Raw genomic sequence first — 57,671 nt, 5'->3', positions numbered from 1 at the left:
GGCTCGCTTAAACACCTGGCCAAGCCTTTTCTCTACCAGAGGGGGGACCAAATCCTTTACATCTCCTCCATAGCTTGCCACGGCTTTAATGATGGTTGATGTGAGGTAAGAATACTCTTCACTGGGCATTAGGAAAACCGTTTCAATTTTTGAATCTAACTTTCTATTCATCAAGGCCATTTGAAATTCATATTCGAAATCGGAAACGGCACGGAGACCCCGGATAATGGCAATGGCTCCTTTGGAGTGACTATAGTTGACCAAAAGCCCTTCAAATTCTTCCACTCGAACATTTTCCACCCCTTTCAGGGCTTGCTCCACCATTTGAACCCTCTCCTTAAAATCGAAAAGGGGTTGTTTTTTTGGATTTCCCGCGACCGCCACAACCACCTGGTCAAATACCTTTAAACTCCGCTTAACAATATCCACATGACCATTGGTCACGGGATCGAAGGTTCCAGGATAAACTCCTAGTTTTTCCTTTCTCATTAGGGCCCCTTCCTGAAAAAAGATAAAATGGAATCTCCGTAGCGATATTCCTTTCCTTTGCTTAAACCCGGATGTACTTTTAAGATGGGTCGCTTATGAAAGTGCTCAATAATCAACAACCCTGGGTCTTTTAAAATTTCCCCCAATTCCGGTCTTAATAGTACCTCTTGGGCCTCATCTTCAAAATAGGGCGGATCCAAAAAAATGATTTCAAAACATTCCTTGCGGTGGATGGCTTTTTTTAAAAACGTAACCACATGAAGGGGATAAAGGGTCGTTTTTTCTCGAATCCCACATTTCTCAATATTGGCCCTGATTACCGATAGATGGTTGGGATGACTCTCCACAAAATGCGAATGATGAGCACCGCGGCTGATGGCTTCAATCCCCACGTTTCCGGTTCCTGAAAAAAGGTCAAGAAAATGGACCCCCTGTACACTGTCCGCTAAAATTTGAAAGAGTGCTTCTTTGACCCGATCGCTTGTGGGCCGAAGGGGGTAACCTTTTGGAGTAGAAAGACGGTATCCTTTTAAATCCCCTGCAATTACCCTCATCACCCCTCAGCAGCACTTATCTAACTGCCCTAAAACAAAAAGGAAATTTAAATTAACATAGCCCCTCCGTTTAAGTCAAGCCGGGTTTTGAGGGGGGCGTCATGTGTGAGAAGAAATTGACTTGACCTTTTAGTCGTTCGAAATTAAGATAAGAGGATTTTAAAAAATATAAACTTTAGGGTTATTGTCCATGACCAATTCCCTGGTATACCTCAAAACCTTTGGCTGTCAAATGAATGAACATGATTCCGAACGGATCATGGGAATCCTTTCCGAATTGGGTTATACCACCACTGAACATCCGGAGAATGCCGATCTTGCACTTTTAAATACCTGTAGCATTCGGGAAAAAGCGGATCAAAAAGCATACAGTGATCTGGGACGAATGGAAAAACTGAAGAAAAAAAATCCCTCTTTAATCATCGGGGTTGCAGGTTGTATGGCCAAACAGGAGGGGAGTCGTATTTTTCATCGCAGTCCTGGGGTCGATTTGATATTTAATTCCAAAAATATTTGGCGGCTTCCATTATTGCTGGAGGCTGTCCAAAAAAGAAAACAAAAAATCGCTGCATTGGAAGATACCCCATATTTACGGCCTTACCCATCCCAACGCCAAGGAAAAATCAAGGCATGGGTTTCCATTATGGAAGGCTGTGATAAGTCTTGTACCTATTGCGTGGTTCCCTATACCCGGGGGAGGGAGATCAGTCGTCCAATTCAGGAAATTGTCACTGAAATAGACGGGCTTTCACGCTCGGGTTTCAAGGAAATAACGTTATTGGGTCAGAATGTCAATTCATACGGGAAAAGCGAAAACTCGCAGGGAGATTTTCCGGACCTGTTAAAAGCTTTGAACAACATTGAAGGGATCGAGCGGATCCGTTTTATCACTTCCCATCCATGGGATCTTTCCGATAAACTGATTCATGCAATCGCTACCCTGACAAAAATCTGTGAACACCTTCACCTTCCTCTTCAATCCGGGTCGAACTCCATTCTGCAACGAATGCAGCGGGCCTACACTTATTCAGAATACTTCAAGAAAATAACCAAACTTCGAGAAGCTATTCCAAATATTAGTTTGACTACGGATATAATCGTTGGTTTTCCAGGTGAAAAAGAAAATGATTTTCAGGAAACCTTAAATGGGTTAAGGGAAATCCAGTTCGATGGTGTTTTTTGTTTTACCTATTCTCACCGACCCAATACCCCCGCCCTGAATTTCTCCGAACAAATCCCAAATGAAATCAAAAAGCAACGCTTACAGGATGTGCTTAACCTTCAACGGGAAATCACCGAAAAAGGACACCAGCGTTTTGTGGGTCAAACCCATGAAGTCCTGGTGGAAGGGCCAAGTAAGTTAAATTTAGATCGTCTATCCGGGCGCACCCGAACCAATAAGGTAATTAATTTTAAAGGGGACAGGAGTTTAAGTGGAAGGCTGGTTAAAGTTAAAATTACCAATGTTAAGTCCTACAGTTTTGATGGGGAGCTCTGTGATAAAATTTGAACTGGGGCAACCCAAACGGTTTTTTTTTTACTGGGGCCTTGTTATTTTGTATTTGGGAATTATCTATTACCTTTCATCTCTATCCTTACGAAATTTAAAAAGCCCCTTTCCTTTTTTTGATAAGGTTTTCCACGCTGGTGAATATGCAATTTTGGCAATCCTTCTTTACCGGGCACTGTATATCTCTCTATCAAAACCGTTAATGCGGTTTATTGGAATTTGGGTGGTTTTTCTTTGTTTGATTTACGGGATTACAGATGAATTTCACCAGTCTTTTGTTCCATCCCGTTTTCCGGATTTTTTCGATCTGATTGCCAATACCACCGGGGCCATTTTAGGAACCCTGGTGATCGGTCTGTTCCTTTCTTTAAAAAATAAAAAGCAAATCTAATATGCAGGTCGCCTTCGCCACCCTTGGGTGTAAAGTTAATCAATTCGATACCACCATGATGGAAAGTTTGGCTGGGGGAAAGGGTTATCAAATTGTTGGCTTTGATACCCGGGCCGATGTTTACATTATTAACACCTGTACCGTTACCCTCAAAAGCAATTACCAATCCCGGCAATTGGTGCGAAAAGCCGTTCGCCAAAATCCAAAAGCCAGAATTATCGTTACCGGTTGTTATGCAGAAACCTATCCCGATGAAATTAAATCGATTCCCGGTGTAGATGTGGTTTTAGGAAACGCCTATAAGAAAAACATTCTGGAGTATTTAGAAGGGTGCGGGGCCGCCGAACCTCAAACCTTAGTTAATGGGTTTGAGGAGGGGAAAAACCTCCAACAACCCTTTGTGGATGGGGAACGTGATCGAAGCAGGGTATTCCTAAAGGTTCAGGATGGATGTAATTTTCGATGTACTTTTTGTATTATTCCAAAAGCCAGAGGCCCAAGCCGAAGTTTACCTCCCCAACAAATTATTGATCAAATTACTCTTTTGGTAAACAAGGGCTACAATGAAATTGTTTTGACGGGGGTATACCTCGGGGCCTATGGAAGGGATATTCACCCAAAGGTATCACTGGCAACATTGCTCCAAGAAATTTCGACCCGAACCCAATTATCCAGAATTCGTTTAAGTTCCATTGACCCGAAGGATTTTAACTCTGAACTGATTGAAACACTGTGCAATCTTCCAAATTTATGCCACCACCTTCACATTCCACTCCAAAGCGGGGATGATTTGATTTTAAAACGAATGAGAAGGGGGTATACAACAGGTTTTTTCATTAGTCTGGTTAACGAATTAAAAAAGAAAATGGATGACCTTTTTATCGGAACGGACGTGATGGTGGGTTTTCCGGGGGAAGGGTTGCCTCAATTTGAAAATACATATCAACTTTTGAGTTCCCTTCCCATCACTTCTTTTCATGTTTTTCCTTTTTCCAATCGGCCGGGAACCCCGGCAGCAAGAATGAAAAATCAGGTTCCGGATCTACAAAAAAAAGATCGCGCCGAACGTTTAAGGGTTTTATCCAAGCAGAAGGAGGAGCTTTTTAAAAATAAATTTATTGGACGAACGCTACCCTTTGTAATGTTAAAGGGAGAAAAAGGACCCGTTGGATTATCCCATAACTACCTCAAGGTCCATTTAAAAGGGGAAAGTGTTTTTGGTAATTCCTGTATAGGGCAGGTCATAAATATTCAAATTGTTTCTGTTGTCAATGGGCAGATTTTTGGATCTCTTCCCAGTCGGCAATATCAAAATCAATAAAAAGGGATGAATTTTTGGTTCCTACAAGCCCCTTGGGGTCCTTTCCTTCTGGTCTAAAACCTCCTATCATTCTCCTTCACCTTTTTATATTTAACCTTTTGAAAAAGTTTAAAGTTTAATGCCTTAAAAATATGCAAACCGCTAGAACCCAATCAGAATAACCTTTCATTGTCTGTTTTCACAACCTTAACCACAGGTTTTCCACAAATATTGTTAATAATTATTGAAAAAAGGAGGGATGTTTACTTAAAGAGGTGATTCCTTCTTTTGATAATACTTCTGATAATATATATTATGTAAAGTAGGAAAAGAGTGTTTTCAAGGTTCTTCCTCTTTTCCCCCCTCAAATGGCATTCCTTTTAAAAAAAAACCATATTGTTTTATTTTTAAATTTTCAATTGAGGGATTTTCTTTTTGATTGCGAATCCTATATAGCTCCATCTGTTTAATAACTATTTTCTCCCTTTTTTTCTTTAAAAATTCACTAATTGATGAATCAAATTTAATGTTATAGTTTAAAAAAATTTTATATCCAACGGATAAAATTGATAAAAAAATAATTATGCCTATTAAGCCATTAATTGTTTTTTCCTTTAACTGATTATTTAATCCCAATTTTTTAGAAAATAACTCTCTTTTAATAATTTCTGGCTTTTTCTCCCCGATAATTTCAATGATACCTGTGGTAACCAAATTCGATAAAACTTTGGATGTTTCAAAATCATCTATAGGACTTAATTTAATAATGGTTCGAACATCTCTTTCCCCATCCGCTAGGTGATAGACTTCAAATTCATCAGGGTTTAATTGATATCCATCGGTTTTTCCTTCCGGAACCCCCTCTAAAATATCAAAATCAATTTCGGGCTCTTCATTCTTTAATGAAAGGAATTCCTTTTTTCCCTCAACCTTTTTTAAAATAAGCCCTTTTGAGGGAAGGACCTTTTCTAAAAAAGGCCATTCATCTAATCTCCTAATGCCTTCCATTAAAATAAATTCCGTATTCAAAGGGGGGATGTCATTTTGGAATCGTAAAGGTTTCTGTTCAAAATGATAATTTCCTTCTTTCCAGCGAAAAAGACTATAAATAAGCTCATGTTTTTGAAGACTTAAGGCCTTTTTGATATCTTCATTTTTAATTAAACCGCTTTCGGAAATAATTTGTCCGAGTTTCTCTTTGGCAATATCCTGGTCCTTTAAAAATTCCTTAAGTTGTGCCTTATCGATTCGGTTTGCCCTGACCAAGATCTCTCCAAGTTTTTCAACGGCACCCCTTTCGGAGGATGAGGCGTCAACAATTAAACCTTTATCAAATAAGATTGTTGCCTGATCCTCTCCCCCCTTCAGGGTTAAGATACCCGTTTTTCTTTGCAGAAAAATTAGCTGTAATATTTCTGCAAGGCCGAAATCTTTAATTGATCCCTCAAGAGCCACTTTAAATATTCTCCAGGAAAAACAAGGGGTTAAATTTTTAAATCCCTTTTAAGATCTAAAACCAAACTCATTGCACCTATTCCAAAAAATAAAACCCAGGGAATTAAACTTCCTGTTCCCTGAATTAAATTTATCCCATCGGAAACCATAAATATCCCTGTTTGTTTAAGAAGGAAAAAAGCCAGGAAAAATAAAAAAAGTATTAACCAAATAGCCCCTTTTATGGATTTATGAATTAAAATCGGAGTACTTCCGGGGAGAAGCAGTCCACCTAAAATAAGTGGAATCCCAATACCTTCACTAACCCCTTTTTTGTGGTTTTTAGCAAAAAAAGTAACGGGTTTTCCTTTTAATTCACTCCAGCATGTAAGGCATGCCGTGTGGTCCATTAAATGACGTTGGCATTTTTTACAAATGGTCTTTGAGCAGAATTGGCAATTTTTGGTTATTCTCATTTGGGGTCCTTTGTATACCCAAAACATCAGCAGGCTAAACCAACCTAAAAGAATATAGATCACTTGAATTTGGGGGTGCTCCCCCACCAATATTCTCCATACCTTTTTTGAAATACCCCCCTCCCGTTGAACTAAAACCTGCTTCCAGATTTCATCCAACCCAAAGGTTTGATCAATGACTTGATATTGGTTGCCGAGGGTACTTAAAAATGAAAAGTGAGAAACCTTTTCCTCATTTTGCTCAAGGGCTTTTTGATAGATTTTTTCTCCTTTATCAAAATCCAGTTTCTCCCGATAGGTTTGACTCAAATTATAATAGGGTGCAACAAAAGAAGGAAATTCCTGAATAGAACTCTGGTAAGTCCGGATTGCATTCTCAAATTGCCTTTGATAAAAGAAACAATTCCCTAAATTATTTAAAATTAAAGGTTTCTCTTTCCTGGGGGTTTTCCTAAGCAGTTGTTGATACATAGAAACGGCCTCATCGCAGGCTCCCTCCCTTTTTTTAATGGTTGCAGCGGTAAATTGCATGTGCCATGGGGCTTGCTCAAGTGAATCTTCCATAATCCGTTCTTTAGAAATCCATTCACCCTTTACAGAATCTGCCATTACTTGAAGGGTGTGATCCTCCTCGGCAGTATAAAAAACCCCCCAAATAGGTCCTGTATATAAAAAGATCAGTAAAATGACTCCCCCTGAGACCATGACTGTTTTCTCTGCGCGGCTTGAAAAAAACCAGGCTATACTCATCCAAAAAAGGAGAATCCAGAAGAAGGGTAAATCCCAAAAAAGTGGAAAAAGGAATAGTAATAGGACCAACCCCCATTGGTTAAAAACCGAAATTTTTTTCCCACTCCATTCCCAAGATGTATGAACTAAACTTGGAAAGGATCTCAAAAGAATTAGTAAAATAAAAATGGTGTTAAATAGAAGAAAACTGATTAATAAAGCTGCCAATAAAACCCGTATAAAACTTAAAAAATACCAAAAATCATTGAAGTTCATTTTTAAGGCTTTTAGTGAATTGGAAATATTTTCAAAAATATTCCAAGGTTGAACAGACCATCCTTTCCGGGAAATATAGGTGTAAACAGGAGGAAAATCAGGTGAAATTTTCAATGCCGCCACAATTAAAGCATTGCCTTGAAGCGGGTCTCCCTTCTGAAATGCCTCTGTGGCTTCCCATAGGAGGATTTGGGAAAGGTGTTTTAGGTTTTGAATCCCTTCTCTTTCTTTTAGGATCTGAATAATGAGAAGAATGGCATTACTTCCTTGTTGGTCCCCCTGGGAAAGGAGGTCCTGGCGCATTTCTAACAAAATATTAATTTTAGGGGGGAGTAGAAGACCCGAAAAATAAAGGCTATTTAAGTTACTATTTAGTGGAGGGGGGTTGGAGGATACCTTAGAGGTTATTTCTGGTTGTTCCCCCCCTTCATCAGAAATTTCTTCTGCCTGAAGGGAGACAGGTACAAGGTAAATTAAAACGATTAGAATAACTGATAGATATTTTCCCATAGGAAAGGTTAAAAGTTAGGAAAAACTTATATTTATGTAAATATAGCATTGAACCCCAGATCGGGCAATTTAATCAAAAAACACAATGTTTTAAAAAAATTCACGGTTTAGACCGAAAACGATTCCCATCTCCCCGGAATCCCTCAATCACTTTGAAGACCCCAGCTTGGGCTCCTTTCCTGACGCCAACCGCTGTACGTTTCCCCAATGACGATTCAGGATGATAAGGAATAAAAAAATGGAAAAATAGATTAAGGGTTGGGAAGGATAGATCAAGATGACAATCACTGGAAAGAAAGCAAATGAAACTATGGCGCCTAAAGAGGAGTAACGCCAGATGCCTACAGTTAAACCCCAAATGAGAAACGTTAGGAACCCAACTCGGAAATTTAAAACCATCAAAACACCAAAACCTGTTGCAACGCCTTTCCCCCCTCGTTTTCCTTTTCGAAAAACGGGGTAGACATGCCCAAGAACCACGCCCAGTCCAGAGGCCACCTCCCATTCCAGTTGACCCGTTATATACCTCGTTAAAACAACAGCAAGAACCCCTTTTCCAATATCACCTAATAACGTTAACAATGCCGCTTTTTTTCCGAAAACCCTCAAGACATTGGTCGCACCAATATTTCCACTCCCGCTGGTCTCTAGGGAATTATCCCCTTGCCTCCGGGTCACCCATAAACCGAATGGAATATTCCCAATTCCATATGAGAAGATAACCATTAATCCATTTAAAATAGAATCCATTTTTTTTATTCACCCCAATACCTTTAGCTCAAATTTTTCATCCTCATCTCTTTCCAATAACGATAAAAATATTGTGCCCCCGATATTAAGGCTAAAATAGCGGCAGCCCACAGCAAAATATTTCCAATTAGGGCAACCTCCATCCAGGGTATTGAACGATCCAGAATGAGGAAAAAAATTCCAAAGGTTTGGAGAACCATTTTATATTTTCCCGTGTTTTCAACGGAAATAAAAATCCCTTCGGTAAGGGCAATTGACCTTAAACCCATTACGGCAAACTCGCGACCGACTAGAAGGATGGCCAACCAAACCGAAACCCGATCCCCCGAAACTAAAATAATCAGAGCGGAAACAATTAAAAGTTTATCAGCAACCGGGTCAAGTAGTTTTCCCAAAGAGGTGACTTGGCCTCTCCGTCGAGCTAAAAAACCATCCAAAAGATCAGTGAAGGAGGCCCCGATAAAAATTAGTGCGGCAAGTTGAAAGTGCCCCTGGAAGGGGGTCTGATAAATCTGGATAAAAAAGGGAATGAGAAGAATCCGAAAGAAGGAGAGAAAATTGGGGAGGTTTAGGACCATTGTTTTTTTTTGTTCTTCGCGGAAAAGGAAAAAAAACCTATAAGGATCATGCCCATATTAACCTTTGGCGGCCTCCTTTAAAAAAAGGGAAGTGTTCCTTTTTTAAGGTAATTTTAAAAATTCTATTTTTCCGCTTTCCTTTATAAATAAAACATAAGAAGTGGACGGTAAACCGAAAACCGGTCAATGTTTCCATTTTCCATGTTTTTTTAACAGCAAATCAGCAATTTCCCGGACCGCGCCCTCCCCTCCTCGCTTTTGGGTAATATAATGAGCAAAGACTTTTACCTCTTTGACTGCATTGGGAACTGAAACAGAAAACCCCACTAGCTTCATGATGGGGATGTCAATTAAATCGTCACCCATATAGGCAACCTGTTCATCCTCCAATTTATGCTTTCGAAGAAAGCCTTGATAACATTTTAGTTTATTGGAAATCCCTTGGTATACCTCAGAAATGCCAAGCTCTTTGGAACGAACCCCAACCGCCTTGGATTTTCTTCCGGAAAGCAATCCCACTCCAAAACCGTTTTTTTTTAACATAGAAACGCCATGACCATCATAAATATTAAAAACCTTAAACTCTTTTCCCTGCTCATCCAGATAAATTTTTCCGTCGGTTAACACCCCATCAACATCCAATAAAAGATAACGGATTTTTCGAAGCCGTTTTTTGAACCCAACCCCTTTTTTATCGTTGAATTTAAAACTCAAACAACTCCTCTTTTTAATAAATCATGGAGATGAACAATCCCTAAAGCTTTCCCCCCCACCACAATGATTAAGGAGGTAATGGAAAATTTTTCCATAAGAAGAACCGCTTGAGCCGCTAAGGCATCGCGGTCAATGGTTTTTGGATTTTGGGTCATAATATCTTTTGCCTTCTGGTTGAATAATTCCTGGCCGTGATCAATCCGCTCCAGCCATCTCCGAAGATCACCATCGGTGATAATTCCCTTAAACTCTCCTGAAGGACTGGTTACTGTGGTAACCCCAAGTTTTTTTGATGTAATTTCCATTAAAGCATCCTTCATTGGCGCATTCTCAAAAACCCTTGGAATTTGTTCTCCCGTATGCATTACATCTTCTACTTTTAACAGAAGACGTCTTCCCAAAATTCCACCAGGATGAAACAGGGCAAAGTCCTGTTCTTTGAACCCTCGTTTCTGAAGAAGGACGATAGCCAAGGCATCTCCCATGGCTAAGGTTGCGGTCGTACTGGCAGTAGGAGCTAATTGAAGGGGACAGGCTTCTTCCTTCACGCTCACATCAATTACTACCTGGCTCACCTTTCCAATGGTTGATTGAGGTTTCCCTGTTAATGAAATTAACGAGACATTTAAACGCTTAAAAAAAGGAAGAAGATCAATGATTTCTTCGGTTTCCCCGCTATTGGATATAATGATCATAACATCCTGTCGGGTTACCATTCCCAAGTCCCCATGTTTCCCCTCCCCGGGGTGAAGGAAAAAGGTTGGGGTACCTGTACTGGACAGCGTGGCAGAAATTTTTTGTCCAATATGGCCTGACTTTCCCATTCCTGTGACTACAACTTTTCCTTGACAGGAATATAAAAGATTGACTGCCTGAATAAATTCATTACCCAGTCGGGGTAATAAACCGGAAATAGCTTGTGCTTCTATTTCCAACACCCGTTGGGCCTGTCTTATTAAATCTTCCGAATTCATCATTTTTTTTAAAGATTAATATAAAAGGATGTCTACCCTTCGATTCTTTAACGTTTAAAGGGAATTTCGAATGCGTGAAACCTGCTCTAAAAGATTTTGAAGGTCCTTCAGCCTCACCATATTGGGCCCATCACTAAGGGCTTTATCGGGATCAGGATGGACCTCCATAAAAAGGCCATCGCAACCAACCGCCACCGCAGCACGGGCAAGATGAGGAACAAATTCCCGTTGACCAGAGGACACATTTCCTCCCCCTCCTGGTAATTGAACGCTATGGGTGGCATCAAAGACAACAGGGTATCCCCATTGACCTAAAATGGGAATGGATCGCATATCCGCCACCAGGTTATTGTATCCAAAACTACTCCCTCTTTCCGTCAAAAGAATTTTCTGACTCCCAGCCTCTTCAATTTTTGTAATAATATTTTTGGCGTCCCATGGGGCCAGAAATTGTCCTTTTTTTACATTCACAACCTTGCCACTTTTTGCAGCGGAAACCAAAAGATCGGTTTGGCGGCATAAAAAAGCAGGAATTTGAAGGATATCCAAAACATCCGCAGCGATGGGAATATCTTCGATTTGATGGACATCAGACAAAAGAGGAAGGCCGTATTTTTCCTTTACCTTATTCAAAATGTCTAACCCCTTGGAAATTCCAGGCCCGCGAAAGGAATGGATTGAAGATCGGTTGGCTTTATCGTAGGAGGATTTAAAAATGAGGGGCATGCCAACTTTTTTTGTAATTTCTTGGAGTTGATGAGCGGTTTCTAAAATCAGGGTTTCATTTTCAATCACACAAGGACCCGCAATTAAAAATAAAGGCGAACCCTGGCCCAATTGAAAGGAACCGACCCGAATATTTTTTTTTGATCTGCCCTGAGCATTCATGGGTCAATCCTCCATTGTATTTTGACGATGAAGGCTGGCTTGAATAAAGTGCTGAAAAAGGGGATGCGGTTTACGGGGATTTGATTGAAATTCAGGATGAAATTGGCACGCAATAAACCATGGGTGATTTTTTAACTCAATAATTTCAACTAACCGCCGGTCAGGGGATAACCCGCTAAAAATCATTCCCGCCTTTCGAAGTCGTTCGTGGTAAGCGGGGTTGACCTCATACCGGTGCCGGTGTCTTTCATTTATTTTTTGAGTTTGATAAATATGATGAACTAAAGTCCCTTTTTCTATAACACAGGGGTAAGCACCCAATCTCATGGTTCCCCCTAATTCATCGATGTTTTTCTGATCGGGCAATAAATCAATAACAGGATCATCTGGCTTCCCACCAAATTCTGTACTGCTGGCCCCTTTTATTCCCCCAACGTTTTTGGCGTATTCAATGACGGCACATTGCATTCCCAAACAGATCCCAAAAAATGGAATTTGTTTTTCCCGTGCGAATCGGATGGCAGTAATTTTTCCCTCAATTCCCCTGTTCCCAAATCCGCCCGGAACCAAAATTCCGGGAAGATCATGGAGAATTTCACTTGGATTACCTTTTTCAATATCATCCGCATCAACCCAACACACCTCTACTTTTGCGTTATTGGCTATGCCACCATGCCGAAGTGCTTCACAAAGGCTTTTATAGGATTCCTTGAGTTCAATATATTTTCCCACCAATCCAATCCGTACGTTATATTCCGGATTCTCCATGCTTTTAACCAATTTTTTCCAGCTGGAAAGGTTAGGGGGACGGGAATTCAGGAAAAGTTTTTTTACCACCAAATCATCCAAGCCCTCCTCATTTAACAAAAGCGGAACTTCATAAATATTTTCCACGTCCTGAGCCGTTATCACCTCATTTGGTTCAAGGTTACAGAACAGGGCTATTTTTTTCTTTAATTCCAATGGAAGATGGCGATCCGTTCGGCATAAAAGGATGGAAGGTTGGATACCAATTTCTCGAAGCTTGTTGACACTGTGTTGCGTGGGTTTCGTTTTCAGCTCATCGGATGTTTTGATATAAGGAACGAGAGTTAGATGGATATAAATTACGTGGTCTCTTCCCACATCAAATTGAAACTGGCGAATGGCTTCCAGAAAAGGAAGGCTTTCGATATCTCCAATGGTTCCGCCGATTTCCACAATTAATAAATCATTTCCTTCCCCAGCTCTCTGGATACATCCCTTTATTTCATCTGTGATATGTGGCACCACTTGGACAGTTCCACCCAAATAATCCCCGTGTCTTTCCTTGTTAATAACAGTGTTGTAGATTTTTCCTGTGGTATAATTGTTTTCTTTTGACATTCGGACAGAGGTATATCGTTCATAGTGTCCAAGGTCTAAATCAGTCTCCGCACCGTCTTCTGTAACGTAAACTTCCCCATGCTGGTAGGGGTTCATGGTCCCTGGGTCTACGTTAATATAAGGGTCCAACTTTAAAAAAGAGATTTTTAACCCTCGGCTTTCCAAGAGGTTGCCGATAGAGGCCGATGCCAAGCCTTTTCCTAAAGAAGAGACCACTCCGCCGGTTACAAAGATGTATTTTGCCATGGGTCCTCATTTTTTTTTGTAAAGTGAACCTGTTTCATTGATTTTCCACATTGGTTTTAAAATTTTTTCCACACCAAAGTTTCCGGACCCGTTCTAAATCATCTTGGGTATCAATTTCCCAACCTTCGGTTTGGGTCTCTACCACATCAATCGGATAACCATTTTCTAACGCTCGGAGTTGTTCCAATTTTTCTGAAATTTCCAGTTTCCCAAGTGGTAGTTTAACAAAAGTTAAAAGAAAATCCTTTTGGTAAGCATAGAGGCCATAATGTTTAAAATATAGATTGGGGGGGAATTCCTCTCCTGAAGCGGTATCCCGAAGAAAGGGAATCCGAGATCTGGAGAAATAGAGGGCTCGCCCTTTCGCATCCGTCACCACCTTGACCACATGAGGACTATTGAGTTCTTCATGGGACACAATCGATTTTTTAAGAGTGGTCATCACGGGGTTTCCCTGTGGAGATAAAAAGGGGCTTAGGGCATCTTCAATCATTTTTGGACTGTCCATTAAAAGATCGCCCTGCACATTAACAATCACGTCTGCCCGAATTTCCCTTTCCACCACTTCAGCAATTCGGTCGGTTCCGGACGGATGTTTGGTGGAAGTCATGTAGACCTCCCCCCCTTCTTTTTTAATATGTTTAAAAATTTCAGAACTATCGGTTGCCACCAATACACGATCCACCTTGGGAGCTTTACTCGCCCTTTCATAAACATGGCTGATCAACGCTTTCCCGTTTATTTCAACCAACATTTTAGCCGGTAAACGGGTGGATTTTAGCCGTGCCGGAATAACAATGGCAACTTTCAATTTTCTTCTGATTGTTGAAGGATTTGATCCAATTGTTCTGGTTTTACTGTTGCGGTACCAACTGTTCCAACCACAATGCTCGCAGCATAGTTTGAAAGCAATGCGGCTTCCGTAAAGGAAGCCCCTGCGGCCAGAGACAGAGCCAAAACTGATACCACCGTATCTCCTGCTCCTGTGACATCATACACTTCCTTTGCCACTGTGGGTATATGATTTATTTTTCCCCCCGGTTCAAACAAACTCATTCCCCGATCCCCCCTCGTAATGAGCACTGCCTGGCATTTTAATCTATCCAATAAAGACTGACCAGCTTTAATCAAATCCTCGGTTCCTTTCAATTCAATCCCCGCTGCCTGGGAGGCCTCCAAATGGTTTGGGGTAATTATGGTGGTATTTCGAAATAGGAACATATGACTGACCTTTGGATCCACAACCACCTTGATGGGATATTGCTGAAGCAGTTGGTGGAGCCCCTCCATAAAAAGAGGATTAATAACCCCCTTTGCATAATCGGAAAGGACCAAACAATCCGTTTGTTTTAACTCTCTTTCAACAGTTAGCAAAAGGGCATCAATCGTGGATTGGGAAAAAGAATCAGATTTTTCATGGTCAAAGCGGACCACCTGTTGACTATGGGCAATAATTCGGGTCTTTTGGATGGTCGGATATCCGGGTAATTGAACGATTCCCTCCGTACTCCCTCCTTGGTTTTGAATGATCGAAAGAAGATTTTTTCCGGATTCATCCTGTCCCGTCACTCCGCAAACCTTAACCCGCCCTCCTAAGGTCAATATATTATGGTATACATTGGCGGCCCCTCCTAACAAATGGGTTTCCGATGTCACATTGACCACCGGCACGGGAGCCTCTGGGGAAATTCGGGTTACATTCCCCCAAATAAAATGATCCAGCATGAGATCCCCTACAACCAGGATTCTTGCCTTCTTAAACTCTTTCAGAAATTTTCTTAACCCTTTTCCCAAGTTCTTCCAGGTCCCTTAAGAAACAAGACTAAAAAGGCGATCCCATCGGATCCAGCTATCTTCCCCGTTCCAGGAAAAATAGATGATAAAAGCCCTTCCTTTAATTTTGTTGTGGTCCACAAAACCCCAGAAACGACTATCCAAACTATGGTCTCGATTGTCACCCATCACAAAATAAGAAGAGGGAGGAACCTCAATGGGTCCGTAATTATCACGAGGTTGAAATTCTCTCGGCAAAATGTGGGATTCCTGATGAATGGCATAGGGTTCTTCTAAAGGTTTCCCATTTAAAAAAACTTCTTTATCCCTAACTTCAATGGTATCCCCTGGTTCCCCGATCACCCTTTTGATAAAATCCTTTTCTTCATCCTTGGGAAATTTAAAAACAATTATGTCCCCTTTTTTGGGATCCCCAAATTCAATCAAATATTGATCGGTAAAAGGAATTTTTATCCCGTAAATAATTTTCCAGACCAATATGTGATCTCCCACCAAGAGTGTAGGGATCATGGACCCTGAAGGAATTTTAAAAGCTTGAACAATGAATGTTCGAATCAATAAGGCCAATATGATGGCAATAATGATGGCTTCTGCATATTCCCTTAGTACTGATTTTTTTCTTCCCTCTGCTTCTTCCACGTTTAATCCTTTACTTTTAAAACCGCCAGAAATGCCTCCTGCGGAATTTCCACCCGACCCACTTGTTTCATCCTTTTTTTTCCTTCTTTTTGTTTTTCCCACAATTTTCTTTTTCGGGTAATGTCTCCACCATAGCATTTAGCGGTTACATTTTTCTTGAGAGCTTTCACATTTTCTCGTGCAATGATTCGGCTCCCTATGGAGGCTTGAATCACTACCTCAAACAACTGTCTGGGAATGACTTCCCTCATTTTTTCAACCATTTGACGGGCCCGGTGATAGGCCTTTTCTTTATCCACAATAAAGGATAAAGAATCCAATGTTTCTCCATTCAATAATATATCAACCTTTACCAATTTCCCCTCCCGGTAACCGAGCCATTCGTAATCCAAAGAGGCATAACCTTTGCTCAGGGATTTCAACCGATCAAAAAAATCTAAAATGACCTCATTTAAGGGAAGTTCATAAACCACCATGACCCTTTCCTGATCCAGGTATTTTAGGTCTCGTTGAATCCCTCTTCTGTTCTGGCAAATTTTCAAGAGAGGGCCAAGGAATTGTTCCGGGGTGATTAACGTTGCCAGTATAAAAGGCTCTTCCATCCTTAAAATGGATTGCGGCTCTGGTAATTTTGAAGGATTATCCACTTCAATCACTTCATTTTTCTGATTGGTGACTCGATAGACCACCGTTGGGGCGGTACTGATCAAAGAGAGGTGATATTCGCGTTCCAACCTTTCCTGAATAATCTCCTTGTGAAGAAGGCCCAAAAATCCGCATCGAAACCCAAAACCCAAGGCCAAAGAAGTTTCAGGCTCATAGGTAAATGAGGAATCATTGAGTCGTAGTTTCTCCAGAGCTTCCCGGAGCTCGTTGAACTGCCCACTTTCTATGGTAAAAACACCACAAAAAACCATGGGTTTAATTTCTTTATATCCGGGAAAGGGGTGGGTGGTCGGGTTAAGGGCATCGGTAATGGTATCTCCAATTTTCGTATCCTCCACCCGTTTGATTCCCGCAATAATATACCCTACCTCCCCGGCAGATAATCTTAAAACGGTTTCCCTCTTGGGTGTAAAGACGCCTACCGAAATTACCTCATAATCTCTTTTTACGGACATTAAGCGAATTTTTTGTCCTGGAAAAATCTCTCCATCCAGTATTCTGACCAAAACCACCGTTCCTTGGTAATTATCAAACCATGAATCAAAAATGAGGGCTTTTAAGGGCTGATCCGCTTGGGTAGACGGAGGAGGAATTCGAGTTACAATGGCTTCAAGAATTTCCCGAATTCCTTTACCTTCTTTGGCACTGACCAAGAGGATCTCCTCAACATCCAAACCTAAAATTTCCTGAATTTGATGTTTGACCCGGTCTACATCGGCACTGGGCAAATCAATTTTATTAATAACCGGAATGATAGTAAGGTTATTTTCAATGGCCAAATAGGTATTTGCAATGGTTTGGGCTTCTACTCCTTGGGTTGCATCCACTATCAAAAGGGCTCCTTCACAGGCGGCAAGGCTTCGGGAAACTTCATAGGTGAAATCCACGTGGCCCGGAGTATCAATTAAATTAAAAATAAATTTTTCCCCTTTAAGGTCCGTATACCGTAGACGAACTGCATGGGCTTTAATGGTAATCCCTCTTTCTCTTTCCAGGTCCATATCATCCAAAACCTGTTCCCGTTTTTCCCTGGTTTCAAGGGCCCCAGTAAACTCAAGGAGTCTATCCGCCAGAGTGGATTTCCCATGGTCGATATGTGCAATGATGGAAAAATTCCGAAACCCCAGTTTTGGCAACTAATTTCCTCTTTGTTATCTTAAACTTACTGATTATATGAATTCCCGGTTTTGTTGTCAAAGAAAAATAATAATGGGAATAGGCCATCCACCCTCAGGGGTTTAACATCACAGAAGAAAAAATTCCAAATAGCCTTTGGGATCACCTCTTTAGTGCAAAAAAAACCCTGGAAGATGCAATTTTTTTTATGGCCTTTTGGGGAAAACCAAAAAAACTCCGTCTTCAAACCTCTGGAGACCCTTCCATCAGGAAAAAACCTGAACCTTTAAAAAATTAATGTTTTAAGGAAATTTTGTTCAAGATTGTCAGCCCCTGACTAAAATATTCCCTTAAGATTGACATTTCCGCACGATAAGATAATATTAACAAGAAATTGAGAAAGGTAATTTTTCCTCATGACTTAAGAGAAGCCTTTTGAGTCTGAATATACAAAACCCAGTTTTTCAATTCAAAAAGAAATCTCCGGAAAAAACAATGAAGAATAAAAATGAAAGAAAAAGCCTCCAAATTATTATCCCCATATCTTTTGCACTCCTTTTTTTAATATCTTGTGCGACTACACCTTCAACACTTCAACACCAAACAGCCGATTCTACTTATTCCAATCAGGTTTCAGAGGAAAGTCCCTTTCCTTCCCAGGAACAAGCCTCAGAAAAATTCCTTTTTAATGAAAGCTACCCAAATACCGAAAAAAAATCCTCCCGAGACCACCCCCTTTCTCCTCTGTTCCCCATCATCGAACTTCCATTAGAAGAAGAGGAAGAGGAACTCGTCCTGGATGAACCAACCTATGATGTTCCCATTGTTATTAATGAGAGCGTGGAGGCTTATATAGGGTATTTTCAGGTCCGAATTCGGGACCGTTTTGAGGAATATTTAAACCGCTCAGGACGTTACCTTGGCCTCATGAAAGAAATTTTTAAAAATAATGGTTTACCTGAAGACCTGGTTTTTGTAGCCTTGATCGAAAGCGGCTTTAACCCTTACGCCTACTCAAGATCCCGGGCTGCTGGCCCATGGCAATTTATCAAGGGGACTGGCCGTAATTATGGCCTTCGGATTAACGCTTGGATTGACGAAAGAAGAGATCCGGTAAAGTCCACCCATGCTGCTTCCCGTTATCTAAAAGATCTGTATGATATGTTTGGTTCTTGGCCGTTGGCGCTGGCCTCTTACAATGCAGGGGAAGGCAGAGTAAAACGGGCATTGATTAAGGCCAAAGGAGAAGATTTTTGGGATCTAAAATCCACGAAATTTATTAAGAAAGAAACGCGAGATTATGTTCCCAAATTCATGGCCGCAACCATCATTGCAAAAAACCCAGAACACTACGGGTTTAATATCGATTACCATGAGCCTTTGAAATACGATGAGGTTACCGTGGATCGGCCCACCGACCTTCGCCTGATGGCCAAAGCCATTGGTGTCAGCTATAAAGAAATGAAACTTTTAAACCCTGAATTAAAAACCACCATTACTCCTCCAAATTATAAGGATTATAAAGTAAAACTTCCTGAAGGATCCCGGGAAACCTTTCTTGAAAACTTCAATAAAATTCCGGAAGATCAAAGAACATTGGCTTTTCGACATGAGGTTCAAAGGGGTCAGACGCTTTGGGGATTGGCCCGTCAATATGGAACCACCATTTCGAACCTTCAAGAGCTCAACACGATGGGAAGGAGAACCCGCCTTCGCGAAGGTGAATATTTAGTCGTTCCCCTTGCAAATAAATATGTGGATCTTGACTCCAACTACGAAATCAAGAGTTCCTCTAAAAACAAACAAAATAACCGGAAGATTTATTACCGTGTAAAACGGGGGGATTCTTTATGGAAGATTTCACAAAAATATAATGTCAGCATTAAGACCTTAAAAAATTGGAATAAACTTAAATCAAACCGAATCTATCCCGGAAAACGACTGGTCCTGGTTTTGGATAGAGGAAACCTGTAATTCTAGAACCACCTCCCACCCTCTTCCTGCCCCTTTGATCCCTCTGGAAATACCTGTAGGAAATGAAAGAGTCCTGCTCATTGCATTGAACGCTTTTCTTTAAAAAAAAACGTTTATGTGTTTTGAATTGGAAAGGTTATTTCTCTTCGGAAGAGGGAGAAGAAGGCTCGTTGGCGTCAGGTTTTAAGTTCTGCTCCCCAGGTTTTTGTTCGGGTTCAAGACCCTTTAAGCGGGCCAGGGCTTCACTGGCAATGGGGGAAGTAGAGAATTGATCAGAAATGTGTTTGTAGATTGAAGTGGCTTTTTCCTTTTGTCCCATTTTTTCGTAAATTCCAGCCAATTCAAAAAGGGATTGATCACGGCTATTGGCCCCCTCCAATTCCGATACCTCTTTAAATTGCTTTTCAGCCTCATTCAATTCATTCCTTTCAAGGTAAACATAACCCAGCTTCTGAATAACCATTGGAGAGATTTTGTGGGTTTTTCCGTACCTGTTTAAAAATTCCCGGTAGGCCTGAATTCCCTGTTCAAACTCTCCCATGGCCACATAACTGTTTCCCATCCTATAACGGGCTACCGCCGAACTGGGCGTTCGAGGAAATTGACGGATGAGGTCCTTATATTTAGTGATCCCGGATTGGTAAGCTTCCCTCGTAGCATTCTCGTCCCCTTCATATAACTGGGCATCCTGGAGCGATTTGGAGGCTTCATATTGAAGGATTAAGGCCTTCCGATGGGCACTTTTATCATAATACCACCAAATGCCAGCCCCCACTCCCAGAACTAAAACCACAATAACCGTCCAGAAGATATTCTTTTGGTTGTCTTCATACCAATCTAGAAGACGTTCCGAAAGGTGGGCGACTTTGATCGTTTCAGTATTATTTTTTTTTGTGGGTATCCGAATTTTATAAGGCATAGATCCGGTATGGAACAGGATTCATTATCGCTTATTTCCAGCCTTCACGGTTTGTTGGGAAAAACTGAAGGTGATTTTATTGAGCTTCACCATCTTATGAAAAATTCCATCACCTGTCAAGCCCACCCGATCCCTCATTGACCCTTGTGATGGGAGGCACTATAATTCGGTGTCATCTCAAATAAGGTGTCCTTTGAAGCTGCCAACGGACTTGAAATTCATTTTAGAACAAATTGATGGAAAAGGATATAAAGCCTTTAAAAAAATTAAAGGAGATTATCAATTTACACGGTATTCCCTGATCATTGACCATGTACAGGCGGATCCATTCGCCGCACCTTCAAGAATCCGCATCATAGTCTCTCAAAGGGTTGCAGGTTTTCCCCTAACTCTTTTTAGAAATGCTTCAAGACAAACCGCTTTGGAAGATTATATTGGCAGGCAATTTTCAAAATCAATTCACCTTCCTCCTACACAGACCCGTGAGACCTTTGGGGGTCACACCATTGCCATTGAATCAGGGGGTCAGGAAATATTAAAGAGATCAGCCGTAAACATTTCTATAGATCGTTTAGAGGTACGGTTTTTTGTTAGGCTTCCAGCCTCAGGTCGAAAAATTCTTGGGGATGAAGCCATTAGAATTTTTTTGGAGGAAATTCCCCGAATGGCTTATGCCTCTCTTTTTTATGAAAGCCTCAATCAAGTCGAATGTTTGGACCATGTTGAAACGGGGGATGATTCCGATGCCTTACGCAACCAGTTATTACCCAATGGCCTGGTTGCCTTTGTGGCAAAAGGATCCCTTTTACCGAGAAGGTCTGGTATTGATGATCGTCCTTTGGATGTTAGCCGAAATATTATTTTCTTCAACTCGCCCCCCGAGAAGGAAATTGAATTAATTCGTCCAAATAAAGGACCTATAAAAGGAATGGGAATTCCCAAAGGCATTACTTTAATCGTGGGAGGAGGTTTTCATGGAAAATCTACCCTCCTGAGGGCCCTTGAAAGAGGTGTTTATAACCATATTCCAGGAGATGGTCGGGAAAATATTGTATCCGTCGAAGATGCCATAAAAATCCGAGCAGAAGAAGGAAGATCTATTATTAAGGTAAACCTTTCTCCATTTATCAACCGCCTCCCCTTCGGTCAGCCTTCCGAGTCATTCTCAACCGAAAATGCCAGTGGCAGTACCTCTCAGGCAGCCAATATTATGGAAAGCCTCGAAATCGGTACTTCGCTCCTTCTTATGGATGAAGATACCTGTGCCACCAATTTTATGGTTCGGGATGAATGGATGCAGTCGTTGGTTCCCAAAGAAAAAGAGCCCATCACACCATTTTTGGACAAAGTCCGTCTCCTTTTCCGTGACCATGGGGTCTCAACCATTCTTATTTCTGGAGGATCGGGAGATTATTTTTCCGTGGCAGATCAGGTTATCATGATGGACCATTACAGCCCAAAAGACGTAACAAAAAAGTCTAAGGAAATTGTCAAACAACGTTCCCATCCACGAAAGCCTGAAGGAGGGGAAATTTTTGGTGTATTTCAACCCCGGGTTCCCCTATTGGAAAGCCTATTGGGAAGAGACGTAAAAGAAAAAGGTAAAATTAAAGTGATGGGATTGAAAACCCTTCGGATTGGAAACCGCATTCTCGATTTAACCCACTTGGAACAATTGGTTGAAACAGGACAAACCAAGGCAATCGCCGATATGATTTTTTATTTTATAAGACATTTTGGAAATGAAGATTTACCTATTAAGGAGGGAATTCAAAGAATGTTTGATGAGTTGAACACCAAAAGCTTTGATATGTTAACTCCCTTTCAGCGGGGAGACTATGCCCTTCCCCGAAAAATGGAATTCTCCCAGGCGCTTAATCGAATCAGGACCTTAAAGATAAGAAATACTCCTTATTTCAGGGCATAAGGGCCCCAGGGGGACCTGCTTCTTTTGAAATTCGAATAAAACCTATCCCCCCCCGATATGAATCAGCCAAAGCGTGGGTTTTGAAAGAATAGACACCCTCCTCTTTTAAACGTGTTTCAAAAATGGCTCCCCCTCCTGGGGGAAGGGTCCAAAGGGGAACATTTTCTTTTATGTGTTTGGGGTTCCCATTCTCAAAAACCTTTAAAAACATCCCCCCCACCAAATTAAAGGAAGAGAAAAAGTTTGGGCCTGCATTTAGAACATACCACCGTATAAGCTCCCCGGGTTGCGCTTCTATCGGGGTTTCTACATATTTATTCATATACCCATTAAAAACGACAAACCGGGCTTCGCCATTCAGCATTCCGTGAACATTCCGGGGGGAGGAATAAAATTCACTTTGTACTAAAACAATTTCTCTTGCATTTTCCCTGGGCTCTGTGGGATCTACAATCAGAGCACCATACATCCCATTGGCAAGGTGTTGGAATGTGGGTGAGGTTCCACAATGGTATAAAAATACGCCCGGAAATTCGGCTTTCCAGGTAAAGGAAACCGATTCCTTTGGCCCCACACTTCTAAAATTTTGATCGGGAGGCGTTATCACTCCATGTAAAACAATTGAATGGGCGATAGAACCCTTATTTTCAAAAATAAAATCAATCTCATCCCCCTCTTTGACCCGGATCACTGGCCCGGGAATAAACCCCTCAAAAGTCCAGGCTTTATAAGATTCTCCTTTTGCAACCTTTACGGTTTTATCCAATGCTGTCAAATGAATTTTAAGGGTTTCTCCCCTAACCGAATCCTCAAAAAAATGCCCAAAAACCATTAATATTAAAAAAAACGAATATAAGGATTTTCGATCCAAAACAACCATGTTTTACCTCTAGAATAATTTAATCGAACAAAAGAATGGCTCTTTCCTTTATTCAAGTTTAGCCTGAAAACAAAAAACCACCAAGTTATTTTAACCATTGGGCAAATGCTAATAAAATGGGGATGGATTCCTGATTCTGTTAAATTAGAACGCTCCACATGCCTTCAGGCTTGGATTCCAATGAAGTGATGGGAGGCTCTAAAAGACCGCTTTCTTCCTTTAAGAAATGATTCAATAGAAGGGGTGGGTGCTAAGCGATTCGAAAATCGGGAGGAATTGAAAGGTTTCAAACATAGGGGTTTCTTCCTTAGGCAAGGGTATTTTTATCGGAAAATCTAAAGAAAATAAAAATTTGTCCAAAAGATGGTAATTAAAACCTCTTTTAATTTAGGAAAACTTTTTTTTTAAACCCTGAATACCTCAACCGAAGACCCCTTTTTCAATCGTAACCGTTTTTGGGCATTGCCCTTGTAGCAAAATACCTCCAATTCTCCAAAACTATTCATTAGAGCCCCTACTTTACCTTCCGGTGTCTCTGAATAGTTTTTTTTTAAAACACCATAATCTCTTCCAGAGAGTTTTACATGGATTTTTTCAAAAACATTGGAACCAACCAATTGTTCCAGATTTTTCCATGTTATATTTGTGATTAGATTTCCAAAATGATCAATATACATTACAATCCCTTTAATACGATTGGATCGAATCCTTTCTGGTTTCGGAATGGAAATGGTCATGGGATTTGGGTAGATTGGACCCATTTGCTGGGGGGGGACACCTTTTGAAAGCCATGCCGCTACGGGGGCAAAAAGGTCCCTTCCGTGAAAGGTTGCCCCAATTGCAGGGCGAAAATACCGTTTTTGGGTAATTTCCCGGACCCTCGGCTTCCCCTCCATCAGGATGGGAGTAAAAACCCCATTGTCGGGACCTAGATATAGACCATGAACCGTCTGAATAAGTAAGGGTTTCCTGGCGCTTCCTACTCCCGGGTCTACAACAACGATATGAATGGAGGAGGAGGGAAAATCCCCAGAGAAAGATTTAACTAGAAATGCCGCTTCAACCCTATCATAGGAAGCAATAGAGTGGGTTATATCAACAATATTAACCTTTGGGTTAATTCCATAGATTACCCCCTTCATACACCCCACAAAAATTCCGTCTGTTCCAAAGTCGGTGGTGAGGGTAATAAGGGGAACAGGTTGTTGTATTTTAGGACCTGTCAAACCCAATTTCAAGGATTTCATATTCCACGGTTTTAGAGGGGGTAACAATGGTTACCCAATCTCCCACCTTGTGTCCTATCAGGGCTTTTCCAACGGGAGATTGGACTGAAATTTCCCCTTTTTTGATATCAGCCTCCTCTTGGCCTACCAAAGTAAAACGCTTTTTTTCATCGGTTTCGGTATTCTTGAGAACAACGGTGGTACCAAAAACCACTTTTTCATTTGAGAGATTTTTTGTGTCAATGATTTGAGCCTCCGATATTTTATTCTCAAGATTTTGAATTTTTCCTTCAACGAATGATTGTCGTTCCTTGGCCGCCGCATATTCTGCATTTTCAGAAAGGTCGCCATGGGCCCTAGCCTCTGCAATGGCCTCGATGACTTTTGGACGTTCCACCCGTTTAAGTCTTTCCAAATCTTTTAATAACTGTTCATACCCATTTTTGGTAATTGGGATTTTCACGACATCCTCCCTCTAAAAAAAATGGAAAACCCTCACTTTCAAAATCACATTTTTTTTCAAGATGATTTTAGGGTTTTCCAGAATGATAATCTTGAATGGCTTGGATTGTTATGCCTTTCTTCAAAAAGTCTTCAATTCCCTCAATGGCAGCTCGTGCCCCAGCCATGGTGGTAAAGTAGGGAATATTGTGGTTTAAAGCGGTCCGTCTAATTGAATAAGAATCCTTTTGGGAGGTTTTATCCCCAACGGTATTAATGACCAAACCAATTTCATTATTCTTCATATGATCCACAATATGGGGCCTCCCTTCTTTTACCTTATTTACACTTTCCAAATCAACCCCATGCCGCTGTAGAAAATCCGCCGTTCCCCGTGTGGCTTCAATTTGAAAACCCATCCCCCGGAGCCTTGTCCCAATTTGGGCGGCTTGGGGTTTATCTTTGTCTTTTACACTAATAAAAACCTTTCCGCTTCCAGGAAGGAGCACATTGGCTCCTGCTTGAGATTTGCCAAAGGCTTCTCCAAACGTTTGACCTATACCCATCACCTCTCCTGTGGATTTCATTTCCGGGCCGAGGATGGGGTCCACCCCCATAAATCTGGAAAAAGGAAAAACCGCTTCTTTAACCGCAAACCCTCTTAACGGAGGGCTCTTCTGGACACCTAAATCGTGAAGGGAACGTCCTAACATGACCTTCATGGCCAGTTTAGCAAGGGGAATACCAATGGCTTTACTGACAAAAGGAACCGTCCTGGAAGCTCTTGGATTGACTTCGATGACGTAAACCTCATTTTCTTTTATCGCAAACTGAACATTCATGAGGCCGACAACCTCTAGCTCAATGGCGAGGGCTTTGGTCTGTCGTCTCAGTTCCTCTTCAAATCCGGGGAGAAGAGAATAGGGAGGAAGAGAACAGGCGCTATCCCCTGAGTGAACCCCGGCTTCTTCAATATGTTCCATAATCCCACCGATAAAAACATTTTTCCCGTCGCAAAGGGCATCGACATCAATTTCAATGGCGTCTTCTAAATAGCGATCTATTAAAATAGGATGATTAGGGGAGGCTTTAACAGCAAAACGCATGTAGTCCTTTAGGTTTTCCTCATCGTACACAATCTCCATGGCCCTGCCTCCTAATACATAGGATGGCCTGACCAGAATGGGGAATTGAATTTCCTTTGCAATGTCGATGGCTTCTTTTACGGAACGTGCTAAACCGCTTTGAGGCTGTTTTAATCTCAATTTCTCCAATAAGGTTTTGAACCGCTCACGGTCTTCGGCGCGATCAATGGAATCCGGAGATGTTCCCAAAATCGAAACTCCCATTTTCTCCAAAGGGACAGCCAATTTGAGAGGTGTTTGTCCCCCAAATTGAACAACGACTCCTTGAGGTTTTTCAACCCGAATGATCTGAATCACATCTTCAATGGTCAAGGGTTCAAAATACAACCGATCAGATGTATCGTAATCGGTACTCACGGTTTCGGGATTACAGTTCACCATGATGCTTTCCCAATTTTCTTCTCGAAGGGCCATGGCGCCATGAACACAACAATAATCGAATTCAATCCCCTGCCCTATTCGATTGGGGCCCCCACCCAGAATGATGACCTTGTTGCGATGGGTAGGATTGGATTCACATTCCTGTTCATAGGTTGAATAGAGATAAGGTGTAAAGGCTTCAAATTCTGCTGCACAAGTGTCTACCCGTTTATAAACAGGTTCAATTCCCTTTTCCCATCTTAAATCCCGAACTTCATTTTCGGATAGCCCGAGAAGACTGCCCAAACTTGGATCTGAAAACCCATCCCTTTTTGCCCTTCTTAAATCATCGGGGGCTATACGTTCTTCTTTTCTAGTGTGACCTTCCAAACCCTTGGCTTTTAAAACATCTTCAAATTTGATCAGTTCATGGATTTGATTTATGAACCAGGGGTCAATACGGGAAAGCTGGTGGATTTCTTCCGGAGAAATTCCCAACCGAATCCCATCCGCTAAATACCAGATCCGTTCCCAATTAGGGATTACCAATTTCGCCCGGATTAGATCCATATCAGAAACCCCTTCATCCCGGTTTTTTTTTCGGCGGAGCTTTGGGGTCAGTCCATCACAATCGATTTCCAGCGACCGTAAGGCCTTTTGGAATGCTTCTTTAAAGGTATGGCCCATGGCCATGGCTTCTCCAACGGATTTCATTTGGGTATTCAGTGTCGAATCTGCTTCAGGGAATTTTTCAAAGGTAAAACGAGGAATTTTAACAACGACATAATCAAGCATGGGTTCAAAACAAGAAGGGGTAACCTGGGTAATGTCATTTTGAATTTCATCCAGGGTATACCCCACGGAAAGCTTGGCAGCGATTTTTGCAATGGGAAAACCGGTGGCTTTTGAAGCCAGGGCAGAACTCCTGGATACCCTGGGGTTCATTTCAATGACAACCATTTCCCCATCGACGGGGTTGACTGCAAATTGGATATTGGATCCCCCGGTCTCCACCCCTATTTCCCGAATCACCCGAATAGCGGCGTCCCGCATGATTTGATATTCTTTATCGGTTAGGGTTTGGGCAGGGGCAACGGTAATGCTGTCTCCGGTATGGATTCCCATGGGGTCCAGGTTTTCAATAGAACAAATAACCACAACATTATCTTTAAGATCCCGCATAACTTCTAATTCAAACTCCTTCCAACCCAATACGGACCGTTCAATGAGAACTTCATGGGTGGGACTTCGGTCCAACCCCAAGTCCAAGTACTCCTGAAATTCTTCAATATTATAGGCAATGCTTCCCCCGGTGCCCCCCAGGGTAAAGGAGGGACGGATAATCACAGGAAAACCAACCCTTTCCAAAAAACCTTGGGCATCTTCTTTTTGCCGAACATAACAGCTCTCTGGAATTTTTAAACCGATACGGATAATTGCATTTTTAAATGCTTCCCGGTTTTCTGCTTTTTGAATGGCTTCATATGATGCACCAATTAGTTTTACACCGTATTTATCCAAAATTCCCCGTTCCGAAAGTTGAAACGCCATGTTTAAAGCGGTTTGCCCTCCCATTGTGGGAAGAAGAGCATGGGGTTTTTCGGCTTCGATAATTTTTTCAATAACCACCGCATTAATCGGTTCCACATAAGTCCGGTGGGCCGTTTCAGGATCCGTCATAATGGTTGCCGGATTGCTATTCACCAAAATAATTTCATATCCTTCTTCCCGGAGGGCTTTGCACGCTTGGGTACCTGAATAATCAAATTCACAACCCTGCCCAATGACAATGGGGCCGGATCCAATTATCAAAATCTTTTGAATATCGGTGCGTTTTGGCAAATCTTTTTCCTCCGTTTAAATCCTCAATAAATGGGTTTAACCTAGGGAACCCACAAATACATGAATTTCGGAACCCCAGGTTGGATTAACCCTTTTAAATCAAAAAGAACCAAGGAATTAATTCTGGGGGGATTGGATGGCCCCTGGGAATATATAGTGGTGCGGTATTGCCCCGGCCTTTTATAAAGAACCAGCTTCGCCTGTTCTAAACCTGTTTCTTTTTTGGCCAACTCAAAAGCGTCCTGAAGATACCCGATTTGGTCCACCAATCCGGTCGCCAAGGCTTGTTGGGAGGAATAAATTCGCCCATCGGCCAGTGTGCGGATCTTTTCTTCCGTTAAGTTTTGACGACCTTGAGCCACCACATTGACGAACTCATCGTAAAGCGCTCGAATCACTCCTTGAAATAAAGCCCTTTCCTCTTCTGTCATTTTTTTCAAGGGAGACCCCATATCTTTTTTATCGCCGGATTTTATGGTTTCATTCTCAATTCCAATTTTCTCAAGAAGGCCTTGGAGGCTGACGTTGAGCATAATGACACCGATACTCCCCGTTACGGTGGTGGGATGGGCGACAATCTTATCGGCGGAAACCGCGATGTAATACCCTCCAGAGGCACCCACACCCATGATCACGGCAAAAACCTTTTTTCCAGTTTTCTTTTTAAACTCCATTACCTCATGGTGAATAAGGTCAGAAGCCGTCACCGTTCCCCCCGGACTATTGATTCTAAGCAAAACCCCTTTAATTGTTTCATCCCGAGCCGCTTTGGTGAGCTGTTCCTTCACCCGGGCGACTAAATCTGGTTCCCCAGAAAAAAGGCTGGTTTCTTCCTCCTGAATGACTCCGGATATGTCGAGCAGGAGTATCTTGTTTTTTCCCTTTCCTGAAATCACCTGTTCTTCAAAAGGGACGGGTTTTGGAAAAAGCGAAACCTTAATGCAGCCAGAAAACCCCAAAGCAAGCAGGCCAAATAAGAAAAACCCCATAAACTGTTTCATTTCATCATCTCCACAAACCGGTCAAAAAGATAAGAAGCATCATGAGGACCCGGGGAGGCTTCCGGATGGTATTGAACCGAAAAAATAGGAAATGCTCTATGCCTCATTCCTTCAACGGTTTGATCATTTAAATTGATATGGGTTAACTCAATGTCATCTCCCATGGAGTCCACGTCAACCGCAAACCCATGGTTTTGGGTTGTGATCTCTACCTTTTTTGTTTTCAAATCCATTACGGGTTGATTTCCTCCGTGATGCCCAAACTTCAGCTTATAGGTTTTACCCCCTAAAGCCAGCCCCAACAATTGATGTCCCAGGCAGATTCCAAAAATCGGTTTCTTTCCTAAAAGCGATCGGATCGTGGCAACGGCGTAAGAAACCCCCTCAGGGTCTCCGGGCCCATTGGATAAAAAAATTCCATTTGGATTTAAACGAAGTGCCTCCTCGGCAGGGGTATTCGCGGGAACCACGGTCACCCTGCATCCCGCATTCACCAACAAACGAAGAATATTCCGCTTAATTCCAAAATCATAAGCAACCACATGGAATGGAAATTGAGATGGCCTCTTAAATCCATTTTGAGGATCCCAACTCCCCTCCTCCCAGGTATACGAGGATAGGCAAGTTACCTCTTTAACAAGATCCAAACCAATTAAACCCTTAGAATGCTCGGCCTTTTTTAAAAGGTTTTTCCTTTCCAAGTCCTCAGTGGACAAAATTCCCATCTGTGCACCTTTTTCCCGAATATGCCGGGTGAGGGCCCGGGTATCGATTCCTTCAATTCCAACAATCTCTTTTTCTTTTAGAAAGGAATCTAAGTCCTGCTTAGATCTCCAATTACTTGAAATGGGGGACTGCTCCTTTACGATGAATCCCTCTAAAGAGGGACGAGGGGATTCCATATCTTCCGGGTTTACCCCACAGTTTCCAATGTGGGGATAGGTCATGACCACCATTTGCCCTTTATAGGAAGGATCCGTTAGGATTTCTTGATAACCCGTCATACTGGTATTGAAAACCAACTCTCCTATTCGCTCGCCCGTGGCCCCAAATCCCCAGCCCTGAAAAGTCGTTCCATCTGATAAAACCAACAACGCCTTTTTCATACCGTTTCCCTGTTCAAAGAAGGCCACCCCTTTTGCTGAAATACCACCTCTCCCCCGATGAACGTCATTTCCACTCTTCCCTTTACCCTCCATCCATCAAAAGGGCAATTTCGCCCCTTAGAGAAAAACTCGCTTTTACGAATGACCCAAAAGGCCTCAGGATCAATCAAAACCAGATCGGCTTCTCCTCCCTCTTCCAATCTTCCCCCGGGAAGGTTGAACGCAACAGAGGGGTTAGAGGAAAGCTTTTGAATTAACTCATTCCAAGAAAGGAGACCCTCTTCCACTAATTTTAGGGATAAGGGTAGGGCGGTTTCCATCCCGATGACTCCAAAGGGGGCTAGATCAAACTCCGTCTCTTTTTCTTCGTTGGCATGGGGCGCGTGATCCGTTGCAATCATATCGATCGTTCCGTCCTTTAAACCTTCTTTTAATGCTTCCACATCCTTGGGAAACCGCAGAGGTGGATTCATTTTTGCGTGGGTTTGATATTCCCTAACCGCTTCATCCGTTAGAATAAAGTGGTGCGGCGCCACCTCTGCAGTCACACGGATCCCTTTGGCCTTGGCCCTTCGGATCAAATCCACGGACCCTGCCGTGCTGGCATGGGCAATGTGCAGACGGCCTCCCGTCAGCTCGGCTAAAATAATATCCCTGGCCACCATGGTTTCTTCACAGGCATTGGGAATTCCCTGAAGACCTAAGGACGTGGCTACCCCTCCCTCGTTCATGACCCCCTCACCAAAAAGATCTTCGTCTTCACAATGAGCAATAATCGGCATATCAAATGCTTTGGAATATTCAAGGGCTCTGCGCATGACCTGTGCATTGATAATGGGTTTCCCATCGTCAGAGAACCCAACACAACCCGCCTCCATTAATTCACCCATTTCAGATAGTTCTTTCCCTTCTAACCCTTTGGTAACGGCCCCAATGGGATAGACATGAACCTTTCCATTGGCCCGAGCTTTTTTTAAAATTAACTCGGTAATGGATTGACTGTCATTAACCGGAAATGTATTGGCCATACAACAAATCCCCGTAAATCCTCCTGCGGCCGCTGCGGCCATTCCATCTCGAATGGTTTCTTTATACTCAAAACCAGGTTCCCGAAGATGGGTATGAACATCAATAAATCCGGGAGAGATAATTTTTCCTTTTGCGTCGATAATTTGACTCCCTTTTGCATCAAGGTTTAAACCCATCCGGGTAATTTTTGAACCTTGAATTAAAACATCAACTATTTCATCTCTTTGATTGGCCGGATCAATAATACGGCCCCCACGGATCAAAACCATTAGGTTTCCTTTCCACCTGAGAGAAGGTAAAGGACGGCCATTCGGACTGCAATCCCATTGGTCACTTGATCTAAAATGACTGAGGAAAGTCCATCCGCAACCTCAGGGGAGATTTCAATTCCCCGATTGACCGGTCCAGGATGCATGACTAAAGCGTGTTCTTTTGCCAGTTGAACCCGCTCAGAGGTAAGCCCATACAACCTTGAATATTCACGAAGGCTGGGAAACAAACAACGTGTTTGTCGCTCCAATTGCAGCCGAAGCATAATAATGACATCCTTTCCCTTTAGAGCACGGTCTAAATTGTATTCCACCTCTACCCCTAAACGATCTATGCCACAGGGAATCATGGTTGGGGGCCCGGAGACACAGACCTCTGCGCCCAATTTCCTTAAGGCCAAAATATCCGACCGGGCCACGCGACTGTGACTGATATCCCCAACAATGGCAACCTGAAGCCCTTCAATTCTTTTCAACCGTTCCTTAATGGTAAAAAGATCTAGAAGGGCCTGGGTGGGATGCTCATGGGCACCATCCCCCGCGTTCACCACCGAACTTTTTAGGTGTCGGCTCAGTAACCAGGGAGCCCCTGCGGCTGTATGTCGAATGATAATTATATCCGCACGCATGGCTTCAATGTTTCTGGCCGTATCCAAAAGAGATTCCCCTTTACTCAGGCTGCTCGAACTTGGGGAAAAATTTAAAACATCCGCACTGAGTCGTTTGGCCGCCAACTCAAAAGAGGTTCGAGTTCGGGTACTGGCTTCTAAAAAAAGGTTTATTACCGTTCTTCCCCTTAAGGTCGGGACCTTTTTAATGTCTCTTCCGGTCACCTCCTTAAAAGATTCTGCGGTTTCTAGAATAAGATGGATATCTCCGGGTTCCAAATCACATATTCCCAAAAGATCTTTTTGTTTCAGCATTTCAGCCTTTTAGAAAAATTTTTTTATTTTTTTGCGCAATTAACTCGAGAATAAAACCACACGATCCTCCTCCCCCTCTTCCTCAAGTAATACTTTGACTTCTTCGGAAATAGAGGTGGGAATATTCTTTCCGATATAATCCGCTCGAATGGGAAGTTCCCGGTGCCCCCGATCCACCAAAATGGCCAGTTGGATGGATCGGGGCCTCCCAAAGTCAACCAGCCCATCCATGGCAGCGCGAATGGTCCTCCCTGTAAAAAGAACATCATCGACTAAAATAATATGTTGTTGAGAAATTGAAAAAGGTATTTCGGTTTTTTTAAGGGCAGCTTGTCCGCGTTTGGTTGCTAGGTCATCCCTGTAGAGGGTTATATCCAAAATCCCAATGGGGACCTCCACTCCTTCAATTTCTTTTATCTTTTTTACCAACCGGTGGGCGAGGTGAACCCCGCAGGTTCTGATTCCCACCAAAGCAATTTCTTTCGCCCCAGAATGTCGTTCCAATATTTCATGGGAAATCCGATTTAAAGCCCTTTCGATTTCCTGTTGTACTAAAATAACTTTTGCCAATCGCTTTGCCATCCAAATTACCCAAAAGCAAAAAAAAAGGCCCCCCTAGTGACAGGAGAAGGCCTTTAGTAAACTTAGTTTTTTATCCATTCCTTCCCTTTCTAGCCTCACAGAGCTAGGTTAAAGGTTTCTCCTAATATAAAATTTTCAATGGGATTTGTCAATCCTCTTTTTTTTCCAAAATTTTAAAGTGGGTTTTAATAGAAAATTCATTAATCCTTCTAAATCTATAAACCGTTAGGGTTTAAAATGAATATCAATGGCCCGTTTATTTAAATAGTAATCAAACTGCCGACGTAGCCACCGTTTAATAAAAACCCGGGTTACGGGAAACAAGATCAAAAATCCAATGGCATCGGTTAAAAAGCCCGGGGTCAGTAATAAAACACTGGCCATAAAAATCAAAAGGGAATCAATGATTTCTTCTGCAGGCATCTGTCCATTTTGTAACTGAATTTGCATTTTCCCAAGGGTTCGAAGACCTTCCAATCGAGCAAAAAAGGCACCGATTATAGCGGTCAATATAACAAAGAAAACGGTATGAAAGGCCCCAAAAATTTCCCCCACTTTGATAAGAAAGTAAATTTCCACCAAAGGAACCGCCAAAAACAGCAAAATTAATTTAAAAAGCATATTTGAACCTCCCTTTAAAAGCGCTGGTTCCTGTGGGTTGGGAAAATTTTCCAGAAATTTCCGCCTTTTCGAAGCATTATAAGCCCATCCTTCTGGGATTTTCAAATTTTCTCATAAAAAGTGTGCCCTTTTTGAACAACCCTATGTAGGTCGATTCCGGAATTCTATTCGAACCCATTACGAATTTGACTCATCAAGAAAAATTCAGTTCGATCTAACTGGTTGATTGTTTACAAATTCATTTTGAAATTTTTATGCTTTTTGAAATCCAAATTGGGTTTGGCATTTGAAATGCACCAAAAAAGGGAACCATCACAAAAGTTAGATCGAACAATCACGAAACCTCTTTAAGCCTTTTTACCCAACCCGGCTTGGTCGGGTTGTTATAAGGGGGGAATCTTTGAATGATTTTTTTAAATTGCAATCTTAAAGCTTGACATATTTTAAAAACAGGTGTAATTTCCAGTTTCAAGAAATTTAAAAAACTAAATAAAGTAAATACCCTTTGCTCAGAGCAAACCCATCGAAAGGTGGAGACGCAGAGCACCGGGGCTAATGATCTCTCAGGGATCAAATGCCCGCCGAGCCGCCAAAGGATTCTTTTTGGTGGCTTTTTTATTTTGACCTAAAACCAATATAGGGGAATCACACTTTATGGTTTTTTAAAATTAAACCCAAAAAATTTAACTTTTTATTCCCTTTGCTCAGAGCAAACCCATCGAAAGGTGGAGACGCAGAGCACCGGGGCTAATGATCTCTCAGGGATCAAATGCCCGCCGAGCCACCAAAGGAAAACTATCCTTGGCGGTTTTTTTTAAAAAAAGAAAGGGGGGATGCCATCGAATAAAAAAAGTGAGAATTCCGCCTGGAATCTCACACTGGTTAGGAAGGATGGGCTTTCAAAGCCTATATAAATTGGGGACATCTTGTTCGTTTGATACCTTTGCTCAGAGCAAATCCATCGAAAGGTGGTGACGCAGAGCACCGGGGCTAATGATCCCTCAGGGATCAAATGCCCGCCGAGCCGCCAAAGGGGAAAAGTCTTTGGCGGTTTTTTTTTAATGTAAAGGGGAAAAGTTATGATGAAATTTTCAAGCTCATTATCCTGTTTTTTTAAACTCACCTTATTCATATTTGTGTTTTTAGCACTTTCCCGCTTGGGTTATGCAGGAGACGCCTTTCTCAGCTGGGATGCCAATACCGAACCCGATTTGGCAGGATATAAAGTTTACGTTGGGACCGCCTCTCGAACCTACAGTCCCCCTATGGATGTTGGGAACCAGACCTCTTACACCGTAACTGGATTGGGTTTGGGAACCTACTTTTTTGCGGTCACCGCTTATGATTTTGGAGGTAATGAAAGTCCTTATTCAATCGAGGTGAATAAAAGTTTCGGGGATATAACTCCACCTGCCATTTCATCGATATCTGCCGTCAATATGGGCAGCTCTAGCGTGGACATTGTTTGGGCGACTAATGAAGGGGCAACATCCCAGGTGGATTACGGGGTAACCACAAATTACGGTTCATCAACACCGATCAATTCAAACCTAACCACAAACCATAGCCGATCCCTGAGTAACCTTACCCCCTCTACCACCTATCATTACCGGGTTGTCAGTCAGGATGTAGCAGGAAATATGGCCATTTCGGGAGATAATACCTTCATCACATTAAATCCGCCGGATACTACCCCACCCGCCATTTCAAATATTTCCTCCCTTAGTATCAGCAATAATGGGGCAACCATTACATGGGTAACAAACGAACCTTCCAGTACTCAAATTGAATATGGGACCAGTTCCGCCTATGGTTCTACAACCAGCCTAATCAATACGCTGGTTACTTCCCATAGCCAAGATTTAAGTGGACTACTGCCTTCAACCGTTTACCATTTTAGAGTTTTAAGCCGAGATAATGTAGGAAACCTTGGCAATTCTGGGGATAACACATTTACGACGACTTCCCCCCCGGATACCACCCCTCCTGTCATTTCATCTATCACAGAGGGTTCCGTCACCAGTACCAACGCTACAATAACCTGGAATACGGATGAAGACGCAACATCCCAGGTGGAATATGGTACCACAACGGCCTATGGGTCCACCTCCGCACTGAATTCCACACCGGTGACCAGCCACAGCAGAGCCTTATCCGGACTGACCTCATCAACCACCTATCATTACCGTGTATTGAGCAGAGATGGGGCAGGAAATCTGGCCACCTCTGCCGATAATACCTTTTCCACACTTGCCGCTCCCGATATCACTCCTCCCGTTATTTCATCCATTGCAGAAGGTTCCGTCACCAGCACCAGCGTTTCCATTTCCTGGAAAACGGATGAAGGCGCTACCTCCCAGGTGGAATACGGCACCACCATGTCCTATGGGTCCACCTCGGCACTGAATTCCACGCTGGTGACCAGCCACAGCAGATCTCTATCCGGGTTGACCTCATCAACCACCTATCATTACCGGGTCATAAGTTCCGATGCAGCCGGTAATCTGGCCACCTCAGCGGATAATACCTTCACCACACTCCCCGCTCCCGACACCACCCCCCCTGTTATTTCCGGATTAACTGCTAGCAATATTTCAAGTTCGGCCTCGGTCATCACATGGTCAACCAATGAAGGGGCGACCTCCCAAGTGGAATACGGCACCACCATGTCTTATGGGTCCACCTCTGCCTTGAATTCCACACCGGTGACCAGCCACAGCAGATCTCTATCCGGGTTGACCTCATCAAACACCTATCATTACCGGGTGCGGAGCATAGATGCCGCTGGAAACCAAGCGGTGTCAGGAGACAATACCTTTACAACTTCTCCTCTTCCCGATACCACCCCCCCTGTTATTTCATCCATCAACGAGGGGTCCGTCACCAGCACCAGCGCCACCATTACCTGGAATACCGATGAAGGCGCTACCTCACAGGTGGAGTATGGCACCACCACCGCCTATGGGTCCACCTCTGCCTTGAATTCCACATTAGTCACCAGCCACAGCAGATCTCTATCCGGGTTGACTTCATCAACCACCTATCATTACCGGGTACGGAGCATGGATGCCGCTGGAAACCAAACGGTGTCAGCAGACAAAACCTTTACAACTTCTCCCCTTCCCGATACCACCCCCCCTGTTATTTCATCCATCAACGAGGGGTCCGTCACCAGCACCAGCGCCACCATTACCTGGAATACCGGTGAAGGCGCTACCTCACAGGTGGAGTATGGCACCACCACCGCTTATGGGTCCACCTCTGCCTTGAATTCCACGTTAGTCACCAGCCACAGCAGATCTCTATCCGGGTTGACCTCATCAACCACCTATCATTACCGGGTACGGAGCATGGATGCCGCTGGAAACCAAGCGGTGTCAGCAGACAAAACCTTTACAACTTCTCCCCCCCCTGATACCATTCCTCCATCCATTTCCGGAATCAACACCAGCAATATTACAGGCTCCGGTGCCATAGTGAACTGGTCTACTAATGAAGGCGCAACTTCCCAAGTTGAATTCGGTTTAACCTCCGCTTATGGATTTATATCAAATCTAGATTCTTCCCTAAAAACGAGTCATCAGGTCACCCTTTCTGGTTTATCTTCTTTAAAAACCTATCATTTTCGAATCCGGACAATGGATGCCATGGGGAACCTTTCTGTATCGAATGACGGAACCTTTAACACCCTTTCTTTACCGGATCAAACTCCCCCGGTTATTTCAAACATTAACACAACTTCTTTAAGCAACACCACCATACTGATCACTTGGGTTACCAATGAGGCCGCAACCTCACAAATCGAATATGGGCAAACCACAAACTACGAAAACACAACCCCTTTTAACGCTACCATGATGTTGGACCATTCAATGACAATCAATGGATTAACCCCTGATTTTCCCTACCATTTTCGGGTCAGAAGTTTAGACACTGCTGGAAATCTTTCGGTATCGCTAGATCAAATTTTTAAAACCCCAAAAGCACCGGATCAAATTCCCCCCGGCCAAATCAAAAAATTTTCCGCCTTTGAAAATGACCAGGAGATTCTCTTAACCTGGACGAGCCCTTCAGATCCCGATTACATCGGGACCCGAATTGTATTCAAAACAACTGGAGGGTTTCCTGAAAATGTAAACGATGGGCAATTACTTGGAGATTTTACGGGCGTTCCCAATGAGGTTCAGAGTACTATCCACACTGGGCTGCAAAATGGAACCACATATTATTACTCTGCTTTTTCCTATGACGGACAAGGAAATTATCAAACGAACCCAGTAACCGTCCAAGGCACCCCTCAGCCGGGTTCAGGGGGGTCCAACACTCCGCCACCAACTGTATCCTCCCAATCGGGAGGCTCAGCCATTTCTGATATGGGGAGTGCAGTAGGAGGATGCGGTTTTGTGAAAGATGCCCGCCACAACCAAAACCGAGATGTCGATATCGCAATGTTTATTGTTCCTTTCCTAATGGGTTTAAGGTTTTTATTTCAAAAATGGGAAAAGAGGAAAATTTTCCATATGCGTCCTTTGGTGGGGAACATTTGAAATGGTAAATCTTTTTCTTTAAATTATATTAACTCTAAAAAATAATTGGACTAAGGGAGGAGATGAGAGAGGATAAAGTTGAAAAGAATTATTCCTGTTTTTAAAAATGGGGGATCCCAAACTCTCACAAGTGAATTTAAAATAAAAAAAACTTAAACTTGCTATTCCCCGTAGTTCGCAACGGGGTAACCGCTTAGGTTCCCCCTTTGGAAAAGGGGGATAAAGGGGGATTTGAGGATTTAGTTTTTCCTCTAAATACCCCGCAGTCTTGCTGCGGGGATTTTTATTGAGGAAAAAAATAGCGCTTTCCTACAGGGCCTCCTTCCTGGGTGCCTTTTCTTTTTTCCGCCAGAACCAACCCTTTGCCCCACAAAAGGCTCTAAAATATTTTCTTTTCCCAACGATCATTTTAAAAATTGAACTTACTTTTTCCCGTTGGGTGCTAAGGGCCAACTCCTTAGGTTCCCCCTTTGGAAAATGGGCCACAGGGGAATTTGAGATTTTAGTTTTTCCTCTGAATACCCTAGGGTTTGCTATGGGGATCTTTATTTTAAAAGGAGAAAACCTTCCTATTTTTGGACAATATTGGCAGGACACACTTGGCCGGAAAGGGCCCCTTCAAAAGCGAGGTGGGAGACGGGTTTCCATCCAGTTGTATCTAAATAAGATTTTAAAAGAAAGCCCTTTTTATTATAAATCTTTTCCTGAATAATTTTGGCCTTTTTCTCTATACAATGGAGTTTCATAAAAATAAGGCTATATCCATAGTCTTGAATCTCGGAATGAAGGGGAATCCCTGCCTTTTGTCTTTCCTCTAACACCTTCTCAAATTCGACTTTCTGGTGAGGGACGGTCCTGATCCACAGACTCACAATGCCATTAGCGGTTTTTCTAATGGTATCTTCATAATAATAGTAGAAAAACGTTTCTCCCTGATCAAAGATTTTCCAATCTGAACCCTCCCCGAAACCGTGATAAAAAACGATCATCGGCAATAAAAACAAAGATATTCTAAACCGTTCCCATTTTTTCATCCGGGCCATCCCTTCTTTCCAAATAACGTATATTTAAACCCTTAATGGTAAATGTATTATAAAATGGGATTTTGTCAAGGAAGCCATTGGGCAAGGGAATAGCTTAAATTTTATTTATTTTCAATGGGTTATTAAGTGTCTTGATATTATTTCTCGTTTTGTGAAAATGGGAATAATTTACTGGATACCCCTAAAATATGAAGGGACCTTAATATTTCCTTAAACGCTCAAAATTAACTTTCCTTGGGTCTAATTCTTGTTATTGACACCCACGCGGGACCCGTTATAATTTTTAAAGAGGAAAAACCAAGGAATTTTTTCTTTGAAATACAATCAAATACATATGTTGAAACAACGCAGGAGAGTTATTTCATTATTGTGCTGCCTCCTCTTTCCGCTTCTGGCCCTGTGGGGCTGCTCTACACCCAATACGTTTCCGGTTCAGTACATCCCTCCAGTAGAGTTTTTTCTTGGGCCTGAGGATGTTTTAGAGGTTACCGTTTGGAAAAATGCCGATCTTTCTGGCGAAGTCATTATTCGCCCTGATGGTTACATTTCAATGCCCTTGGTTGGAGATGTCCTTGCCGCTGATTTAACTGCAGATAAACTGGCGGACCGGATTGCATATCGTCTCAACGAATTTATGACGACTCCGAATGTTTCCGTTCAGGTGAAGGAGGTCAACAGCTACTTTTTCTATGTATTGGGTGAGGTCACCCGCCCCGGAAAATACCAAGTCAAATCATACGCAACTGTTCTTCAAGGTGTTTCCCTGGCTGGGGGATTTACCCCCTTCGCATCGAAAAACCAAATCCAGGTGATTCGTCCCAATAAAGATGGAATAGGAAAAGAGCAACAAATCAGAATCCCTTTGAAATATGATAATGTGGTCTCTGGAAAAGGCCCCCTGGGAGATTTCATCCTTCACCCCGGGGACACCATTGTTGTGCCATAACCTCTCTCCGTTACCCTTCATGGATATAGGCTTCTAATGATTTCCGTTGAGAACGTCATGAGGGAAAATCCCTTATCAATTCAATTCGATTCAACCGTATGGACTGCGGTTCATTTTATGAAAGAATCAGGTGTGGGATGCCTCTTAATCCGTCAGGGGGAGGAAATCATTGGAATATTAACCGGGACTGATATATTGCATAAGGTTGTGGTGGAGGGTTTAAATCCACAAAAGGTAAGTGTCAAAGAAGTCATGTCAGCCCCAGTCATCTCTATCCATGAAAACAAAACCATCGGAGAAGCGGAAGAGCTCATGGAATGCAAAAAAATCCGCCATCTGGTGGTGGAGAAAAAAGGGGAGATCGCGGGTGTGGTCTCCATACGTGATTTGCTTTTTCCATTGCAGTATTATGAAAATCTTTCCATTCATGATGGGTTGACCGGCTTATTAAATAAAAAGGAATTTACCCATCAAATAAAAGGGGAATTAAGCCGCTCTCAGCGTTTTGGCCATTGTTTTTCCCTTTTAATGCTCGACATTGACCATTTCAAATTAGTCAATGACACCCATGGGCATCCCTCGGGGGATAAAGTTTTAATTGCTGTGAGCAAATTAATTCAATCCAAAGTAAGAGGGGTGGATCAGGTGTTTCGGTACGGGGGAGAAGAATTTGCTTTTCTTTTACCCGAGACCTCACGATTAAACGCCCTCTCAACCGGAGAAAAAATCCGCAGAGCCGTTGCTTCAAAAAAAATAAGAATTAAAAAAGATGAAGAAATTTCCTTAACGGTCAGTATCGGAATTGCGGTATTTCCAGAGGATGGCAACACTGTGACGAATATCGTAGACAAAGCAGACCAGGCACTCTATAAGGCAAAGCAATCGGGGAGAAATCGCGTTTTCTGAATTCTTGCCTCACCCATCTTACCTGATTTTTTAAAAACGTTAGTGGGAAACTTTTTTTTCTCCCTCCACAAGAGATTTTAAATGAATCAGTCCCAATTCTTCTTTCACCGCTTGATCTCTTTTCCGGAGCAGCGAAGAAACCTGATCTTTATCTTTTTCTAAAAATTCACCACTTCGCCCATCCCCTTCTTGAATAAGATTCAATACCTCCACCACAGACACCTGTTCAGGGGGTTTTCCTAAAATAACTCCCTTCGGCTCTAGCGTTCGGCAAAGGACCCCGGATCTGATAAATTTTTCAATTAAATCCTCTAATATCGATAAGGGAACATTGAGAACATGCGAGAGTTCATTCTCTTCATAAGGGGAAAGCCCCTTTAGGTATCTTTGGGTAATATAAACCAAAATGTTCAAACCCAGCCGTTCACGGTTGGTTTGACTATCCTGCCTCCAACTCATTTGGTTTAAATAGGCATAAGGGTATTGATGAAAATAGGCCACTTGCGCTCCCGCAAGGACAATCACCCATGCAATATACAACCAAATGAGAAAGATAATGAGGATGGCGAGACTGGAATAGATAGCGGTATATTTTGCCGACCCCACCACAAAAAAAGCAAATCCCATCCCAGCCAATTGCCAAAGAACACCGGCGGTGATCCCTCCGACCAATGCGGATTTTAATTTCACCTCGGTGTAGGGAAGAAATTTATATAAAAAAGTAAACGCCAGGCACAGGAACAAAAACGGCATTAACCGGGTAAATAAAACAACGAGGAAACCGACCGATTCCACCGCTAAAACCTTCTGAACGATCCAATGACTCTGGGCGGTAGCCGTCAACCCAATTGCGGTGAACACCAATACAGGGCCTACCAAAATCACGCTTAAATAATTGGTGAATTTCCAGGCCAAAGGCCTGGGTCTTTTAACCCGCCACACCGCATTCAACGCATGTTCAATCTGATTAATGGATAGCAGAGTCGTCAGAAACAATCCTCCCACTCCCACGGCACCTAAAACCTTCACGTTGAGGTTGCTGATAAAGCCGATAATACGGCTGGTAATTTCAGCGCCCTTCGGTCCCAGGGGTTCAAAAGCCTGGGCCAAAACCGGTTCAATTTGAAGGTGTACCCCAAAGGCTTTTAGGACAGAAACCATAACCGCCAAAAAAGGAACCAAGGAAAGCAGGGTCATATAAACCAGTCCTGTGGCGCGAAAACTCAAGGCGGTTTCCTGAAACTCGGAAATAGCAACCACACCAAGCCGGAGCCACCGATAGGTTACCCTCTTCATTAGAGGAAGGGTCTCAATTTGTTTCGCCCAAAGGTCTTTGCTAAGAAATTGGTTAGCTTGCTTAAAAACACTCATTTATACTTGTCCACACTCAGGTTCCGAAGAAATAAAAAATAGGCATAAAGATAATAGTTTATTAATAAGACAAGGTTTTGTTCAAAAGTCAATAATTAAAAAAATCAAAATTCCTTTTTATTGTCCCTGAATAAAGGGATAGATTTTTGCTTTAAAAAACCGTAGTCCCACGAAGATAATAACCAAAAAATTAAAAAAATTTATTGCCCCTAGGTTTGTAATTGATACCCAAAAAATCCATGGGAATGTTAAAACTATTAATTTTAGATGGCCTTAGAGACCTGCGAAGATTTGAGTTTTCTTGAAGGAAGAAAAGCATAAATCTATTGAACCTTTTCACACCAATAAGGAATTTTAAAACTTTAAAGTTAACAAGCTGTTTTCCAGCCAATATTGAAGTAAATTATTCGGTTTTAGATAAAATGAATCTCCTAGAATAAAAGAAAATAAATAAGTTTCTGTATTTATCTTGGAAGAATTTTTAAGGGGCTTCTCTGGGACAATAAACCCATAATTTCATCGGGGGGCAAGGGGGGGCTAAAAACAAAACCTTGGATTTCGTCACACTGGATTGATTTCAAATAGTTCATTTGATCAAGGGTTTCAACCCCTTCAGCAATTGTTTTAAGGTTTAGGTTGTGAGCCAATGTGATAATGGCAGCAACGATGGATGAGTGATCCGGATTGGTGGTAATATCATGCACAAAGGATTTATCAATCTTCAATTTACTTATGGGAAATCGACTTAAATAGCTCAGGGAAGAATATCCTGTCCCAAAATCATCAATTGAAATTTGGATACCCATACTATTTAATTTCTTTAGCGTTGAATGGGTGGAAACCGCATTTTGAATCATGCTTTCCGTCAGTTCCAGCTCTAAATATTTGGGATCCAAGAAGGATTTGTTAAGGGCAGAATCAATTTTTTGAATAAGATCTCTTTGTAAAAACTGACGCGCCGATAAATTAATAGCCACCTTGATCCCCGTATTTCCAACCGATTGCATGGCCTTGGCCACAGCACAAGCGGTTCGGATCACCCAATCTCCTATGGGAACAATTAGACCTGTTTCTTCGGCGAGGGGTATAAATTTGTAGGGGGAGATTAACCCCTTTTCCGGATGATTCCATCTTATGAGGGCTTCCATTCCAACAATTTGCCCTGTGCTGAGGTTGACCTGGGGTTGGTAATGAAGAATGAATTCATTTCTCTCCAGGGCACGGCGGAGTCCATTTTCCAAAGCAAGCCTTTCAGAAACCCGAGTGTTCATTTCGGGAATGTAAAATTGATAATTATTTCTCCCGTTTTCTTTTGCACGGTACATGGCTGTATCCGCATTTTTAAGCAACGTCTCTGAATCCCTCCCATCATTCGGAAAGATACTGATCCCCATACTCGAAGTGATATACAGTTCGTGGTCCTTCAATTCAAATGGGTTTAAAAAGATTTCAAGGATTTTCAAAGCAATTTTTGGAATGTCTTGAGTTGTTGCAAGATCGGCAAGAAGAATCGTGAATTCGTCTCCCCCCAATCTGGCAATGGTATCTCCCTCCCGCGTGCAACCCGCCAACCGTTTTGCAACCGCTTGAAGCAGAAAATCTCCTATAGTATGTCCTAGGGTATCATTGATTTGTTTAAATTGGTCCAGATCAAGAAATATGACACCCACAGGCTGTTTTTTCCATCCGCACCGGGCCAATTCCTGGTTCAAGCGATCAATAAACAATAAACGGTTGGGTAACATGGTTAACGCATCATGGTAGGCTTGATGCTCGATCAACTCTTCTGCCTTTTTCCGATCGGTAATATCCCTGATGGATATCAAATGGGCAGGCTTTCCATTCCATTCTGTTTCAACCGTCAACATTTCCCCCACCCCTATCCCCCCTGAAATTCGAATGATCTCAATTTCTTTGGGTTCATTGGGAACGACAGGAAAATTAAAAGGTTTCCCTGGGAAAACAGTCATTTTATTTTCAAAAAATAGCCTGCTGTATGGATTTACAAACCGAATAATCTGTTCCATATCTACGATAATAATTCCATCTCCGCTTTTTTCAACCACGTTTCGAAAACTTGCCCGGCTGGCTTCAAGGGCTTCTTCGGCCAGATTTTGTTGCTGGGTGATCGCTTTTGCGGACAAAAAACTTGCTCCCATTACCACAGCAGTAATCATTCCAAATATTATAAAGAAAAACCCTGTTGCTTTGGTTTTGCTTGCGGTAAGGGCATTTTTTGATTCAAATAGGGCAACCCTCACCGGGCTTTCCTTCGGTCCAATGGGCAGGAGGGTATAAAAATATCCTGTTCCCCCAATTTTTTTCACGGCAATTTTTTTTGGGTTTTCCTGATGGTTTAAATGGTCTACCGGATGAAAAGAGGATATAATTCCATTTCCTTGTGGATTGATCAGGGCAACCTCAAGACCCGTCCTTTTTTTTAGACTATCCAGAAAATTTTGATCCAGTAACATCCCCTCCTGAAGGACTCCTAATGTTTGACCGGAAAATTGAAAAATTTTAAAAACCGAAATATGAATCCCCTCTGGATGTTGGTTTCGAATAATGGCTTCCCCGTTTTTTGATAATTTTTCCATGATTTCCGGGGAAAGCCGATTGAATTGGGTAGTTCGGATGATTTCCGATTGAATGCTTGGGGGTGTTTGCAAAGGGGTTGAGGGAGGGCCAAAAATGAAACCCTCTCCTGCTTGATCCTGGGAATAAGGCGAGAAATTAGAGACGGAGTTCACCCGCTCTGTTTGGGAAGTCCGTAAAGGTTTAAAGGGTTCCAAATTTTCGTTTTTTAATTTTTGAAGACCAAGGATGGGTTTACCGCTTTTATCAAACAAATGAATCAAATCCGCTTGTGACAACTGTAAAAAATGAGTTAAAATTCCTTCTAAAAATTCTAATTGGTTTCGAGTCATGGTGCTTATTAATATCGGCTGGGAAACATGTCTTTCGATTTCATTCAATAGGAAACCTTCTCTTTCTCTCAGTTCTATCTCCACACCAGTCCGAGCAGCGGTTAAACGATCGTTTACCTCATGTTCTAAACTTCTTTCCAAAAAAGAAAGGTAGGTCAACATCATTACCAACATCGGAATAATGGAAACCATAAGGAAACCTGCCAGTAGTTTATTCCTGAGATTCGAAATCTTTGAGACCATCGAAGAAAAAACCATTTATAGGACAATTTCCTTTCTAAGATTTTTGAATGTTCTTAAAATGAGGCGAAAAAAAGCTCAGCCCAATATATTTAAAATAGGACTGTCAGTTGGGCCCCTATTTGATTATTGTCTATTTCCACATTATTCCCATTTTCGTTGTTGATCTGATATTCTGCTTTGATCCACGTGTTTTTATATATTTGGATACGAGGACCAAACGCAATCTCCGAAAAATCATTTTTGGCATTGTCATCCGCGGTCCAATCCGTATAACGAACATTAAAATCCACCCGGTTATCAAGCGCAGGGAGAGGGGGAACCAGGGAAAGCAGAACATAGTATCCCGAGACATCCCGATCAAAACTGGCGGTTCCTAATCCTTCATCTGTCCCCAATAAATATTCCCCTTGCAAATAAGCAAATCCCAGTTTGAGAAAGGCATGCAAACCGAATCGATAAGACTCCAAATTATTGTTGGTATCATGAGGACCGGTTACGTAAGAAAAACCAAAATTCAGTCCCGGAATCAATTCGGTGACCTGAATTTCAGCCCCAAAAGATTTTCCTGAATTAGCATTGGAGCCAACCGTATCCCTTCCCCGACTGTCCTTGTTTTGTACCGCACTGCCATTAATAACATAAAAATCCATAGTCCCTGTTTTTGGAATGTCCTGTATGATCTGTACCCCCACATCGGTCCAGGTATTGTTGAGAATAGAATTACCGTTTGCGCCGCTTTTAACCAAAGGTGGACGTGTGATCAACCGATTATCCGATGGGGAATGGAAATAGTTCTCTAACCCAAACGGAACCAACACCGCTCCAAATGCGAATGTTGTCCCTTCCCATGGTGTAATGTCGATTTCGGCTTGTTCGATGAAAATTTCGGCATATTGCTTGTCATCCGTTCTTTCAGGTGCATGCTCAAACTCTATAATGATTTTGGCAAAAACATGATCATTGATCTGATAACCGAAAAACGGTTCAAAAATGTGCTGATCAAAACTATTGTTCCCCCCGGGACCTGGCACTTCTCGGTCAAAAAACTGGAAGGCCGCATATCCATGGAAGGTTACCTTTTCCTTTTTCTTCCGGGTGGAAAAAACATCCTCGAATGTGAAATCCCCATCCTGTCCCTGGGCATGGGTAATTTGCGGCAAACCCATACCCAGAAAAAACATGAGGACGAAGCCTGACGCAATATACCGTCGGGGGTTCATTTCTCCTCCTGAAGGTTTATTAAAATCTTAAGTCTTCCTTCCTAGTCATCGTTGAAATAGGTGTACACCTGAATGACTTCTGTTTCAATTTCGGAAACCGCTTGCTGAAAACTGCGGATATCCCCTTCCATGACCGGCACATCGATAAAAACACCCGGATTCCCCAGTGATGCCTGTGCGAGCAGAAAATGTCCTTCGATTTTCACGTGCCGATCAAGGTCACGTCTTTTGATATTGCCGGATAGAATTTTAAGGTAATAATCCTTTGCTCTATCCAATCGAGCCCTCGAATCGAGATAGTCCTCCTGGTCACTATCCATAATGAGTTTGAATTGCTCTTTAATCCCCAGGAATATGGTTTGGGCAAGGTACTTCAGAATTTCTCCCTGATTTTTATCGGCCAGGGACCGTCCGAGTTTATCTCTGACACGGGTGCCGAATATTCTGTCGTATTTCTTTACCCGGTCATCGATTCGGGCGATGGAATTTTCTACAGCTTCCCAATCTCCTTCCCTTCCGGAAATCAATATATCCTCAAACGTTTTTATAAGAAGGTCCTGCTGTTTTTTGCCGTGTGCCCGGTGCATGATATCCGCGGTCCCTTGGGCAAAACCCTCCACACCGTATCCTTGAAACAGAAAAAAGGTTGCCAATAAAAGAGTTAGAATCTTCAAAGGGTTCACCCAGCAAAAAAGCGGTTGATGTTTTAAAAATTGCAGGACAGCCATTGCCCCACTTTAAATTTATCACCCGCTGACAGGGTGTCAACTTAGGGGTTTTTGTCATATTCTCAATGAAATAATAGGTTTATAATCTATTACTTTTAAATATGTTCAAATGGGAATTAGTTGGAACGATTTAAATTTATTGGTGGAAAAAACGTTTCGCCACGGAATATGGGCGTGGTTTTTTTCCTGAAAACGTTGTATTTAATCAACGGAAAGTTCTTAAGGGAATGATCAACGGAAGGTTAAGACAGAAAGGAAAAGGGGCGAAAAACCCACCGGGAGGGAAAAAATCTTTTAATCAATAATCACGCACCCACCCTCCCCCAAGGATATCCTTATTGCTGGGGTCCGGTTCATGGCCCGGTTTATAATAAACGGTCTTGCAGCCCTTGGTTTGACAGAACCAAGCATATTGACGCTCTTTCAGGGGAGAACGAACACTTTTGGAATGACAGGCCGTACAAATATATTCCCCCGAATGGACATCCCTGGTCAGTCCGAGGTTTTTGATGAACTGGAATTTGGGTTGCAGTTTATACGTTTGATATTCAACCACGATGACTAATACCGAGCAGACCAAAAAAAGCAACACCGCGATTTTTGTCCAGAGCAACGGACTGACCGTTTGGATCATCTCATGGGAGAGATATCGATCCAGGACATTTGAGAAAAGCAATCCCATGAGGGAGGTCAGCCAGAGGAAAAAAAAGAATTTTTCCCGGGATGTCAGAGATCTCTTGCTTTTAATCACGCCCGTAATCTTTCACGTACAAAGCAGGAATTTTGGCAAGATTTGGAAGCGTCTGTCAAAAGAAGATACAAAATGACAGGATTCGCTTCCTTCGCATCGGTCTCCAAAATAAAAAACGCGGGACCCGATTCACAAAATATTTATCCCAGAATTCGGTTTTTGTCAAACTTGGCTAGGGGGACATGTGGTGCCCCCGGCGTGATTTGAACACGCGACCTTCGGTTTAGGAAACCGCTGCTCTATCCTGCTGAGCTACGGGGGCAAATGATTTTTTCAACATGGAGGGTTGTTGAAGAATCCGATTGGTTGTCGAAGTTTAAGGGATTTTGGCAGCCCGGTCAAGGGCTTTAAAGCGAAACAGGCCTGCTCTTCCCGGTTTTAAAATTTCAGGTTAAACCCCGAAAGCTATGGGTTTAAATTTTAATTTTTTCCTCCGCCCTTCTCCGCTAATTTAACGCTTTTCGACGATTCGCTTTTCAGATCCCAAAGGGCAATGTTGGTCATTGACTATACCTCCTGTTTCAACTAGTGTTCTTAAAAAAACATGAATTTTATCCATGTCATTCCGGCCGAACCCGCTCCCCGATAGAGTTATTCGAAGGCAGGCTTCGCGGGCGAGAGCCGGAATCCAGTGTTTTTGATTCCTGGATTCCCGCTTGCGCGGGAATGACGGCCTCAAGGTATTTTCTAAACATGACACCAAGTCTCTTTAGGCAAATCTGTCCCCCAATAATAGAGGCGGTAAAAAAAAAATGATTGGGAGGGTTCGATATGAAATATCATTGCCAAAATTGCCTTTGCGGGGTTGATAAAAAAAACGAAACAAATCCTCCGACAGATGAAGAAGTCCAAAGGTATCGCTGTCCGGACCCGGATTGTCCCGGAAAAATGAGGATCTCAACTGAATTGAAAGGGAATAAACGGTTCGGTGTCACTTGTTATATCAGCGACTGTGGAGCCGTCTATGATTTATACAATTTTCAAAAGGATGAAAATAATTTGAGGTGTCCTTTTTGTCAAAGAGTGGGAAATCAGGTTATATCCAAGGAAAAGTGAGTCGAGTCCGACAGGCAGGCGGGATAGAAAGGATTGTATCGATCACGAGTGATGGGGTCAGCCATGCAATTTAGATCTTTTTAGATTTATATTTTTCCTCTCCAAAAGTATATTGAAATACTTAATATATCTCAAGAAAATTGATTATGGGGTCATGATGGGGTCAGTGATGGGGTCAGCCATGCAATTTAGATCTTTTTAGATTTATATTTTTCCTCTCCAAAAGTATATTGAAATACTTAATATATCTCAAGAAAATTGATTAGGAGGTTTCCCTATTAAAAACCCGGTGAGGGGGAATGGGTGATGGGTAAGGGGGTTATTTTGAAAAGACGAAAGGGGTGAGAAGGAAGGCGTTAGGCGAGAGGTTTGAGGCTTTCTTTAAAAAAAACGTGAAGGGTAAGGGGTTAGGCGTTAGGGGGGAACACTCTACCTCCTCCTTCCGCTCCTTATAAATGAGGGGAAAAGTAAAACCTGGATTCCCTATGGGATCATTCGGGAATGACGGGATTAGAAACAATATCTGAGGAAAACCGGATCTTAAAATCCCCCTACCTCCTTTTCCAAAGGGGGAAAACTTTAAAACGACAGACTTTAATTTCTAGATTCCCGATGGGATCATTCGAGAATGACAAAAGAACCTGTAACATCCTACTAAATGTGTGTCGTCATTCTCGCGAAAGCGGGAATCCAGAGGTTAAAATTAATGGCGTCCTACCTGTGGTCAGTTCTTGTGAAGTCTACTATCGTATTCGAAGTTTTCAACTTTGAGGATTTTGACGGACTTCATCTCGGGGTGGGCAGGATTAATGAGGATATTAAACTCATGGGGTACAACCGCGGACGGCACCCGAAATAAAAGACTTTCCATGCTGGATACCCATTGTGTCCCGATGTCTGCTAAAGAAAAAGGAGCGGGATATCTGTTCCAGTCAGTTGGCAATTTAGCGGGATCAATTTCCTTGGGAATACCTGTGTCGGGGACACCGATCGAGACAATTTTGATTTCTGCCGGAAGGTATGGTAAGGAGACATGGACCAGATACTCCATCGCAGCAAGGGACCGATGTTCAGAAGTATATATCACCCCCGTATCTCTTCTATTCCATCGTCCTCCTATCAGTCTAGCCCCTCTCCCGGACAGGTCCCGGGCATGCTTGGCGAGAGAAATCCGATAAACCTCCCTCATGCATATACACCGTACTCAATCCGACCCAACTCTTCCATTACCATTTGAGCGCCGGTTTTAAGGCTGACCAAACCGCTGGGAACATTCCCTCCCAAGGCTTTACTTGGAGAATTAAACCAGGACATGAACTTTTCCCGGGACCCAAACACCTCAATGCCTCTTCCCACGAGAAACACCAGCTGAATAATGTGCTCCGAAACGGTAGGGTTGAACTTCTGTTTTCTGGAATACCTCTGAATCGTGCGAAGGGTAATGGGAAGCATACGCGCTACCTGATCCGGAGAAAAGTTCAAAAAACGCACAAAATTCATGAGGGATGCTTTGGAAATCCCCTCTTTACTCATTTCAATCACGTCCATGTTGGATTTAGGCTTTTTGTGAAAGACCTTTCTGAATATTTCCCCGGCTTGCTCATCACGCTCTTTGATTGTTAAGGGTTTCATTGAATACCTCTATTTTATTGAGAATGTATATATGACAACTGTCCAAATTATAAACCAATTTGTCATGACTGTCAACGACCCGGCATCGGTTAAATTTAAAAAAACAATGCGTTTTAGATCTTTAAGACAAAGGATGGACTACACCCCTGAAGCGGCACAAAAAAGGGTAGAATGTCTGACAGGTAAAGGCATAGAAAGGGGAAAAATACATTTTTCAAGGGAGGATATGGATTTTAAATAAAGACCTCCCTAAATTCAATTTCGGTATTACCGTCCCTTTTTCCTGGTTGTTGAAAGTTTATGAGAAGGCCCTCTTTAAAATTTAAAATTTTTAAATAATTTTTGAGTTGTTGCTCCTCGGGAATACCCATCTGACCCCCTACGGCTTTAAGCTCAACCACTAACCTTTCTTGCCCATTATGTATAACAAGATCAGGATACGCCTCACCGATACAGTGATCTTTATATTTCAACTCAATTACTTTTTGGCTCTCGTACTTTATTTTTTCAAGCCGAAACCCAACCTGCATTGCCTTATCGTAAACGATTTCAGGGTGCCCGGACCCTAAAGTCTTATAAACGTCCACGGCTATTTTTTGAACTTTTTTAATCATTGAATTACTTTTCATTTAAACACCACCAATGCTTCCTTTGTCTTTCCATTCCCATTTAGGACAACATTATTCCCTATTATTTACTTCTCTTAAAACTATTTCAATCATATAACTTGGTTCCACCCCACACGTTTAATCAGAATCTATACCCGACTTTTTTTTTATTTCAAGACCTGCCCCAATTAATCTATAGGAACGGAGCGTCTATCTTTTCTATTCCTCTCTCGCAAAAGCTCTGTTGAAATGTCTGTTGGATGGTACCTCTAAAAATTTTCGAATTTACGGTGGTCTAGGCCAAAATGTTCCCAACTCTTGCCTCAGTGCTCATTCTGTGGTATCTTAACGAGCATTGCGTAAGACCCTCTCTACTTTGGGGGCGGAGACCCCAATGATTAGGAGAGGACGCTTACGTTTTTTTTTACCCACTCCTCCCTTTTGGGGTGAAATCATAAAATTGAGAACATTATCAATTGGTTAGGTGGTGGGAGAAAGGCCGGGTTTTTTAATCTGATGAATGAACTTGTCTCTCCTTTTACAAAACGTGAAAGAGGTAACTTGATCTTAAAAACTGTGGTCACGAATATCCGAAATGTCATCACCAACACTGCAGGGATTGGCTATCACATTGTGATCCTTATCCTGAGTGCTGGGATTGCCTTGTCTTTACCGCTGGTAGCCCGGAGTTTCCTCGCTTACTGGGGCAGAGTGGAGAAGGAAAAGATTTCTCTTTTGTCCCTAGAAATAGGGGTGGCGGTTTTTCTGATTGTCTTCTTCAACTACATCCGCCGAAGTCTTCAGGACAGGGCCCTTGCCAAGATGGCAATCGGCGCGGGATTGGTATCTTTTTTTCCGAAGCGTGGACCTGGTGCACAGAGTCGAATTAGAAAATTAAAAGAAAAGCACGGTACCGGTAGAACTCTGTTGGTAATAGGATCAAGTGGCCACGGAACCTTTGTTGACCAGGTGGGAAATTTATCGACCGTGCTGGAAAAATGCCTGGGGGCCAAAATTCTCCTGGTGAATCCCTACAGCCAGGAAGGAATAAAACGCATACAAGCTATCGGGGATCCCGATCTCACCCTCGAAAACTATCGAGCAGAGGTCAGGCAAAGTATCGCATTGCTCAAGAGGCTTAAGGCGATCGGGAAAGTCGTCAGGCTTAAGCTTTATTCGGACCCCCCGCTCATAAAATTGGTTATTCTGGGCGACTACCTCTGGCTGCAGCATTACCATACTGATCTGGATATCCAGAGCATGCCTGAATATGTTATCCAGCACACCCTAAAAGGCCATGGCTTGTATACCCTGTGTTACCAATATTTTGTTCAGAGATGGGAAAATACCAGAATACCGGAATATGACCTTGATACCGATGAACTGGTGTATCGAAAAAGCACCGGCATCGAGATCAAAAGGGTAAGATTTGCGCCGGAGGAAGCGTCTGAGGGTTTCCGGCAAGACCAGGAGAAACCCAATCTCACTTCTGATGCAAACCTACCCAAATCGTCCAGACTCATCGATACTACGGCCCTTCAAGTGGAAACCTAAAGCGACCCGGCCCCCAAACTCAAAATTTCCAGGTTTGGAGCCCTCCACAAGACTATCAATGACTCCAGAACCAGCACCTATATTAACGGGTCAAATTCACGTTTTACCTCATTCTTCCAACCAATCGCCTCTAACTTCTTTCGGGAGTACCCTGAATTAAGACGCCTCAACCCATCGATTCAGCCCCTCCTGACCTGAACCTATTTTTCAGCTACCACTTTCGTACTTGAAGGAGACCTTTACTTTTGCCCGGTAGGTGTCGACCTTGCCGTCCTTCATCTGCATATCGAGTTCTACGACCTCGGCAACCCTTAAATCTCTAAGGTGTTTCGCCGCCCTCTCAACGGCCGTTTTAGCTGCCGCTTCCCACGATTCATTACTCGTTCCGACCAGCTCGATCACCTTGTAAACGCTATCCGGCATAACAACCTCCCTTTAATATGTGGATTTCAAAATAGGAATCGCAAAAATTGAAAGTTAAACTCAAACACCTTTTCTTTTTTTCAGCGATCCCACCCAATAGAAATTAAATCGATTATGATTGCACTTCCCTTTTGAAGCACCATAAGCAATAAAGCCCTATGCCTATTACCAAGAACAACGGCAGACCCACCAGTATGACTTTAATGAGCTCAACCCCGCTCGCGTAGAAGGCCTCTTCAACCGTAAATTGCTTTGGATAAAACGACTTTAAGTAATGAATCTCTTCCACCGAATGCCATGAGACAGAAGCGATCACAACCATACAAATACCAATCACGGATAAGATCAAACCGCGCCACCGCTGCTTCATCGTTTCGCCTCTTTCTATGCTCTCTACCCCTGACTTACCGCGTACTCCGCCTGCGGCGAATTACATCTTAAGCCTTATCCCCATATGATTGGGCATCTAAATCTTTTTTCTTTCCAATTCTGTAAGCATCAATAACCCCAAATATCCAACAAATAATTATAAATAACAAGAGGGAATTGATGATCTGGCTCCCCGAAGAGAGCGTTGCCTGGGTGGCTGCCTTTGATAGGGTGTTCATATCAATGATTCCACCTTCGGATATAATCTTTTCGACCATGGTTAATGCCTGTTGAATTGCTATTACGACAATGATTGCCATTCCGACAAAAACGGTTACCATCAAAATGATACCCCGCCTATACTGTTTTAGAACAGCCTGCCCAACGCCTGGAAATACCAAGCCTGATAAAAGCACTCCCTTTAATGCGTGATTCATGATTGCCTTGTTTAATCCCCTACTTACTCCTTGGGAATTATGAAAGTTGGTCAACTAAAGATTGGATCTCATTTCACCGGTCATGGCATATCATGAAACTGGGATACCGTTCCATCGAGAATGATATCCGAATACCGAAGGGGGTTCTTTAAACGAATCCCTTCAAAGGACCGGCACCGGCTTAGGGCTACATAGGTTTGCCCGTGTGCAAACGCACCGTACCCTAGATCGATAATAACGTTATCAAATGTCTTGCCTTGGCTTTTATGGATAGTGATCGCCCAAGCAAGCTTGATCGGATACTGTTTGAAGGAACCGGTAACCTTGGGCTCAATCCGGCCTTCTCCCCTGTTATATTCATACTCAAATTTTTCCCACTCTGATGGCTCAACGGTACAAAGGGAATCACCTACCAATACGGTAATTGAATCTTGTGAAAGCTTTTGAATCACCCCAAGACTCCCGTTGACCCACCGTTTAGTGGGATCGTTCTTGACCATCATCACCTGGGCCCCCGGTTTTAACTTCAACCGTTCTTCCGTTGGGTAAGAGTGCTTATCATAATTGCCGGTCACCACGGCATCAAAAGCATAATCTTTCGACCCTAAGGAATCCAAATGTTTTAAATTGATGTCCAACGCTCGTCGATTGGTGCTGGTAAGCGTAATCGTCAGTTCCCCCTTTTCAAAGCCGAGGGTTGGATCGCACCGTTGATTGAGATCGAGTAAATCAGACTCACCGAGATCATTATTGCGGACTTTATTTAACAGCTCGATAAACCTGGAATCTTTCTGGCGAAACACTTTCCCCAGCTCAATCACTTCAAATTTATTCTCTTTGAACGCCTTGGAATCAAAGAAGTACGGGCTTTCATAGGTGTCGTTGAGATACGCCTGTAACTCCGCCTCAACAATGGGTGGAAGCTGATAAAGATCACCGATACAGATTACTTGTACACCCCCAAAGGGCTCGTTTGGCCGTAAACGGTTTAATCTCAGAGAGTGATCAATGGCATCCATGACGTCTGCCCGCACCATTGACACCTCATCGATGACAATGGTGTCTAATGCGGCAAATAGCTTTTTCTTGCCGCGAACCCTCCTCACTTCTTTTTCAGTTATGAGACGCGGAGGAAACCGAAAGAAAGAGTGGATTGTTGAACCGCCAACATTAATGGCGGCCACGCCTGTGGGAGCCAACACAACGATTTCCCGCTTTGTATTTTCTTTAAAATATTGAAGAAGCGTGGATTTACCGGTCCCGGCCTTCCCGGTAATGTAGATATGCCGTCTCGTGTGTTCCATCAAGCTGAACGCATGTTCAACATCCGGGGTGATTTCAAAATCTTCGGGTATAACCACAGCCTGTTGAGAGAATTTTTTATTTTTTGCTTTCATTTTTGCCTCTGCTTATCACTTACCACTGGCTATTTCCCTCCTAACAATTGTGGTTACCATCGCCTTGGGTGTGGTCTGGCCGCGAAATTCGTCGAATTCAAATTCGATGGCATCGCCTACCTGCAGGCTGTTAAATTTAAGGCCCTCCAGATGGGTCTTGTGAAAGAAAAATTCCCGACCATCTTCGGCCAGAATGAATCCCGAACCCTTCCTAGCTTCTATCTTCTTGATCGTGCCCTTTAATTTCATACCGTCCCTATCGGAATCAGGCGATCGGGGTAAAGGTCCAGGAAACCCGGGTTCGGCCTGAACCTATTAATCCATACAAATTGGAACAGAAACTTTTGCTTATGAAACCGGTGGGTATTGCGCCAAACACCACGGGGGGTATAACGTCGATTTCCTCTATTAATGTATCCTCGAAATACTTTTTTAAAAATCGAGCACGTCATTCCCGCGCCAGCGGAAATCCGGAAACCAAAAACGCTTCATTATTTACTCTTTCTATAAATATTTCAATTCATTCCTTTGGTCCGATCCAAGTCCCTCCCGCGATTTACTTATTTAAGTGTGGATAACTAATTTTTTAACTTTCAAAAAGAATAAAAGGAGATCTAAAAGGGAAAACTTGCATTGAACTCTTTTTTTTTTCCAAAACCTTCCACAAACTCCTCTCCACGGTCTTTTGAATGAAAAATGAGACAAAAAGGCATAGTCTGGGGTTCCTTTATTGGTGTAAGGGAAGGTTTTCTTTGAAGTTGGGCCTCGCATCTAAAGGAAATACCTCTTTGATTCCCAAAAAACTCTTTAGAAAAAAGGAAGTCAAAATGAAAAAATCTTACTTTATCATTTTATATGTTCTTATTTTTTCAGCTTCTCCAAGTAAGGCTGGGTTTTTAGATAACATTATGGAAAACCTTGATCTTTCGTCGCAGCAGGGACTTGAGGACAAGACAGTGATCTCAGGCCTTAAAGAAGCCCTTTCCTTAGGCACTGATAAGGCTGTAAAAAAGGTTTCAAGCATTGACGGATACTTGGCAAATCAAGCCATAAAAATACCTATGCCTGAAAAAATTCAGAAAGTGGCAGACGTTCTTGCTACGGTGGGCTTTCAAGAACAAGTTGATAATTTCATAATCAGTATGAACCGGGCGGCTGAAAAGTCTGCACCTCAAGCAACATCGTACTTTGTAAATGCATTAAAGGAAATGACCTTCGAAGATGCCAAAGAGATATTAAACGGAGGGAACACAGCAGCCACGGATTATTTCAAGTTAAAAAAATGGGATAAACTTTATAATGCCTTCAGACCTGCTGTTTCATCGAGTATGAACGACATCGGTGTAACTCGTTTTTATAAAGATATGATGGATAAATATACATCATTGCCTTTTGTTAAGGAAGAAACCCTTGACCTCGACAACTATGTAACCAATAAATCACTGGATGGGCTTTTTTATATGATAGCCCGTGAGGAGGAAAAGATAAGAACTGATCCTCCCGCACGGGTTACTGATCTTTTAAAAAAAGTATTTCAAAAATAGTCGGTAGAACTTGATGTAAACCAATAAAGATTTTTTATCCCTCTGCCGTTTCTCCCTTAGGAGGATTAAACCTCCTCTTGACTCTTCATATCTCCCTTTTTATACCCTTCACGTCTTTCCCAAAGCCCCCTATTTTTCAGAAGACTTTAAACAAAAAGCAAATTGTACCTTTTCTTTATTTATGTGTAATCCCAAAATGATAATGTCCTATTTGCCCAAAATAGAAATGTCCTATTGGCTGATAGAATGCCCTGACATGGAAGGAGGGCAGAATGGCCAGAGAGGACATGCTGAAGATGAGTGTGAAGGAACTTCCAAGGGTGCA

Annotated in this window: 51 protein-coding genes, 1 tRNA gene and 3 riboswitches (1 of these 55 running past the window's edge); of the genes, 11 read left to right on the top strand and 41 right to left on the bottom strand. The window is 42.5% G+C overall.

Annotated elements, in window-relative coordinates:
• On the bottom strand, positions 1 to 489 hold the 5' portion of the coding sequence (gene coaD / locus VGB26_05755) for a pantetheine-phosphate adenylyltransferase (protein HEX9757287.1). It extends 3 nt beyond the left edge of the window; the window shows 489 of its 492 coding nt (coding positions 1-489); the start codon lies at positions 487 to 489; its stop codon lies beyond the left edge, outside the window.
• Positions 489 to 1,043, bottom strand: a complete 555-nt coding sequence (gene rsmD, locus VGB26_05750) for a 16S rRNA (guanine(966)-N(2))-methyltransferase RsmD (GenBank protein ID HEX9757286.1) — start codon at positions 1,041 to 1,043, stop codon at positions 489 to 491. Before rsmD ends, coaD begins: the two co-directional genes overlap by 1 nt.
• Before the next feature lie 190 nt (positions 1,044 to 1,233).
• Here rsmD and miaB point away from each other — a divergent pair, with 190 nt between their 5' ends.
• Genes miaB through mtaB form a run of 3 tightly spaced genes read left to right on the top strand, consistent with a single transcriptional unit; the run spans position 1,234 to position 4,265 of the window.
• Complete coding sequence (gene miaB / locus VGB26_05745) at positions 1,234 to 2,553, top strand: tRNA (N6-isopentenyl adenosine(37)-C2)-methylthiotransferase MiaB (protein ID HEX9757285.1); 1,320 nt, start codon at positions 1,234 to 1,236, stop codon at positions 2,551 to 2,553.
• The gene (locus tag VGB26_05740; GenBank protein HEX9757284.1) at positions 2,540 to 2,944 is read left to right on the top strand and encodes a VanZ family protein; all 405 of its coding nucleotides are present in this window, start codon (positions 2,540 to 2,542) and stop codon (positions 2,942 to 2,944) included. Before miaB ends, VGB26_05740 begins: the two co-directional genes overlap by 14 nt.
• Position 2,945: 1 nt before the next feature.
• Positions 2,946 to 4,265 carry a tRNA (N(6)-L-threonylcarbamoyladenosine(37)-C(2))-methylthiotransferase MtaB gene (mtaB, locus tag VGB26_05735; GenBank protein HEX9757283.1) on the top strand — a complete coding sequence of 440 codons (1,320 nt, stop codon included), beginning with the start codon at positions 2,946 to 2,948 and terminating at the stop codon, positions 4,263 to 4,265.
• A 318-nt stretch (positions 4,266 to 4,583) separates the two neighbouring features.
• Here the strand turns inward: mtaB and VGB26_05730 are convergent, their stop codons facing one another.
• From VGB26_05730 to lepA, 12 genes are all read right to left on the bottom strand, one after another.
• Entirely contained in the window at positions 4,584 to 5,699 is a 1,116-nt protein-coding gene (locus VGB26_05730; protein HEX9757282.1) for a DUF4388 domain-containing protein, read from the bottom strand.
• 29 nt (positions 5,700 to 5,728) lie between these two features.
• Positions 5,729 to 7,462: a tetratricopeptide repeat protein gene (locus VGB26_05725; GenBank protein ID HEX9757281.1), complete on the bottom strand. Its 1,734-nt coding sequence runs from the start codon at positions 7,460 to 7,462 to the stop codon at positions 5,729 to 5,731.
• A 354-nt stretch (positions 7,463 to 7,816) separates the two neighbouring features.
• The gene (plsY, locus tag VGB26_05720) at positions 7,817 to 8,419 is read right to left on the bottom strand and encodes a glycerol-3-phosphate 1-O-acyltransferase PlsY (protein HEX9757280.1); all 603 of its coding nucleotides are present in this window, start codon (positions 8,417 to 8,419) and stop codon (positions 7,817 to 7,819) included.
• 23 nt (positions 8,420 to 8,442) lie between these two features.
• On the bottom strand, positions 8,443 to 8,997 hold the full coding sequence (gene pgsA, locus VGB26_05715) for a CDP-diacylglycerol--glycerol-3-phosphate 3-phosphatidyltransferase (protein HEX9757279.1): 555 nt from the start codon (positions 8,995 to 8,997) through the stop codon (positions 8,443 to 8,445).
• Between the two features lie 183 nt (positions 8,998 to 9,180).
• Positions 9,181 to 9,711 carry an HAD hydrolase family protein gene (locus tag VGB26_05710; protein HEX9757278.1) on the bottom strand — a complete coding sequence of 177 codons (531 nt, stop codon included), beginning with the start codon at positions 9,709 to 9,711 and terminating at the stop codon, positions 9,181 to 9,183.
• Positions 9,708 to 10,688 carry a KpsF/GutQ family sugar-phosphate isomerase gene (locus VGB26_05705; GenBank protein HEX9757277.1) on the bottom strand — a complete coding sequence of 327 codons (981 nt, stop codon included), beginning with the start codon at positions 10,686 to 10,688 and terminating at the stop codon, positions 9,708 to 9,710. Before VGB26_05705 ends, VGB26_05710 begins: the two co-directional genes overlap by 4 nt.
• Positions 10,689 to 10,739: 51 nt before the next feature.
• A complete protein-coding gene (gene kdsA / locus VGB26_05700) occupies positions 10,740 to 11,573 on the bottom strand; it encodes a 3-deoxy-8-phosphooctulonate synthase (protein HEX9757276.1) in 834 nt (277 codons plus the stop codon).
• 3 nt (positions 11,574 to 11,576) lie between these two features.
• Positions 11,577 to 13,184 (bottom strand): CTP synthase, encoded by a 1,608-nt coding sequence (locus VGB26_05695; GenBank protein HEX9757275.1) that lies wholly within the window; start codon positions 13,182 to 13,184, stop codon positions 11,577 to 11,579.
• Positions 13,185 to 13,218: 34 nt separating this feature from the next.
• Complete coding sequence (gene kdsB / locus VGB26_05690) at positions 13,219 to 13,995, bottom strand: 3-deoxy-manno-octulosonate cytidylyltransferase (GenBank protein HEX9757274.1); 777 nt, start codon at positions 13,993 to 13,995, stop codon at positions 13,219 to 13,221.
• Positions 13,992 to 14,978 carry a D-glycero-beta-D-manno-heptose-7-phosphate kinase gene (rfaE1, locus tag VGB26_05685; GenBank protein HEX9757273.1) on the bottom strand — a complete coding sequence of 329 codons (987 nt, stop codon included), beginning with the start codon at positions 14,976 to 14,978 and terminating at the stop codon, positions 13,992 to 13,994. The genes kdsB and rfaE1 overlap by 4 nt, the downstream gene beginning before the upstream one ends.
• A gap of 15 nt (positions 14,979 to 14,993) precedes the next feature.
• Positions 14,994 to 15,617 carry a signal peptidase I gene (lepB, locus tag VGB26_05680; GenBank protein ID HEX9757272.1) on the bottom strand — a complete coding sequence of 208 codons (624 nt, stop codon included), beginning with the start codon at positions 15,615 to 15,617 and terminating at the stop codon, positions 14,994 to 14,996.
• A gap of 2 nt (positions 15,618 to 15,619) precedes the next feature.
• Positions 15,620 to 17,419 (bottom strand): translation elongation factor 4, encoded by a 1,800-nt coding sequence (gene lepA, locus VGB26_05675; protein ID HEX9757271.1) that lies wholly within the window; start codon positions 17,417 to 17,419, stop codon positions 15,620 to 15,622.
• A gap of 475 nt (positions 17,420 to 17,894) precedes the next feature.
• Here lepA and VGB26_05670 point away from each other — a divergent pair, with 475 nt between their 5' ends.
• Positions 17,895 to 19,373: a LysM peptidoglycan-binding domain-containing protein gene (locus tag VGB26_05670; protein HEX9757270.1), complete on the top strand. Its 1,479-nt coding sequence runs from the start codon at positions 17,895 to 17,897 to the stop codon at positions 19,371 to 19,373.
• A 136-nt stretch (positions 19,374 to 19,509) separates the two neighbouring features.
• Here the strand turns inward: VGB26_05670 and VGB26_05665 are convergent, their stop codons facing one another.
• Positions 19,510 to 20,292, bottom strand: coding sequence for a tetratricopeptide repeat protein (locus tag VGB26_05665; protein HEX9757269.1), 783 nt, complete (start codon positions 20,290 to 20,292; stop codon positions 19,510 to 19,512).
• Positions 20,293 to 20,485: 193 nt separating this feature from the next.
• On the opposite strand from VGB26_05665, the gene VGB26_05660 reads away from it, so the two are divergent.
• Positions 20,486 to 22,219, top strand: a complete 1,734-nt coding sequence (locus tag VGB26_05660) for an ABC-ATPase domain-containing protein (protein ID HEX9757268.1) — start codon at positions 20,486 to 20,488, stop codon at positions 22,217 to 22,219.
• Here the strand turns inward: VGB26_05660 and VGB26_05655 are convergent.
• The 10 genes from VGB26_05655 to VGB26_05610 form a co-directional block, all read right to left on the bottom strand.
• On the bottom strand, positions 22,209 to 23,099 hold the full coding sequence (locus VGB26_05655) for a multicopper oxidase domain-containing protein (GenBank protein ID HEX9757267.1): 891 nt from the start codon (positions 23,097 to 23,099) through the stop codon (positions 22,209 to 22,211). The genes VGB26_05660 and VGB26_05655 overlap by 11 nt on opposite strands.
• Before the next feature lie 404 nt (positions 23,100 to 23,503).
• The gene (locus tag VGB26_05650; GenBank protein ID HEX9757266.1) at positions 23,504 to 24,346 is read right to left on the bottom strand and encodes an SAM-dependent chlorinase/fluorinase; all 843 of its coding nucleotides are present in this window, start codon (positions 24,344 to 24,346) and stop codon (positions 23,504 to 23,506) included.
• The gene (gene greA / locus VGB26_05645; protein ID HEX9757265.1) at positions 24,312 to 24,788 is read right to left on the bottom strand and encodes a transcription elongation factor GreA; all 477 of its coding nucleotides are present in this window, start codon (positions 24,786 to 24,788) and stop codon (positions 24,312 to 24,314) included. The genes VGB26_05650 and greA overlap by 35 nt, the downstream gene beginning before the upstream one ends.
• Before the next feature lie 67 nt (positions 24,789 to 24,855).
• On the bottom strand, positions 24,856 to 28,113 hold the full coding sequence (gene carB / locus VGB26_05640) for a carbamoyl-phosphate synthase large subunit (protein HEX9757264.1): 3,258 nt from the start codon (positions 28,111 to 28,113) through the stop codon (positions 24,856 to 24,858).
• Positions 28,114 to 28,154: 41 nt separating this feature from the next.
• Positions 28,155 to 29,114, bottom strand: a complete 960-nt coding sequence (gene sppA, locus VGB26_05635; GenBank protein HEX9757263.1) for a signal peptide peptidase SppA — start codon at positions 29,112 to 29,114, stop codon at positions 28,155 to 28,157.
• Complete coding sequence (gene carA, locus VGB26_05630; GenBank protein ID HEX9757262.1) at positions 29,111 to 30,220, bottom strand: glutamine-hydrolyzing carbamoyl-phosphate synthase small subunit; 1,110 nt, start codon at positions 30,218 to 30,220, stop codon at positions 29,111 to 29,113. The genes sppA and carA overlap by 4 nt, the downstream gene beginning before the upstream one ends.
• Complete coding sequence (locus VGB26_05625; GenBank protein ID HEX9757261.1) at positions 30,217 to 31,518, bottom strand: dihydroorotase; 1,302 nt, start codon at positions 31,516 to 31,518, stop codon at positions 30,217 to 30,219. Before VGB26_05625 ends, carA begins: the two co-directional genes overlap by 4 nt.
• On the bottom strand, positions 31,518 to 32,441 hold the full coding sequence (locus VGB26_05620) for an aspartate carbamoyltransferase catalytic subunit (protein HEX9757260.1): 924 nt from the start codon (positions 32,439 to 32,441) through the stop codon (positions 31,518 to 31,520). Before VGB26_05620 ends, VGB26_05625 begins: the two co-directional genes overlap by 1 nt.
• Before the next feature lie 39 nt (positions 32,442 to 32,480).
• Positions 32,481 to 33,023 (bottom strand): bifunctional pyr operon transcriptional regulator/uracil phosphoribosyltransferase PyrR, encoded by a 543-nt coding sequence (pyrR, locus tag VGB26_05615; GenBank protein ID HEX9757259.1) that lies wholly within the window; start codon positions 33,021 to 33,023, stop codon positions 32,481 to 32,483.
• Between the two features lie 225 nt (positions 33,024 to 33,248).
• Positions 33,249 to 33,644 (bottom strand): FxsA family protein, encoded by a 396-nt coding sequence (locus tag VGB26_05610; GenBank protein ID HEX9757258.1) that lies wholly within the window; start codon positions 33,642 to 33,644, stop codon positions 33,249 to 33,251.
• Positions 33,645 to 34,147: 503 nt separating this feature from the next.
• Positions 34,148 to 34,238: riboswitch (cyclic di-GMP riboswitch) on the top strand.
• Positions 34,239 to 34,342: 104 nt separating this feature from the next.
• Positions 34,343 to 34,433: riboswitch (cyclic di-GMP riboswitch) on the top strand.
• 152 nt (positions 34,434 to 34,585) lie between these two features.
• Positions 34,586 to 34,676: riboswitch (cyclic di-GMP riboswitch) on the top strand.
• A gap of 47 nt (positions 34,677 to 34,723) precedes the next feature.
• On the opposite strand from VGB26_05610, the gene VGB26_05605 reads away from it, so the two are divergent.
• The gene (locus VGB26_05605; GenBank protein ID HEX9757257.1) at positions 34,724 to 38,191 is read left to right on the top strand and encodes a fibronectin type III domain-containing protein; all 3,468 of its coding nucleotides are present in this window, start codon (positions 34,724 to 34,726) and stop codon (positions 38,189 to 38,191) included.
• A gap of 569 nt (positions 38,192 to 38,760) precedes the next feature.
• Here the strand turns inward: VGB26_05605 and VGB26_05600 are convergent.
• Positions 38,761 to 39,225, bottom strand: coding sequence for a hypothetical protein (locus VGB26_05600; protein ID HEX9757256.1), 465 nt, complete (start codon positions 39,223 to 39,225; stop codon positions 38,761 to 38,763).
• Between the two features lie 376 nt (positions 39,226 to 39,601).
• Between VGB26_05600 and VGB26_05595 the strand changes: the two genes are divergently transcribed.
• Together VGB26_05595 and VGB26_05590 are read left to right on the top strand one after the other, a co-directional pair.
• Positions 39,602 to 40,180 carry a polysaccharide biosynthesis/export family protein gene (locus tag VGB26_05595; GenBank protein ID HEX9757255.1) on the top strand — a complete coding sequence of 193 codons (579 nt, stop codon included), beginning with the start codon at positions 39,602 to 39,604 and terminating at the stop codon, positions 40,178 to 40,180.
• A gap of 36 nt (positions 40,181 to 40,216) precedes the next feature.
• Entirely contained in the window at positions 40,217 to 41,086 is an 870-nt protein-coding gene (locus tag VGB26_05590; GenBank protein HEX9757254.1) for a GGDEF domain-containing protein, read from the top strand.
• Between the two features lie 39 nt (positions 41,087 to 41,125).
• On the opposite strand, the gene VGB26_05585 is transcribed toward VGB26_05590, so the two are convergent.
• The 7 genes from VGB26_05585 to VGB26_05555 form a co-directional block, all read right to left on the bottom strand.
• On the bottom strand, positions 41,126 to 42,457 hold the full coding sequence (locus VGB26_05585; protein ID HEX9757253.1) for a YhjD/YihY/BrkB family envelope integrity protein: 1,332 nt from the start codon (positions 42,455 to 42,457) through the stop codon (positions 41,126 to 41,128).
• Positions 42,458 to 42,921: 464 nt separating this feature from the next.
• Positions 42,922 to 45,642 carry an EAL domain-containing protein gene (locus tag VGB26_05580; GenBank protein HEX9757252.1) on the bottom strand — a complete coding sequence of 907 codons (2,721 nt, stop codon included), beginning with the start codon at positions 45,640 to 45,642 and terminating at the stop codon, positions 42,922 to 42,924.
• Positions 45,643 to 45,716: 74 nt separating this feature from the next.
• Positions 45,717 to 46,847 carry a hypothetical protein gene (locus VGB26_05575; protein ID HEX9757251.1) on the bottom strand — a complete coding sequence of 377 codons (1,131 nt, stop codon included), beginning with the start codon at positions 46,845 to 46,847 and terminating at the stop codon, positions 45,717 to 45,719.
• A gap of 41 nt (positions 46,848 to 46,888) precedes the next feature.
• Positions 46,889 to 47,575 carry a hypothetical protein gene (locus VGB26_05570; GenBank protein HEX9757250.1) on the bottom strand — a complete coding sequence of 229 codons (687 nt, stop codon included), beginning with the start codon at positions 47,573 to 47,575 and terminating at the stop codon, positions 46,889 to 46,891.
• A 298-nt stretch (positions 47,576 to 47,873) separates the two neighbouring features.
• Entirely contained in the window at positions 47,874 to 48,257 is a 384-nt protein-coding gene (locus VGB26_05565) for a hypothetical protein (GenBank protein HEX9757249.1), read from the bottom strand.
• A 254-nt stretch (positions 48,258 to 48,511) separates the two neighbouring features.
• Positions 48,512 to 48,588, bottom strand: a tRNA-Arg gene (locus VGB26_05560).
• A 298-nt stretch (positions 48,589 to 48,886) separates the two neighbouring features.
• Complete coding sequence (locus tag VGB26_05555; GenBank protein ID HEX9757248.1) at positions 48,887 to 49,021, bottom strand: hypothetical protein; 135 nt, start codon at positions 49,019 to 49,021, stop codon at positions 48,887 to 48,889.
• 76 nt (positions 49,022 to 49,097) lie between these two features.
• Here VGB26_05555 and VGB26_05550 point away from each other — a divergent pair, with 76 nt between their 5' ends.
• Positions 49,098 to 49,382, top strand: coding sequence for a hypothetical protein (locus VGB26_05550; GenBank protein ID HEX9757247.1), 285 nt, complete (start codon positions 49,098 to 49,100; stop codon positions 49,380 to 49,382).
• Positions 49,383 to 50,106: 724 nt separating this feature from the next.
• Here VGB26_05550 and VGB26_05545 read toward each other — a convergent pair.
• The 3 genes from VGB26_05545 to VGB26_05535 form a co-directional block, all read right to left on the bottom strand.
• On the bottom strand, positions 50,107 to 50,571 hold the full coding sequence (locus VGB26_05545) for an RES family NAD+ phosphorylase (protein HEX9757246.1): 465 nt from the start codon (positions 50,569 to 50,571) through the stop codon (positions 50,107 to 50,109).
• Positions 50,568 to 51,014, bottom strand: coding sequence for an antitoxin Xre/MbcA/ParS toxin-binding domain-containing protein (locus tag VGB26_05540; GenBank protein ID HEX9757245.1), 447 nt, complete (start codon positions 51,012 to 51,014; stop codon positions 50,568 to 50,570). Before VGB26_05540 ends, VGB26_05545 begins: the two co-directional genes overlap by 4 nt.
• A gap of 233 nt (positions 51,015 to 51,247) precedes the next feature.
• Positions 51,248 to 51,643: a GxxExxY protein gene (locus VGB26_05535; protein ID HEX9757244.1), complete on the bottom strand. Its 396-nt coding sequence runs from the start codon at positions 51,641 to 51,643 to the stop codon at positions 51,248 to 51,250.
• A gap of 540 nt (positions 51,644 to 52,183) precedes the next feature.
• Between VGB26_05535 and VGB26_05530 the strand changes: the two genes are divergently transcribed.
• Positions 52,184 to 53,176, top strand: a complete 993-nt coding sequence (locus VGB26_05530; GenBank protein HEX9757243.1) for a hypothetical protein — start codon at positions 52,184 to 52,186, stop codon at positions 53,174 to 53,176.
• Between the two features lie 207 nt (positions 53,177 to 53,383).
• Here the strand turns inward: VGB26_05530 and VGB26_05525 are convergent, their stop codons facing one another.
• The 5 genes from VGB26_05525 to VGB26_05505 all read right to left on the bottom strand — a co-directional run bounded on the left by VGB26_05525 (position 53,384) and on the right by VGB26_05505 (position 56,051).
• Positions 53,384 to 53,599, bottom strand: coding sequence for a dodecin family protein (locus VGB26_05525; GenBank protein ID HEX9757242.1), 216 nt, complete (start codon positions 53,597 to 53,599; stop codon positions 53,384 to 53,386).
• Positions 53,600 to 53,711: 112 nt separating this feature from the next.
• Complete coding sequence (locus VGB26_05520; GenBank protein HEX9757241.1) at positions 53,712 to 53,969, bottom strand: hypothetical protein; 258 nt, start codon at positions 53,967 to 53,969, stop codon at positions 53,712 to 53,714.
• A gap of 67 nt (positions 53,970 to 54,036) precedes the next feature.
• Complete coding sequence (locus tag VGB26_05515) at positions 54,037 to 54,405, bottom strand: hypothetical protein (GenBank protein HEX9757240.1); 369 nt, start codon at positions 54,403 to 54,405, stop codon at positions 54,037 to 54,039.
• 80 nt (positions 54,406 to 54,485) lie between these two features.
• Positions 54,486 to 55,802 (bottom strand): AAA family ATPase, encoded by a 1,317-nt coding sequence (locus VGB26_05510; GenBank protein HEX9757239.1) that lies wholly within the window; start codon positions 55,800 to 55,802, stop codon positions 54,486 to 54,488.
• A 15-nt stretch (positions 55,803 to 55,817) separates the two neighbouring features.
• Positions 55,818 to 56,051: a cold shock domain-containing protein gene (locus VGB26_05505; GenBank protein ID HEX9757238.1), complete on the bottom strand. Its 234-nt coding sequence runs from the start codon at positions 56,049 to 56,051 to the stop codon at positions 55,818 to 55,820.
• A 578-nt stretch (positions 56,052 to 56,629) separates the two neighbouring features.
• Between VGB26_05505 and VGB26_05500 the strand changes: the two genes are divergently transcribed.
• The gene (locus VGB26_05500) at positions 56,630 to 57,346 is read left to right on the top strand and encodes a DUF4197 domain-containing protein (GenBank protein ID HEX9757237.1); all 717 of its coding nucleotides are present in this window, start codon (positions 56,630 to 56,632) and stop codon (positions 57,344 to 57,346) included.
• The last annotated feature ends 325 nt before the right edge of the window (positions 57,347 to 57,671 follow it).

The organism is Nitrospiria bacterium (assembly GCA_036397255.1).
Classification (GTDB): Bacteria; Nitrospirota; Nitrospiria; order DASWJH01; family DASWJH01; genus DASWJH01.
The sequence above is the reverse complement of the archived record's forward strand: the minus strand, read 5'-3'. Positions and strand labels throughout refer to the sequence as shown.

Excerpts from the sequence above, each read along its gene's own strand:
- rsmD (HEX9757286.1), bottom strand. The coding sequence starts at position 1,043 with ATGAGGGTAATTGCAGGGGATTTAAAAGGATACCGTCTTTCTACTCCA.
- miaB (HEX9757285.1), top strand. The coding sequence starts at position 1,234 with ATGACCAATTCCCTGGTATACCTCAAAACCTTTGGCTGTCAAATGAAT.
- mtaB (HEX9757283.1), top strand. The coding sequence starts at position 2,946 with ATGCAGGTCGCCTTCGCCACCCTTGGGTGTAAAGTTAATCAATTCGAT.
- VGB26_05725 (HEX9757281.1), bottom strand. The coding sequence starts at position 7,462 with ATGCGCCAGGACCTCCTTTCCCAGGGGGACCAACAAGGAAGTAATGCC.
- plsY (HEX9757280.1), bottom strand. The coding sequence starts at position 8,419 with ATGGATTCTATTTTAAATGGATTAATGGTTATCTTCTCATATGGAATT.
- pgsA (HEX9757279.1), bottom strand. The coding sequence starts at position 8,997 with ATGGTCCTAAACCTCCCCAATTTTCTCTCCTTCTTTCGGATTCTTCTC.
- VGB26_05705 (HEX9757277.1), bottom strand. The coding sequence starts at position 10,688 with ATGATGAATTCGGAAGATTTAATAAGACAGGCCCAACGGGTGTTGGAA.
- kdsA (HEX9757276.1), bottom strand. The coding sequence starts at position 11,573 with ATGAATGCTCAGGGCAGATCAAAAAAAAATATTCGGGTCGGTTCCTTT.
- VGB26_05695 (HEX9757275.1), bottom strand. The coding sequence starts at position 13,184 with ATGGCAAAATACATCTTTGTAACCGGCGGAGTGGTCTCTTCTTTAGGA.
- VGB26_05670 (HEX9757270.1), top strand. The coding sequence starts at position 17,895 with ATGAAGAATAAAAATGAAAGAAAAAGCCTCCAAATTATTATCCCCATA.
- VGB26_05665 (HEX9757269.1), bottom strand. The coding sequence starts at position 20,292 with ATGCCTTATAAAATTCGGATACCCACAAAAAAAAATAATACTGAAACG.
- VGB26_05655 (HEX9757267.1), bottom strand. The coding sequence starts at position 23,099 with ATGGTTGTTTTGGATCGAAAATCCTTATATTCGTTTTTTTTAATATTA.
- VGB26_05650 (HEX9757266.1), bottom strand. The coding sequence starts at position 24,346 with ATGAAATCCTTGAAATTGGGTTTGACAGGTCCTAAAATACAACAACCT.
- sppA (HEX9757263.1), bottom strand. The coding sequence starts at position 29,114 with ATGAAACAGTTTATGGGGTTTTTCTTATTTGGCCTGCTTGCTTTGGGG.
- carA (HEX9757262.1), bottom strand. The coding sequence starts at position 30,220 with ATGAAAAAGGCGTTGTTGGTTTTATCAGATGGAACGACTTTTCAGGGC.
- VGB26_05625 (HEX9757261.1), bottom strand. The coding sequence starts at position 31,518 with ATGGTTTTGATCCGTGGGGGCCGTATTATTGATCCGGCCAATCAAAGA.
- VGB26_05620 (HEX9757260.1), bottom strand. The coding sequence starts at position 32,441 with ATGCTGAAACAAAAAGATCTTTTGGGAATATGTGATTTGGAACCCGGA.
- pyrR (HEX9757259.1), bottom strand. The coding sequence starts at position 33,023 with ATGGCAAAGCGATTGGCAAAAGTTATTTTAGTACAACAGGAAATCGAA.
- VGB26_05610 (HEX9757258.1), bottom strand. The coding sequence starts at position 33,644 with ATGCTTTTTAAATTAATTTTGCTGTTTTTGGCGGTTCCTTTGGTGGAA.
- VGB26_05605 (HEX9757257.1), top strand. The coding sequence starts at position 34,724 with ATGATGAAATTTTCAAGCTCATTATCCTGTTTTTTTAAACTCACCTTA.
- VGB26_05600 (HEX9757256.1), bottom strand. The coding sequence starts at position 39,225 with ATGAAAAAATGGGAACGGTTTAGAATATCTTTGTTTTTATTGCCGATG.
- VGB26_05590 (HEX9757254.1), top strand. The coding sequence starts at position 40,217 with ATGATTTCCGTTGAGAACGTCATGAGGGAAAATCCCTTATCAATTCAA.
- VGB26_05585 (HEX9757253.1), bottom strand. The coding sequence starts at position 42,457 with ATGAGTGTTTTTAAGCAAGCTAACCAATTTCTTAGCAAAGACCTTTGG.
- VGB26_05580 (HEX9757252.1), bottom strand. The coding sequence starts at position 45,642 with ATGGTTTTTTCTTCGATGGTCTCAAAGATTTCGAATCTCAGGAATAAA.
- VGB26_05575 (HEX9757251.1), bottom strand. The coding sequence starts at position 46,847 with ATGAACCCCCGACGGTATATTGCGTCAGGCTTCGTCCTCATGTTTTTT.
- VGB26_05570 (HEX9757250.1), bottom strand. The coding sequence starts at position 47,575 with ATGGCTGTCCTGCAATTTTTAAAACATCAACCGCTTTTTTGCTGGGTG.
- VGB26_05565 (HEX9757249.1), bottom strand. The coding sequence starts at position 48,257 with ATGGGATTGCTTTTCTCAAATGTCCTGGATCGATATCTCTCCCATGAG.
- VGB26_05555 (HEX9757248.1), bottom strand. The coding sequence starts at position 49,021 with ATGTTTAGAAAATACCTTGAGGCCGTCATTCCCGCGCAAGCGGGAATC.
- VGB26_05550 (HEX9757247.1), top strand. The coding sequence starts at position 49,098 with ATGAAATATCATTGCCAAAATTGCCTTTGCGGGGTTGATAAAAAAAAC.
- VGB26_05545 (HEX9757246.1), bottom strand. The coding sequence starts at position 50,571 with ATGAGGGAGGTTTATCGGATTTCTCTCGCCAAGCATGCCCGGGACCTG.
- VGB26_05540 (HEX9757245.1), bottom strand. The coding sequence starts at position 51,014 with ATGAAACCCTTAACAATCAAAGAGCGTGATGAGCAAGCCGGGGAAATA.
- VGB26_05535 (HEX9757244.1), bottom strand. The coding sequence starts at position 51,643 with ATGAAAAGTAATTCAATGATTAAAAAAGTTCAAAAAATAGCCGTGGAC.
- VGB26_05525 (HEX9757242.1), bottom strand. The coding sequence starts at position 53,599 with ATGCCGGATAGCGTTTACAAGGTGATCGAGCTGGTCGGAACGAGTAAT.
- VGB26_05520 (HEX9757241.1), bottom strand. The coding sequence starts at position 53,969 with ATGAAGCAGCGGTGGCGCGGTTTGATCTTATCCGTGATTGGTATTTGT.
- VGB26_05515 (HEX9757240.1), bottom strand. The coding sequence starts at position 54,405 with ATGAATCACGCATTAAAGGGAGTGCTTTTATCAGGCTTGGTATTTCCA.
- VGB26_05510 (HEX9757239.1), bottom strand. The coding sequence starts at position 55,802 with ATGAAAGCAAAAAATAAAAAATTCTCTCAACAGGCTGTGGTTATACCC.
- VGB26_05505 (HEX9757238.1), bottom strand. The coding sequence starts at position 56,051 with ATGAAATTAAAGGGCACGATCAAGAAGATAGAAGCTAGGAAGGGTTCG.
- VGB26_05500 (HEX9757237.1), top strand. The coding sequence starts at position 56,630 with ATGAAAAAATCTTACTTTATCATTTTATATGTTCTTATTTTTTCAGCT.